Raw genomic sequence first — 55,300 nt, 5'->3', positions numbered from 1 at the left:
ATCGGGATGCCGAAGCCATCCGCCTCGTGGAGGAGATGATCGAAGGCGGCTTCTCGTGCGGCGAGGAGCCCGAGCACGCCCTCTCCCGGGTGCTGCTGCCGTACCTGCGGGCCGATCGCCTGGACGAGGCGAAGACCGCCCACCTGCGCAGCTACCGCCTGGCCAAGGACAACCCGGACAACTTGACCATCGTCGCGAACAACGTCGTCTTCTGCGCCGTCAGCGGGAACGAGGCCCGCGCCCTGTCGCTCGTCGAACGGCACCTGCCCTGGCTCGCCCACGACGGTCTGAACGTCGACGCCCATTTCACCGCCCTGGGGGCGATCGCCTTCGCCCTGGACCGCGTGACGGCTGCCGGACACGGCGACACCCCCGTGCGCGGCGCGGACGCCGCGGCGCTGCAGCCGTTCTTCGGAGAGCACGAGGGCGCCTGGTCCGCCGCCGAGCTCGCCGCCGCGGCGTGGTCGGCCGCCGAGCGCATCGCCGGCGAGTTCGACGCCCGCGACGGCGGGGACGCGCATGCCGGCCGGCTGCGCCGTCTGCGCGGGCTGGCCGAGGCCTCCTACGACGTCCCGATCCGCTCCGACGCCTTCGTCGAGCCGGTGGCCGCCGCGTATCCGGCCGATGCCGATGCGTGGTATGCGCGCGTGGTCGAGCTCGCCGACTACGGCGCCGAGAGCGACACGCTGAGCGCCCTGCCCCATGCCTTCGACGTGACCGATGCCGCGAAGACCACGCGCCTGAACGCGATCCGCCTGGCCGTCCTCGTCGCCGGTGAGCGCGAGGACGAGGCCCGCGCTTTCGTCCCGGATCGGATCGCCGCCCTGCGGGCCGCGGGCGACGAGGCCCAGGCGGCGCTCGAGGAGCGGCTGGGACTGGCGATGTTCGGCGAAGCCGGCCCCGACGCCGTCGCGGCGCTCGACCGGGAGCTCGCGGACGACGAGGCGCTGCCGGCCGCGTCGCGCGGCGACCTCGCGATCACGCGTGCGTCGCTGCATCTCAAGGAGTCCGAGTTCGACGCCGCCCTCGATCTCGCCGAGCGCGCGCTCCGCGGCTTCGCCGAGGCCGGGGATGCGCGCCGCGTGCACGGCACGAGCCTGCTCGCCGTCTTCGCGCTGCTGCAGACCGAGCAGATCGAGCGCGCGCTCGGCCACCTGGACCGTCTGCTCGCCGAGGAGTCCCTCGGCGACGGGCACCGTGCGCGAGCGCTGGAGATCCGCGCGCGCATCCGCGGAGGACAGGGCGAGTTCGCGCCGGGGGCCGCCGACGCCGACGAGACCTGCCGCCTCCTCGCCTCGATCGGGGCGAGCGGCAGCCTCGCCGCCGCGCACATGCTCGCTGGGGCGCTCTGGGAGGACGCCGGCGAGGCGGACCAGGCCGTGAGCCGCTACCGCACGGCCGCTCACCTCGTCCAGCAGGACGGCGGCGACCTCTCCGGCATCGACTTCCGCCTCGCGCGTGCCATGCTGTCGGCCGGGGATGCCGCGGAGGCGGCGGAGCTGTTCGGCGACGTGCTGCGACGCGAGGAGGAGGCCGAGGTCACCGAAGGCTCCCGCGCGATGACCGTCGCAATGCTCGCCCGCGCACTCACCGCCTCGGGCGAGTACGGTCAGGCAGTCGGTGCCTTCGGTTACGCCGCGGAGCTGTACGGCGCCGCGGGAGAAGGACCGGACCAGGCGATGTCGCTCACCGAGCGCGCCAAGATCCTCGCCCGCTTCGATGAGCACGACGACGCGATCGAGTCCCTCGAGCAGGCGGCCGAGATCGTCCGTCGGTCCCCTGACGCCGTCGGGGCCCTGTCGGAGGTGCTCCACAATCTCGCGCAGGCCTATGCCTCCCAGCAGGACGAACGGGCCTTCGGCCTGTTCGACGAGGTGGCCTCCCTCGCGACCGAGCACGAGGCGGGCTGGCTGCTCGCCGACGTCACGGACTCGCGGGCGCGCGCCTTCGCATCCCTCGGACGCGTCGACGAGGCGGTGGCCGCCGCGCTCACCGCTGCCGACGGCTTCCTCGGTGTCGGCGATGCGGGAGCGGCCGGCGGCTCCGAGCTGTTCGCCGCCCGCGTGCTGGCGGGGAACGAGCGCGGTGAGGACGCGGTGGCGATCTATCGCACCGTCCTCGAGCACGCCGCGGAGATCCCGCCGCTGCGGCAGGTCGCCGCGCTCGAGCTCGGCGACGTGCTCGAAGGCCTCGGACGCACCGCCGAAGCCGCCGAGGCGCGGGCCGTCGCCGAGGCCTGAGCGACCGCCCGCCGACCTCAGAAGAGCTGACGCCAGTTCGCCCTGGCGAGATCGAGCAGCTCGTCGCCGCGCCCCGAGAGGACCGTGCGGATGGCGTAGAGCGCGAAGCCCTTCACCTGCGACGCCTCGATCGCCGGCGGCATGGAGAGCTCCTGGCGTTCCGTGACGACGTCGAGCAGTGCGGGACCGTCGTGGGCGAGGACCTCCCGCACGGCATCCGGGAGATCCTCGCTCCGCTCGACCCGGCGCGCGAAGATGCCCAGGGCGTTCGCGACGGCAGCGAAGTCCGGATTCTCCAGGTCCGTGCCGTAGGTGACGAAGCCGGCCGCCTTCATCTCCAGCTCCACGAAGTTCAACGACGAGTTGTTCACCACGATCGTCTTCACGGGCAGGCGGTTCTGGGTGAGGGTGATCAGCTCGCCGAGCATCATCGCCAGTCCGCCGTCGCCGGCCAGCGCGACGACCTGACGGTCGGGGTGCGCGACCTGCGCGCCGATGCCGTGCAGCAGCGCGTTGGCCATCGAGCCGTGGTTGAACGATCCGATCAGGCGCCGGTGCTCGGTCATGGTGAGATAGCGGGCGGCCCAGACTGTGGGAGACCCGACGTCCGCCGTGAAGATCGCATCGTCGTCGGCCTGCTCGTCGAGCAGTCTCGCGAGGTACTGCGGATGGATCGGAGCCCGGCCACGGGACGGCACCGCCAGCTCGTCGAGCTTCTTGCGCGTCTTGCGGTAATGCGTCGTGGCGTCCTCGAGATGCGAGCGGTCGGTGTTCTCCGCCAGACGCGGCAGCAGTGCCTGCGCGGTGGCGCGCACGTCCCCGACGAGGCCGAGGTCGAGCGGATGCCTCTTGCCCAGCTGCGCTCCCCGGATGTCGACCTGGATCGTGGTCGCGCCCTCCGGATAGAACTGCTCGTACGGGAAGTCGCTGCCGAGGACCAGCAGGGCGTCGGCAGCCTCCATCGCGCGGTAACCGGAGGCGAAGCCGAGCAGGCCCGTCATGCCCACGTCGAACGGGTTGTCGTACTCGATGAACTCCTTGCCGCGCAGGGCGTGGACGATCGGCGCGCCGAGACGGTCGGCCAGCGCGATGACGTCGTCGTGCGCTCCCTCGACCCCCGCTCCCGCGAGGATCGTGACCTTCCTGGCGGCATTCAGCAGCGTCGCCGCACGCTCGAGCTCCTCGGCGCCGGGTACGACGACCGGCCGGGCGCGTTCGATGACGGTGGCCCGGTCGTCGCCGATGTCGGCCAGCGCGACGTCCCCGGGGATCACCAGCACCGCGACGCCGCGCTGCTCGATCGCGGAGCGCAGGGCGATCTCGAGCAGCCGGGGCATCTGCCGTGCGTCCGAGACGTACTCGACGTAGACGCTGCATTCGCGGAACAGCTCCTGCGGGTGCGTCTCCTGGAAGTACCCGGTTCCGATCTCGGTCGTCGGAATGTGCGCGGCGATCGCCAGCACGGGCACCCGGGACCGGTTCGCGTCGTACAGCCCATTGATGAGGTGCAGGTTCCCCGGTCCGCACGACCCAGCGACGACCGCGAGCTCTCCGGTGGTCGCGGCATCCGCTGCGGCGGCGAACGCCGCGGCCTCCTCATGGCGGACGTGCACCCAGCGGATGCCCCCGTCCTTGCGAAGGGCGTCGGTGAATCCGTTCAGGGAGTCGCCGGGGATGCCGTAGACCCGGTCGATCCCGTTGGCGCGCAGGTTCGTGACGATGTTCTCAGCGACAGTGGCCATGGTCCGACCCTACGCCGCCCGCGTCACGATGAGGCCGGATGCCTCAGATGCGCTCGGCGGCGGATCGGTCAGCCGGCTCCCGGGTTCCGGCGCTCACGGCGGCCGGCTCGTTCAGCGCCAGGAGGACGGCGAACCCGGTCCACACCGTGACGATGCCCATGGCGGTCTCCTTGCCGTTCCACGTGCTGGACTGCCACATCGCGAACCATTCCGAGCCGATGACGACGAAGCCGATGAACCAGATCGCGAAGCCGAGCGCGAACGCGGCGTAGCCCCAGAACCGCGCCTTGTCGTAGGCGAGGACGTCCGCATCGCGGCGCAGGAACAGCAGGACACCGCCGTAGAGCGCGAGGAACGCGAACACGCCTTCGGCGGCGATGATGCCGATGTACGCGATGGTGTGGATCACGGGGTTGTCGATGGCCCGCCACATGAGGGCGTTGCCTTCGAACGTGGTGTCCATGGAGAGCACGTGGACGACGAACTGGTAGTTGGAGTCGTAGTCCATCAGGTTGCCGGCGAACACGAACAGGCCGAAGAGTCCGGCGATGAACACGACGAAGGCCTGGAGCAGGCGCAGGGGATGCCTCATTGCGGGTGGTCCTTTCGCACGAAGACGAGATCGCATCGCGGTTCGGTGTGCTCGGCGAGCGGGATCAGCTGCACGAACTCCCACCCCTCCGCGGCGCGTTCGCCGATGACGCTCCGGTAGTCGAAGGCGAAGTCCCAGCCGTCGCGACGGCGCACGAGCGGCACGCTGACGAAGGCGTATTCCGCGGTCGGCATGACGTCCCTCCCGTCCTCGGCCCCGGAGACCGGTTGCCTCGATGCTAGCGGGAGCGCACGGCAGAAGGACAGAGGTCCCGGCATCCTGATGCGGATGCCGGGACCTCTGTCCTCGCGCAGGTCAGCCCATCGGGATGACCGCGTAGAGCAGCCAGGTGAGGAGGAAGCCGGCCGCACCCAGCACGGTCGTCAGGGGCGTCCAGGTGCGAAGGCCGTCCTTGACCGACAGCCCGAGGTAGCGCGTGACCACCCAGAAGCCGGAGTCGTTGACATGGCTGAGCCCCAGCGCCCCGTAGCCGATGGCGACCGCCACGAGCGCGATGTGGACGGCGTCGAGTCCGAGGACGGCGACGGTGGGCAGCAGCAGTCCCGCCGTGGTCGTGATGGCCACTGTCGCCGAGCCCTGCGCCGCGCGCATGATGAGCGAGATGAGGAACGCGGCCAGCAGCAGCGGCATCCCGGTGTCCGCGAGCACCTCGGCCACGGCCCCGCCGATCCCGGTCTCGGTGAGGATGCGACCGAACGCGCCTCCCGCACCGGTGATGAGGATGATCACGGCGGCGCTCGGGAGCGCCGACTCCATGACCTCGCCCAGCTTGGCGCCCGACCAGCCGCGGCGCACGCCGAGCAGGAACATCGCGAAGGCGATCGCCACCATGAGCGCGAAGATCGGCTGCCCGATCATCGACAGGAAGCCGTGCCAGAACGTGCCCTCGTCGAAGGACGGCGCGACGGCGGTGCCGAGCATGATGAGAACGAGCGGCAGCAGGATGATCGACAGCACCGTGTACGCGCTCGGGGCCTTCTCGCCCTCGCGCAGTCCGGCGTTCGGGGACGCCTGCTCGGACCCGAAGGCCTCGAACATCTCCTTGGTGGCCTCGATCATCGCGAACTCGCGACGGTTGAGGAACTTCGACACGAGATAGGACAGCACGGCCAGCGGGATCGAGATGATCAGGGCGAAGATCAGCACCCAGCCGATGTCGGCGCCGAGGATCGTCGCGCCGCCGACGATGCCGGGGTGGGGCGGGACGGCGACGTGCACGGCCAGCATGATGCCGGCCACGGGCAGTCCGAACTTGATCGGATTGAGCCCGGCGATCTTCGAGAAGGCGAAGATGATCGGGACGAGGATGATGAATCCGGCGTCGAAGAACACCGGGATCGCGAGGATGCCGGCGGCCGCGACGAGGGCGATGCCGACGCGCTTGGGCCCGAGCCAGGACGTGAACTTGCCGGCGAGCGATTCGGCTCCGCCGGACAGCTCGATGATCTTGCCGAGCATCGATCCGAGCGCGACGAGCACGGCGACCGAGCCGAGCGTTCCGCCGACCCCGGCGATGATCGCCTGGATGATGCCGAGCTGTTCCGGACTCGTCTCAGTCGCAGGGACCGTCGTCATCGGTAGACCGGCGGCGAGGCCGACGACGATGGAGACGAGGATCAGGGCGTAGAACGCCTGCATCTTGAAGCGGATGATCAGCAGGAGCAGCAGGGCAAGGCCCGCCACCCCGATCGCGATCAGGGCGGGAAGAGGGAGCGTCATCGGGTCTCTTCTTTCCGGTGCGCGTGCACCGAGTCGGTTTTCAGGGTCAGGACAGTCGTTCGGGGGCGATCACGCGGATGACCGCGGAGTCGTCGAGGGCGCCGAGGCCCTGTGCCTCGCCGAGCAGGAACAGCTGCTCGGCCGCGGCGGCCACGGGAGTGGACAGGTGAGCGCGCCGGGCCGCGTCGCCGACGATGCCGAGGTCCTTGACGAAGATGTCCAGACGGCTGAGCACCTCGGCCCCCTCCTCGTCGTAGGCCTGCAGCGCCCGAGGACCCCGGTTGCCGAGCATGAACGAGTTCGCCGCGCCGGCGGTGAGCGCCTCGAGGGTCTTCTCGCGGTCCAGCCCCAGCGCGTCCGCGAGGGCGAGCGCTTCGCCGGCCGCCGCGATGTGCACGCCGCACAGCAGCTGGTTCACGGTCTTGAGCGCCTGCCCGTCGCCGGGCCGCTCCCCCACGACCGACAGCGTGGATGCCAGCTGGTCCAGGATCGGACGGGCGATGCCGAGGGCGTCCGGGGTCGCGCCGACGACGATGAGGAGGTCGCCCTCTCCGGCCCGCACGGGGCCACCCGAGAGCGGAGCGTCCACGAGGTGGGCGCCGCGCTCGGCGAGGCGTGCGGCGATGTCGGCGATGCCGTCGGTGCCCACGGTGCTCGTGAGGATGACGACGGAGCCCGCCGCGAGGTGCGGAGCGAGGCCGTCCTCTCCGAAGAGCAGGGCGTCGAGTTGCGCGCCGGTGCGGACGGCCACGAGCACGGCCTCGGCGTCCGCGACCGCCTCGGAGGCGGAGCCCGCGGGCGTCACGCCCTGATCGGCTGCGAGCGCGACGCGCTCGGGGGCGATGTCGAATCCGCGCACGGTGAAGCGTTCGGCGAGCCGGGTCGCCATGGGAAGCCCCATGGCGCCGAGCCCGATGACGGCGACGGTGGTGGTCATCTCGTTCCTTTCCGGAGGTCAGTGGGTGTCGGCCAGCGTCGCGACGACGCGGGCGAGCGAATCCGCGACGCCGACGTTGCCGGCGAAGACGACGTAGGGGATGCCGACGGCGGGGCCGGTCTCCGGCTGCCAGAGCGACACGATGCCGGGGAGCATGGGTCCCAGTACCGTGGCGCGGCGGATCCGGAGCGCTTCGCTGGCGACGTCGCTGGAGGTGATGCCGCCCTTCGCGATCACGAAGCGCGGCGGCGCGATCTCGAGGACACGGCGGACGAGCTCCACGACGCCGCCGGACACCTGGCGCGCGATCTCGAGGCTGGCGTCCCCGGTGGCTCCGGTGACCAGTTCGCGCGTCGTGTGGACGATGACGGTCCCGGACTCGAGCGCCGCCGCCACGGCACGGGACTGCGCCTCCAGGTGCGCTTCGCGCCGGTCGTCGATGAGGCTGGGGACGTCGAGCTCGATCGTGGCGGTGCCCGGCCGGGCGAGACGCAGCGCATCGAGCTGCTGCGTGGTGAGGGGCACGTGACTGCCGACGACGACCAGGCCGCCGCGGTGGTGCGCGAACGGGATGTCCTCGGCGCGGACCGGCTGGGCGATCTCCTGGCCGATGTGGGCGCGGACGTAGGGAGGCCCGACCCGCAGCAGTGCTCCGCGCTCCTTCAGACCGTTCAGCGCGAGCGCTACGACGCGCATGTCCGACTCGTCGACCACGTCGACGGCGACGATCGTGCCGGCGGGCAGTTCCCGCAGGAAGGCGGTGACGGCGTCGACGCCGGAGCGGATGATGTCGATCGTGAGAGCGGCGACGGCATCCGCGGGGATGCGCCCTCCCGTCTTCTCGGCGACCCATTCGCGCAGATCGGAGGAGGCGAATCCGAACGTGGCGTCCTGGGCGAAGGCCGTCTCGCCCACCGGCGTCGCCTCGCCGTCGGTGACCCAGTAGTGCACCGAGTCGACCGTGATGCGCCCCGCCTCGGGGAACGCCGGGACGAGAAGCGTCAGCTCCGGCACCATGCCGCCGTGGGCGGCGATCTCGGCAGCGAGGACATCGGTCTCGAGGGGGAAGTGCCCGCGCAGGGTCGAATCGCTGCGCGACACGAAGGTCACCCGTCGCCCCGCGGCCTCTGCGGCGGCGAGCGCGACCGCGACGATCTCGCGGTTTCGGCGTGCGGCGGTCTCCTCGTCGAGGGAACGGGTGTTGGTCAGGATGTAGACGGCGGCGGCTCCCGTCGCGAAGGCGCCGTCGAGGTCGTCGCGCTCCCAGCGCGTGAGGACCGGGAGATGGGCGACGGACTGCGTCCCGGTCGGATCGTCGTCCAGCACGACGAGGACGTCTCGCGCATCGCGGGCGCGCGCCACGGTCTCGGCGTCGATCTCCACGGGGGCCGGCAGCGGCGCGAGCAGGGCGTCGACGTGCACAGGAACTCCTTCGTTCGAGGGTGTTATCCGATATCAGATAACGACCTTACGCCTCCCCCGCCACTGCCGCAAACCCGACGCCCCACCCCTGCCTGAGCCGCGAGACTTGGCCTGCGGAGCGAGACTTGGCGTGGAGACGTCGGTCTCGCTCTGCAAGGGAAGTCTCGCGTCCTGCGCAGGAGATCGGGGAGCGGAGGTCAGGCGCCCTGGACGTAGTGGAGCAGGTCGGCGCGGGTCTGACGCATATGGCTGGCCATGGCCTCGCGCGCTCCCTCGGCCGAGCGCGTGCGCATCGCCGCCAGCACAGCGGCGTGCTCGGCGAGAGCGTGCTCCCGGATCTCGAAGACCGCGCTCGTCTCGCTGCGGGATTCCTGGAGCAGAGCGGTCAGAGGGCGCACCGAGGCGACCAGGATGCGGTTGTCCGCAGCCTGGAAGATCACGTCGTGGAAGGCGAGGTCGGCCTCCACGAACCCGGGGACGTCGCCGTTGGCATGCGCCGCGTGCATCCGCTCCAGTGTCTCCTTGAGAGCGCGCAGATGCTCGTCCGTGCACCGCGGCGCCGCCAGCTCGGCGGCCCCGGTCTCGAACATCACGCGCATGTCGAGCAGGTCCAGCGCCGCCCGCCGGCGCGCTCCCCCGCTGCGGGAGTACCGGACGACCGCTTCCAGGCCCGTCCATTCGTCCACCGGGGCGATCCGGTGCCTGCTCCCGGGGACCGGGACGATCACTCCCTGCGCCTGCAGCAGGCGCACGCCCTCGCGCAGGGTCAGCCGTGAGACGCCCAGGCCGTCCGCGAGCTCCCCCTCCGGCGGGAGGGGTTCACCCGCGACGAGGCGTCCGGCGATGATCTCGTCGAGCAGGCCGTCGACCACCGCCTGGGTGCGGGTGACGCGCTCAGACTTCATGAGACGGCTCGATCCGGGATGCGGGCATGGATCAACGCTAGCGCGGCGGTGTCGGGGGACGCGGCAGCGGCGTTTCGACTCGCTGCGCTCGCTCAACGAGCGAGGGGTGTGCGAGCGAGGACGGCGGAGCCGACTTCCCCCTCCGCTCGTTGAGCGAGGACGGCGGAGCCGACCGAGTCGAAACGGGCTGACTGCTGAGGCCCATTCGCGAAACGGCGTTTCGACTCGCTGCGCTCGCTCAACGAGCGAGCGAAGGGGGAGCTGCTCGACGAGCGAAGGAGGGCCGGGCCGCGCGGGGGGCGGGCCGGCCCTCCCCGAGTGTCAGGCGATGCGCACGAGCTTCTTGTTCACGAACTCGTCCGCGGCCAGCAGCCCCAGCTCGCGCGAGGTCCCGCTGCGCTTGACCCCGCCGAAGGGAAGCTCCGGGCTGTCGGCAAGGACGAGATTCACGTAGACCATGCCGGCCTCGATCGCGTCCGCGACCCGCTCGGCCTGCGCGGCGTCCGTGGTGAACACGTAGGAGCCGAGCCCGAACGAGGTGTCGTTCGCCAGTGCGACGGCCGCGTCCTCGTCCGCCACGCGGTACACGACCGCTGCGGGGCCGAACAACTCCTCGCGATACACGTCCATGTCGGGCGTGACGTCCGCGAGCAGCGTCGGCGCGAAGAACGCCCCGTCCCTGGTGCCGCCGGTGAGCAGCGTCGCTCCCTGTGCGACGGCCGTGTCCACCTGCTGCTGCAGCCGCTCAGCGGCCGCGAGCGAGGACAGCGGACCGAGGACGGTGTCCTCGTGTGTCGGGTCCTCGGCCTCGATCGCCGCCAGCTTCTGCGTGAACTTCAGCGCGAACTCGTCGTAGAGCCCGTCGACGACGATGAACCGCTTCGCCCCGTTGCAGGACTGGCCGTTGTTGTCGATGCGCGCGTCGACGGCGGCCTGCACGACGGCATCCAGGTCGTCCGCGGAGAGGACGATGAACGGATCCGATCCACCGAGCTCCAACGCGACCTTCTTCAGGTTGCGTCCGGCGACCTCCGCGACCGCCGCGCCCGCGCGCTCCGAACCGGTGATCGAGACGCCCTGGATCCGCGAGTCGGCAATGATCGCGGCGGCCTGATCGTTCGTGGCGTAGACGTTGACGTACCCTCCGTCGGGAAGACCGGCGTCGGAGTAGATCCGCTCGAGGAACGCCGCGGACTCCGGGCACTGCGGCGCATGCTTGAGGATGATCGTGTTGCCGATCGCGAGGTTCGGCGCGGCGAAGCGGGCGACCTGATAGGCGGGGAAGTTCCAGGGCATGATGCCCAGGAGCGCGCCGAGCGGCGCGCGGCGCACCACGGCGGTGCCCTCCCCCAGGATGTCCAGGGGCTGGTCAGACGTGATCCGGTCGATGTTGTCGGCGTAGAACTCCACGATGTCGGCGGCGAAGTCCACCTCGCCGACGGCGGCCGCGATGGGCTTGCCCATCTCGCGCACGATGATCGCCGCGAACTCGTCGCGACGCTCGCGGTGCAGCTCGGCGATGCGGCGGATGACCCCCGCCCGCTCGGCCGGTGGGGTCCGGCCCCAGGTGCGGGCCGCCGAGGAGGCGCGCGCCACGGCATCCTCGATCTGGGCGTCCGTGAACGTGTCGTACTCGGCGATGGTCTGCCCCGTGGCGGGGTTGACGACGGCGTACTCGGTCATCTCTGGCGTCCTCTCGCTGTCTCAGTTCGGGATCAGGGTGTACTTCGTGGACAGATATTCGTGGATGCCCTCGGCGCCGCCCTCGCGACCGACGCCCGACTGCTTCACGCCTCCGAACGGGGCGGCCGCGTTCGAGACCACGCCGACGTTCAGGCCCATCATGCCGGTCTCGAGCGCATCGATCATCCGGTGCCCGCGAGCGAGATCCTCGGTGAACACGTAGGAGACGAGACCGTACTCGGTGTCGTTGGCGAGACGGACGGCCTCCTCCTCCGTGTCGAACGTCGCGATGGCGAGGACCGGACCGAAGATCTCCTCGCGGAGGATGTCGCTTCCTGCCGCGACCTCGGTGATCACCGTCGGCTCGAAGAACGTCCCGACGCCGTCGATCGCGTTGCCGCCCGCGAGCACGCGAGCGCCGCGCGAGACCGCGTCGCCGACGAGCTCGGATGCCTTCGCGACGGCGTCCTCGTCGATGAGCGGGCCGATGGCGACGCCCTCCTCAGTGCCGCGTCCGATCTTCATCGCCCTGACCCGTTCGGCGACCCGGTCGGCGAACTCCTCGGCCACGGCGGAGTGCACGATGAAGCGGTTCGCCGCTGTGCAGGCCTGCCCGATGTTGCGGAACTTCGCCGCCATCGCTCCGTCCACGGCCTTGTCGAGATCGGCGTCCTCGAACACCACGAAGGGAGCGTTGCCGCCGAGCTCCATCGAGACCCGGAGCACGCCCTCGGCCGCCTGCGCGATGAGCTTGCGTCCGACCTCGGTGGATCCGGTGAACGACAGCTTGCGCAGTCGCGGGTCGGCGATGATCGGCGCGGACAGCTTCGACGAGGACGAGGTCTGCACGACGTTGACGACGCCGGCGGGAAGCCCGGCCTCTTCGAGCAGCCTGGTGAAGTAGATCGTCGTGAGCGGGGTGAGGGCCGGGGGCTTGATGACCACCGTGCACCCCGCGGCGAGCGCGGGGGCGATCTTGCGCGTCGCCATCGCGAACGGGAAGTTCCACGGCGTCACGAAGAACGAGGGCCCCACGGGACGCTGCGACACGATCATGCGCCCCGTGCCTTCGGGGTTGGCGCCGTAGCGACCGGAGATGCGCACGGCCTCCTCGCTGAACCAGCGCAGGAACTCGCCGCCGTACACCACCTCCCCGCGCGCCTCGGCCAGGGGCTTGCCCATCTCGAGGGTCATCAGCAGCGCCAGGTCCTCCTTGTGCGCCTGCACCAGGTCGAACGCCCGGCGCAGGATGTCGCTGCGCGTGCGCGGGGCGGTCGCCGCCCACTCCTCCTGGGCGGCCACGGCGGCATCCAGGGCACGGATGCCGTCCTCCGGCGTCGCATCCGCGATGGTGCGGATCACGGCGTTCGTCGCCGGGTCGTGCACCTCGAAGGTGCGGCCGCCGGAGGCGTCCTGCCAGATCCCGCCGATGTACAGGCCGGTCGGGACGCTGTCCAGCAGCGCCTGCTCGTCGGGGGCGAGTGCGGATGTCATCGTCGTCTCTCTTTCGTCTCTCTCGGGTTTCTGCTCAGCGGCGCCGGATGCTCGGCGGGGCGTCCATGCCCAGTGTCTCTCCGCGGAAGAAGGCCGGGCGCCGGATCGACTGCCAGATCATGATCGCGATCCCGACCACGATGATGCCGACGCCGAGGATGAACACCAGCCCGACCCCGCCGATGCTGGAGCCCGAGCCGTAGCCGGGGTCCATGGAGTCGATGAGGGTCGTCACGAACAGCACCGCGAGGATCGCGCCGCCCACCAGCGGGAACAGGAAGGTGAAGAAGAAGCTGCGCGCCGAGTCGAACCACTGCCGACGGAAGTACCACACGCACGCGAACGCCGTCAGGCCGTAGTAGAAGCAGATCATCATCCCGAGCGACAGGATCGTGTCGGTGAGCACGTTCTCGCTCACGAGCCGCATGACCGCGTAGAACACGCTCGCGACGACCGCCGACACGATCGTGGCGAAACCGGGCGTGAAGAAGCGCGGACTCACCCGCGCGAAGGTCTTCGGCAGCGCGCCGTAGTACCCCATGGCGAGCAGCGTCCTGGCCGGGCCCACGGCGGTCGACTGCAGCGAGGCCGCCGAGCTCGACAGCACCGCGAGCGACACGAGGAACGCGAGGGGGCCGAGCACAGGATCGGACAGGGCGAAGAACACGTTCGCGGAGATGTCCTCGTTCGCGAGCCCCAGCGCGCCCGTGCCGACGCCCGCGAACATCATCAGCCCGATCGACAGCAGCAGGTACAGGCTCACGACGATCACGACCGTGACCATGGCCGCGCGACCGGGGGTCTTCTCCGGGTCCTTGGTCTCCTCGTTCATCGTGAGCACCACGTCCCAGCCCCAGAAGATGAAGATCGACAGCGACAGGCCGGCGGCGAACGCGCTGAACGACGACACCTCGAACGGGTTGAACCACGACCAGGAGAACGCCGTCGGGTCGGGCGCCTCGCCCTGCACGGACCTGACGATCGCGACGACCGCGAACACCACGAGCACGACCACCTGGAACCCGACCAGGACGTACTGGAACTTCTGGGTGGTCTGCATGTCCCGGTACGAGACGAGCGTCGCGCCGAGCATGAACAGCAGGCACACGGCCACGTTGATGAACGGGTTGAAGGCGAGGTCCGCGATGGCCGGGTTGCCTGTGATCTGCGAGATCAGCAGGAACAGGAACTCCACGGCGATGCCGGCGAGGTTCGACAGCACGATCACGGTCGCGGCGACCAGACCCCAGCCGGTCATCCAGCCGATCCAGGGGCCGAAGGCGCGCACGCCCCACGTGAACGAGGTCCCCGAGTCCGGCATCACCCTGTTCAGTTCGCGATAGCCGAACGCCGTCAGCAGCATCGGGATGAATCCGACGAGGATGATCGCCGGCACCTGCGTGCCGACCTCCGCCACTGTCGGGCCGAGCGATGCGGTCAGCGTGTAGGCCGGGGCGATCGTGGAGACGCCGATCACGACGGCGCCGAGCACTCCGACCGCGCCGGCGCTCAGGCCCTTCTGCGAGATGCCGGTCGTGACGGCGGAGACGGGCTCCGTCGCCCGATTGGTGCTGCTCATCAGCGGTCTCCTGCTTCGGCGCGGGTGCGCGGGACGACGATCATGGGGACGGGCAGCTCGTGCAGCATCTTCGCCGCCGTGGAGCCCAGGAAGAGGCGTCTCGGCTGCGCCAGACGCGAGGAGCCGACGAGGATGACCTCGCCGGGGAGCCAGGACAGATGCGCGACGGCGTCCTCGACGCTGTCGCCGCCGGCCTGCTCGACCTCCGTGGCGATGCGCTCGTCCACCGCGGCCCGCGCCTTCTCCAGCACCGACTGCGCGTAGTCGTCCGTCACGATGCCGATCGCCGCGGTGTCCAGCCCGGGAGGGACGTCGAGCGGCATCAGCGACACCAGGCGAAGCGGGACTCCGGCGACGCTGGCGACGGTGGTCGCCTCGTCGAGCAGAGCGTCCGCACCGGGTCGGATGCCGATCGCCGCCGTCACCCGCGGGAGCGCGTGATCGTCCTCGCGGGCGATGCCCGCCGGCGCTAGAGCGACGGGGATCGTCGAGGAGTGCAGCAGCTCGGAGGCGACGCTGCCGAGCCGATGCCGTCCGAACAGGCCGCCGCCGGCGGCTCCGACGACGATCAGGCGTGCGCCGAACTCCTCACCCGCCGCGATCAGCCCCTCGGCGAACGACTCGGCGAAGCGCACATGGCCGGTGCGGGTGAGCTCGGGCGGCAGCGTGCCGATCGCATCCGACAGCCACTGCCGCGCCTGCGCCCTGATGTGCTCGGCGTAGGCCCGCTCCGGCGCGACGATGGGGCTGCGCGTCCCCTCGGTGGGGAGCACGATCACGAGGTGGAGCCGCGCTCCGAGACTGCGCGCGAGGCGCGCGCCCAGTGCCGCGGCGTCCGCCCCGGCATCCGTCGCCGTGTAGCCGACGACGATGGCGCCGGCCATCAGCTCGCGCTCTCGAGAACGGCGCCGGACTCGCGGCTCGCGGAGACGATCGCCGACGCGACGAGGCGTCCCATGCGGATCGCGCCGTCCACGTGCTGGTATCCGGCGCCGGCCATGTCGCTGCACGCGAAGTGGATCGGGCCGACCGGGGTGCGCAGGTCGGGTCCGTAGCGATGCAGCCCGCCGAGGTCGAAGCTCGCGGCGTAGGCGCCGCGGGTCCACTCCTCGCTGCCCCAATCGCTCTCGTAGTACACGACCGGGTTCTTCGCCTCCGGGCCGTAGTAGTGCGACAGGGACTCGAGGATGCGCTCGCGGCGCTCCTCGGCGCTCAGCGTGAAGAGGTCGTCCGCGTTCCGATCGCTGACGAAGCCGACGAGGGTCCCCCGCTCGTCTCCGTGGTTGGTGTTGTCGTAGGCCTCGTGCGACAGCTCGTACGGACTGAACGCGGTCCCCGACAGGCCCTGCTCGCGCCAGAACGGCCGGTCGTACACGGCGTGCACTTTGATCACGAACCCCATCGAGAGGTGCTGGTGCAGCTGATGCTGCCGGCGCGGCAGCGGCGGGACGAACGAGATGCGGTTGTAGAGGATCGGCGCGTGAGCGAGGATCGCGAAGCGCGCGCGGACCGTGTGCTCGTCGGTCTCGGCGACCACGGAGCCGTCGTTCCACTCCAGCCGGCGGACCGGCTGGTTCAGCAGCACGTCGTCGCCGAGCCGTTCGGCGAGCAGAAGCGGGACCTGCTGAAGGCCTCCGACGACCCGCTTGTCGAGGATGAAGTCGGCGTCCACGAGGTTCGAGTACGAACCGGCCGACGCCGCCATGAGCAGCGACTGCAGCAGCGAGAACGCGTGCGTGGGCTTGGTGAGCATGGCCGAACCGGTCGCGAACGCGAGATTGCGGACGGCCTCGTCGTCTTCGGTCTGCGCGCGCAGCCAGGCGTCCCAGGAGATCTCGTCCCATTCCTGCGCCTTCGGGTGCTCCCACGGACGATCCGGGTCGATCTCCGCCACCATGGCGTCCAGGCGCTCGGTGATCTCGGCGATCACCCGCTCGGTCTCGGGGGCCACCGGGAACATCTCGCCGGTGAACCGTCGCGCGACGCCGTCGGGGCCGACGTACACGCTGTCGCCCTCGCGGTAGCGGCTGAAGGTCGTGAGCCCCAGTTCCGCGATGGTCTCGATCAGCGCGTCCTGGTCGGGCGAGACCCATTGACCGCCGATCTCGAGCATCGCCGTGTCGATCACGTCCGTCCACAGGCGCCCGCCGACGCGGTCCCGCGCCTCGAGCACCGCGACCGACAGTCCGGCCTTGCGCAGATCGTTGGCCGCCGTGAGCCCGGCGGCTCCGGCGCCGATGACGACGACGTCGCGTGAGATGTCGGCCATGTGCAGCTCCTTCGTTGTGTTCGCGTCAGCGCGGATGCCGGGCGGCCCCGGCGCCGCTGGAGTGTGCCGGTCGCGGCCCGAAATCCCCCGATCCGAGCCGCGACCGGACGTTCTAGGCCGCCGCCAGCGCCTCGGCGATGATGTCGAGGCCCTCGTTCAGCAGGTCGTCCCCGATCGAGAGCGGCGGGAGGAAGCGGATCACGTTGCCGTAGGTGCCGCAGGTGAGGACGATGACGCCCTGTGCGATCGCGGCCTTGGCCACGGCCGCGGTGAGCGCGGCATCCGGAGCCTTCGTCTCGGGGTCGACGAACTCGGCGGCGACCATCGCGCCGTGTCCGCGGACGTCGCCGACGCGGGCGTCGCCCTGCTGGATCGCGGTGAGCCGCGTCTTCAGCACGTCCCCGATCTCGCGGGCGCGCTCGATGACGCCGTCGTTCTCGAAGACGTCGAGCGCGGCGAGGGCCGCAGCGCACGCGATGGGGTTGCCGCCGTAGGTGCCGCCGAGACCGCCGGAGTGCGAGGCGTCCATGATCTCGGCTCTGCCGGTGACCGCCGCGAGCGGGAGTCCGCCCGCGATGCCCTTTGCCGTCGTGATCAGGTCGGGCTCGATGCCGAAGATCTCGCTGGCGAACATGGCTCCGGTGCGGGCGAAGCCCGTCTGCACCTCGTCGGCGATGAAGACCACGCCGTTGGCGCGGCACCAGTCGACGATCGCGGGCAGGAAGCCGTCGGCGGGGACGATGAATCCGCCCTCGCCCTGAATCGGCTCGATGATGACGGCGGCGAGGTTGTCGGCGCCGATCTGCTTCTCGAGCTGGCTGATCGCGCGGGCCGCCGCGTCCTCTCCCGACAGCCCGTCGCGGAACGGGTAGGACGTCGAGGCGCGGTACACCTCGGGGGCGAACGGGCCGAACCCGCTCTTGTACGGCATCGCCTTGGCGGTGAGCGCCATGGTGAGGTTCGTGCGGCCGTGGTAGCCGTGATCGAAGGCCGCGACGGCCGGGCGGCCGGTGTGCTTGCGGGCGATCTTGATCGCGTTCTCGACCGCTTCCGCGCCGGAGTTGAACAGCGCGCTCTTCTTCGCGAAGTCGCCGGGGGTCAGTCGGTTCAGTGCCTCGGCGACGGCGACGTACGACTCGTACGGCGAGATCATGAAGCAGGTGTGCGTGAACTGCGCGGCCTGCGCGGCGACGGCCGCCGCCACCTTCGGGTGCGCGTTGCCGACGGTGGTCACGGCGATGCCGGATCCGAGGTCGATGAGCGAGTTGCCGTCCGCGTCGACGACGACTCCTCCACCCGCGGCCACCGCCGCGATCGGGATGGTGTGGCCGACACCGGCGGGCACGGCATCCGCCTTGCGCGCGAGGAGGTCGGCCGAGCGCGGGCCGGGGAGGTCGGTGACGAGGCGGCGCTCCTGCGGGAGTTCGGGGCCGCCGAGCGGAAGGGTGTCGGTCGCGGAGTCGAGAAGGGCCATGCCGCGAGCGTAGGCCGCGACCGGATGCCGATGCACTCGCCGCTCTGTACAATCTGTCTCGAGGATTCGCCGTCTCGTACATCGGAGAGGGAGAGGTCGTGGAGGAACCGACGCTTCGGGCGCTGCTGCGACGCCCGGATCTCCGACTGCGGCTGGTGTCCGAGGAGCGACGACTGCGCGACGGCGCGCTGGATCGGCCGCTGCGCTGGGTGCACTCCTCCGATCTCGCCGACCCGACCCCTTTCCTCGCGGACGAGCTCGCTCTCCTGACCACAGGGACGCAGTTCGCCGACGGCGATGCCGCCGGCGCGGCCGCCTACGTCGGCCGGCTGCAGGAGCGCGGTGTCGTGGGGCTCGGCTTCGGCAGCGAGGTCCACCGCACCGGCGTCCCGCCGGAGCTGATCGAGGCCTGCGAGGCGGCCGGCATGCCTCTGTTCGAGGTTCCGTACGAGACGCCGTTCATCGCCGTCGCGCGCGCGCACTCCGAGGCGATCGCCGCGCAGGCGTACGCACGCCGGACCTGGGCGCTGGACGCCCAGCGCGCGCTCGCGATCGCGGCGCTGAGACCCCGCGGACTCTTCGCGACCCTGGCCGAGCTCGCCCGGCGCCTCGAGCGCTGGGTGGGCATGTTCGACGCCGCGGGCGTGCTCGTCCACGAGCACCCTCAGGGCGGACTCGCGCCGGAGGATGCCGCGGCGCTGGCCTCGCGCGCCGCGGACCTGCTCGCCCGGGGAGGGCAGGCCGGCCAGTCCCTCACCCTCGGAACCGCGTCGTACACTCTGTTCACGCTGGGGCGCGGCGGGCACCTGCGCGGCGTCATCGCGATCGCGACCGCGTCGCTGGATGCCGAGGCCCGCGCCGTCGTCACCTCGGTGATCGCGATGGCGGGACTCGCGCTCGAGCAGAACGAGCAGCTCGCGCGCAGTCGTCGGCGCCTGCGCAGCCAGGTGCTCGCCTCGCTGATGCTGGACGATCCGACCCTGGCGCGCCGCGTGCTCGGCTCGTTCCCGCACGCCCCCATGCTGGTCGCGATCGCCGACGCCGACGCACCCCTGGAGGCGGTGGAGGAGTTCTGGGAGCGGCACAGGTCGGACGGGGCGACCGGGGTGTTCACCGCGGAGTCCGACGACGGGTTCGTGATGTGCGTCGCTGAGGAGGACGGAGCGCTGTTCGACGAGATCTCCGCGCGCTTCGGCATCCGGATCGGCGTGTCCGAGCCGGAGCACTACGCGCGGTTCTCGCATGCCCACGCTCAGGCCGCCGCGGCGCTGCGGCGCGGCCGGTCGGGTGTCGTGCGGTTCGCCGACACGGTCTCGGACAGCATCCTCACGGCGTTCGCGACCGACGAGGCACGGCTGATCGCAGAATCCCGGCTGGCGCCGCTGCGTGCGCATCCGGATCTGGAGCAGTCGCTGCGGGTGTGGCTCGAGCACGACGCGCGCATCGAGCAGGCGGCGTCGGCCCTCGGCATCCATCGTCACACGCTGCGTGCGCGCATCGTCCAGGCGTCGGGGCTGCTCGGCCGGGACCTGTCGTCGTTCCCCGCGCGCGCCGAGCTGTGGGCGGCTCTGCAGACCGTCCGCTGATCCCGTCTCCCCGCTGAGGTCAGGCGCTGAGCTCCATGTCGCGGCGGGTGATCGCTCCGGCCAGCTCGCCGCCGCGCAGCAGGGTCTCGATGTCGTCGAGGGCGGAATCCGCGAGACGGCGCACCTCGGTGCCCATGGAACCCGCGATGTGCGGCGTCAGGGCGACGTTCGGCAGCCGGCGCAGCGGTGCGTCCACGGGCAGCGGATCGGGATCGGTGACGTCGAGCACGGCGTCGATCCGCCCCGAGGCGCATTCGTGCAGCAGCGCGTCGTGGTCGATGAGCGACCCGCGTGCGGTGTTGATCACCGTGGCTCCGTCGCGCAGGGCCGCGAGCTGCGCCCGCCCGATCATGTGCCGCGTCTCGGGCAGCGCGGGCGCATGCAGCGAGAGGACGTCGGTCCTGGGCAGCATGTCCGCGAGCGGGACGAGCTCGCCTCCCGCCGCCGCGACCGTCCCGGCGTCGACGAACGGATCCGCCACGAGGACCGTGACGCCGTCCAGCTGCTGCAGCATCCGCACGACGCGACGTCCGATCCGCGAGAACCCGACGATGCCGACCGTGCGTCCGACGCGCCCGTAGGCGCCGGAGCCGACCAGGTCGCCCCAGCCGAAGGATTCGCTCGCCTGGTTGCGAACGTGCACGAACGCGCGCTTGAAGGCGAGCACGATCGAGGCGAAGGTGAACTCCGCGACCGGGACCGCATTGGCGTCGGCGGCGGAGGTCACGACGATTCCGCGCTCCCAGAGCTCGTCGGAGACCAGGCCCTGGACGCTCCCGGCCGCGTGCACGACCGCGCGCAGCTGCGGCATCCGGTCGAGAAGGTCGGCGTCGAGACGCGGTGCACCCCAGGACGTCAGGAGGATCTCCGTGTCTCCGAACGCTCCCGCGTCCAGACGAAGCGACCGAGCCGACGAGAGCGACCTCAGCCGCTGCATCCGCACCTCGTCGAACAGCAGGTCGAACACCTCGGGGCTCATGGCGGTGCGGATGACCCCGCTCACGCGCGGACCTCGTCGATCTCGAGGACGGGCCGCAGAGTGTGCCGGCTGTTCGCCCACGCGACGTAGAGCGCCGGGGCCGCGGTGAGCCCGATGGCGATCGCCGGCATGGTCGTGAACAGCGCCGCCTGCACGGCGAGGACGGCGAAGGACAGCGCCGTCAGGTACCAGCGCCGGTTGCCGAGGTACACCGCCGCCCGGACGACGTCGCGCAGCCGCGCGCCGGGCGCTTCGGCGAGCGCGACGAGACCGATCAGCACGACGGCGAGCGCGAGCAGGGTCAGGATGCCGAGCACCGGGACGACCGCCACGGATGCGGCCGTGCCCGAGAGCACGCGCACGTCGACGAGGAGGACCACCACAAGCGCGGTGCCGCCGAGGCCGAGCAGCATGGCCCTGCGCCACGTCGTCCGCCATCCGCGCCAGAAAGCGCGGACGACCTGTGTCTCGCCCGCGGCGTGCTCGCGGAACGTGGCGAACGCGGCGGACAGCGCGGGCGCCGCGAGCGGGGCCGCCGCGGCCAGCAGAGGCCAGGAGTGCACCGGATCGGTCGTGAAGAGGAGCAGGATCAGCGGGGCCGCCGCCACGAGGACCAGCAGGTTGACCATGAGCCCCAGGTGGACGACGCCGAGGATCGCCGCCCAGGTGCTGTGCGAGACGCGCTTCATCTCAACCCTTCATCCCGCTCGTCGCGATGCCCTCGACGAAGTACTTCTGGCCGAGCAGGAAGATGACGGCGATCGGGATGACCGAGATCGTCAGCCCTGCGAACAGCAGCGCGTAGTTGGTGTCGAACAGGTTGCTCACGAAGCTCTTGAGACCGAGCTGGATCGTCCACAGTTCGGGATCGCGCAGGTAGATCAGCGGACCGAGGTAGTCGTTCCAGGTGTTGACGAAGGTCAGCAGCGTCAGGCTCGCGATCGCGGGCACCGACAGCGGCACCATGATGCGCCGCCAGATCCCGTACTCGCTGAGGCCGTCCAGGCGCGCGGCCTCGCTGAGCTCCTCGGGGATGGTCTCGTAGTACTGCTTCATGAGGAACACCCCGAACGCGCCGAACGCCTGCAGCAGGATGATCGCCCACAGCGTGTTCGAGACCTTCAGGTTCGAGAGCAGGATGAACTGCGGGATCATGTAGGACTGCCACGGCACGGCGATCGTGCCGATGTAGGCGAGGAACAGGATGTCGCGGCCGGCGAATCTCATGCGCGCGAAGCCGTACGCGGCGAAGGAGCCGGTGAGCACCTGGAGGAACGTCACCGACACCGCCAGGACCAGCGTGTTGCGGATCCAGGTGAGCATGTCGGACTGGGTCCAGATGTCGAGGTAGTTCTGCCACACGAAGGTGTCCGGGATCCAGACCACCGGGACGGAGAACACCTCGTTCGTCGTCTTCAGCGAGCTCATGATCATCCAGAAGAACGGCGCGAGCAGTCCGATCGCCGCGAGAACGAGCGCGACGTAGCCGAGGACGCGGCCGACGCGCCGGCCGGCGGACGACTGCCCGACCCGACGTGCGGGAGCGGGCGAGGGATCGGTCAGCCGGCGCAGAGGACGCCGCCCGGTGACGACGAGTTCGGTCTGGGTCATCATGCGCTCCGCTTCTTGTTCCACAGGAACTGACCGATGGTGACGAGGATGCAGAGGAAGAACAACGCGACGGCCGCGGCGGACGCATAGCCGAACTGCGACTCCTCGAAGCCCTTCCTGTAGATGAACTGCGACAGCACGAGGGTCGCCTGGCCGGGGCCGCCGTCGGTCATCACGAGGATGAGGTCGAAGATCTTGAACGAGTTGATCGTCAGCATCACCGTGACGAAGAACATGGTCGGTCGCAGGCACGGCAGGGTGACGTTCACGAAGCGCTGCCACACGTTCGCGCCGTCCACGCGAGCGGCTTCGTGCAGTTCGCGCGGCACGGTCTGGAGCCCGGCGAGGAACAGGATCATGTAGTAGCCCATGTCGCGCCAGGTCGAGACGATCACGACGGCGGGCATCGCCCACTCCGCCGAGGTGAGCCACCCCGGCGGGTTCTGGATGCCGAGAGCCCGGAGGATCTCGTTGACGGGTCCGTAGTCCGGGCTGAACAGCAGGTTCCAGACGACCGCGATCGCGACGATCGAGGTGATGTACGGGAAGAACGCCGCCGTCCGGAAGAACGCGACTCCGCGGAGCTTGTTGTTCAGCAGCAGCGCGAGCCCCAGCGACACGACGATCGTCAGCGGGATGTGCATGACGGAGTAGTAGATGGTGTTCCAGAACGCGATGTGGAAGCTGCCGTCCCCCATCAGCCGTTCGAAGTTCGCAAGGCCCACCCAGTCCGCCTTGCCGAACACGTTCCAGTTCGTGAACGCCATGTAGAACAGGATCAGAACGGGCAGCAGGGTCAGGAATCCGAACCCGGCGAAGTTCGGCAGGATGAAGCTCCAGCCGATCAGGGCGTTGCGGCGGCGCAGCGCCGAACGTCGCCGCTTCACCGGCGCCTCCGGGGGCTTCGGTCCGACGGCGGGTGCCTCGGTCGTTGTCATGTCGTCTCCTGGGTGGATGCGGATGCCGGTGAGGCGTGGGGCCGGCCGTCGGCCGGCCCCACGCGGGCGTCAGTCGAGGCCGACTTCGCTCTCGACCCGCTGCTCGGCGGTCGCGATCGCGTCCTCGACCGTCTCGGACCCGGACAGGACGGCGGTGTGCAGATCGGCGAGGATGCCCTGGATCGCGGCGGTCTTGTTCGACGTGGGGTTCTCCGGCAGCGTCTCGTGCGTCGCCCAGGCGAAGCTCGACAGCTCGTCGGCGGGAGAGCCCTCGACGGAGAAGTACGCCTCGGCGATCGCGTCGTTCGTCAGCGCCGGGGTGATGCCGATGCCGGCCAGCAGCGTCGCCGCCTCCTCCGACGAGGCGAACTCGAGGAACGCCTTGGCCGCGTCGGTCTTGGCGGAATCGATGTTCGCGTTGATGCCGAAGCCGGTCGGGTCTCCGAACGTCACCGGGGTGGCCTCGGTGCCGGTGGTCGACTCGTCCGCCTGCGGAACGGGAGCGATGCCCCACTCGAACTCGTTCGCCTCGCCGGACGCCTGCTGAGCGATCAGGGTCGCGGTGTACCAGGTGCCCATGAGCATCATCGCGGCCTTCTGCGTGCCGAACTCGCCCTGGTAGGTCAGCTGGTTCGCCTTGGCCGTGTTGAAGTCGACCTGCGCTCCGGCATCCTGCAGCGCCAGCGTGCGCTCGTAGTAGTCCGCGAGGTTGCTGAAGTCGCCCTCGAGGATGTCGGTGCCGGTCTGCGCGTTGGCGAAGCCCTGCACGGTGGACTGCCAGTTGTGCAGGTAGGCGCCCTTGGAGGCGTCGGTCGTGAGCGCCTCGGCGGCGGCGTCGTAGTCCTCCCACGTCCAGCTTCCGTCCGGGTAGGAGACGCCCGCCGCATCGAACAGCGCCTTGTTGTAGAAGAGCACCCAGGAGTCCTGGCGATACGGCGTGGCGTAGGCCACCCCGTCGACCTCATAGGACTCGGCTCCGCCGATGCCGTCCGGCAGCGGCACGTCGGACACGTCCAGCAGCTGGCCGCCCTCCTGGAAGGTCGTGAGGTACTTGACCTCCTTCTGCGTGATGATGTCGGGTCCGGACCCCGCGGCCAGGTCGGCCGTGACCAGGGTGTTGTACTCCGTGGGGTCGTACTCCTTCAGTTCGACCTGCACGTTGTCGTGCTTCTTCTCGAACTCGTCGGCGAGCAGCTGGAACTCGGGCGTCGTGTCGATGCTCCACGCGGAGACGGTCAGGGTGACCGGCGCGTCGGGATCGGCGGCTTCTCCGGAGTCGCCGCTGCAGCCGGCGAGGGTCAGGGCCGCGACGGCGGCGATGCTGCCTGCGGCGAGGATCTTGCGGTTCATGGGTGCTGCTCCTTTGCGATGGCGTTGGCCCGTGGACGGGTCGGATCCGGGTGTCAGGACGCCCGGAGGTCTGTCAGGTCTGCGGTGGTGCGAGTGCCGTCGCCCCAGGTGACCGTGGCGGAATCGCCCTCGATCACGACGGCCGGGGTCCCGGTCGAGCCGGACGGGAGGCCGGCCAGGCGCACGGCGACGGCGGTCCAGCGGCCGGTGACCGGCTCGTAGGAGATCACGGGAACGCGGGCGACGGGACCGAGCGGGCTCGCGTCCGTCCTCTCGGCGATGCTCGCCGTGCCGCCGTGTGTCAGGGCGACGACGGAGCTGACCCGCCCGTCCGCCCGCGCCGAGGCCGTGTCGCCCGTGAGGTCCGACTCGACCGTCTCCGCCGCGATCGCCCAACCGCCGATGCGGAGAGCGGTGGGCGCGGCATCCGGCTCGACCGCGTCGAGACGCACCAGGCGCACCTCCCACGCCCCGCGGACGATCGACCGGATCGTGATCCGACCGGCGAGGGCGACCTCCCCGGTGATCCCGGATCCGTGCCGCACCTGCACCGGAGCCGGGTCGATCCAGTGCGCGTGCGCGGTGGACCCGGCGATCGCCGATTCTCCTCCGATGCGGGCGCCGAGCAGCTGCATGCCCGCGCGATGCGTCGCACGTCCGTCCGCACGGATCAGCGCGACCGACTGCTCGAGGGGCTCCTGCCAGGCGTCCCCGTTCAGCAGCGGGCTCGCCGCCGTCGAGTATCCGATCCGGGTGTACAGGGGCGAATCCCCGACGAGGTCGCCGGGACGGGCGTGGTCGGTGCCGTGGTTGACGACCCGCACGATGCCGTCGTCCCGCGTGACCGAGACGATCCAGCCGGCCGGTTCGACGACGCGCAGCTCGTCCTCCGCCTCGGAGGGCAGCAGGCGCGTCTCGGCCGTCCACACCGGGTGGTCGGCGGGCAGGGCGATGCCCAGCATCCCCTTGGCCGCCCAGTACGGCGAACCGGTGCCGGAGTAGTTCTGCGCCAGACGGCGCCAGGGCCCGTGCCAGCCGAGATCCAGCAGGTCGAGCTCGTTCGGGACGCCATGCTCGGCGAAGTGCGCGACGATGCCCGAGGCCGCGCGGCGCAGCTGCCCGAGCGGAACCGAGGGCACCTCCGCGAACACGCCCGCCCAGAAGGGTGCTGCGGCCGCGAACCGGTAGACGAGGCTGCGCCCCTGGATGAGCGGGGAGCCGTCGGCGCCGACGAGCGCCACGGCGTCGCGCAGGTACTCGTCCAGCCGGGCGATGTCGGCACCCGTCCGGCCGTTCGCGAGGTCGGACGCCCCCTGCATGCGGGCCCACAGGATCGGGTACAGGTGCAGCGCCCAGCCGACGTAGTGGTCGTAGGAGCGCTCGTCGCCGTCGGAGAGCCATCCGCCGCTGCGTACGAAGGAGTCGTGCCTGGCGAGGTCGGCGTCGATGTCGCTCTGCGACCAGGGGCCGCCCACCGAGCGGAGGAAGGTCTGGACGACGATGCGGAACCAGACCCAGTTCGTCTGCGGATAACTGTCGTCGCCGACGACGGGGGCGAGATAGTCGATCACCCGTTGACGGGTGGTCGCGTCGAGACGGTCCCAGATCCAGGGGCGCGTCATGTCGAGGATGAGGGCGATGGATGCCGCCTCGACTTTGGCCTGCGCGTGCTCATCGAGCCGGACCCAGCGATCGGGCGCTTCAGGGTCGACGCCGGCGGCGATTCCGCGGGAGTAGTCGGCGATGAGCTCGTCGACGCCCTCGCCGCGTGCCCCGGCGATGCGGAATCCGGCGAGCAGGAACGTGCGGGCGAATCCCTCGAGCCCGTCGACGTCGCGGCCGTATCCGCCGGAGGTGCCGGGCGGCGTGATGCGGGCGAAGTTCTCGGAGGCCCAGCGGCGGGCGCCGGCGAGCAGCCGATCGGCGTAGGCCAGCCAGTCGTCGCGGGTCCAGTCGTGCACGGATCTCTCCTTTGAAATGCGGGCGGTCGTCTCGGGCAGCGAACCGCATTCGGAGATTAGCAATCTTTTTCGTTCATGACAACACGCAATACGTTTCTTCTTGTTCGCTTATGATCGTTTATAGAATCGGCTCGCCGCGTCTCCCGAGGAGACCGGGTCGATGACGGTAGAAAGTACGGGAAGAGGCGAGGAAGCATGACGGACGACAACGCGCACGCGCTGCTCGCGGCCGAACGGCGCGAGCACGTGCTCGCCGCCCTCGCGCGGGACGGCGCCGTGCGGATCTCGCAGCTCGTGGACGACCTGGGCGTCACCCCGGTGACGCTGCGACGCGACCTTGCCCAGATGGAGGGCGAGGGGCTGCTCGTGCGCGTGCACGGCGGGGCAGTCGCCCCGAAGAGCGCGACAGTCCCGGCATCCCCTCCCGCGGCCGTCACCGACCCGGAGCCGCCCACCAGGACCGTCGCGGTGCTCGTGCCGTCGCTGAACTACTACTGGCCAGGCGTCGTCCGGGGCATGGAGGCCGAGGCGCGTGCCCGAGGGCTGAACGTGGTCCTGCGCGGAGCCTCCTACGAGCTGCAGGACGAGCGCCCCGTCCTCGAGAGGATCGTCGCGAACGACGACATCTCGGGCCTCATCGTGGCGCCGAACACCGACACCCCGCACGCCCAGGACGTCATGCAGTGGCTGCACGAGTCCGGCATCCCCACCGTGCTCGTCGAGCGCGACGCCGTGACCCTGCCGGACGGCGCACCGGTCGAATCGGTCACGACCGATCATGCGCTCGGCGCCCGGCTGGCGGCGCGCCACCTCGCCGCTCTCGGGCACCGGCGCGTGGGACTGGTGATGTCGCGCAACTCGCCGACCTCCCGCAAGATCGCCCAGGGCTGGCACGGCGCGGTCGAGGAGCTCGGGCTCCAGCCGTCCCCGCAGAGGGAGACGATCCTCCCCGACCGCGCGAGCGGCGAGTTCACGGCCGAGGTGAACGCGGCCCTGGATTCGATGAGGGACGCCGGGATCACGGGACTGCTCGTGCACTCGGATCCCGAGGCGATGGCCGTGGTCGACCTCGCCCTGAACCGGGGCATCTCGGTGCCGGAGGACCTGTCGATCATCGCCTACGACGACGAGGTCGCGCAGCTGTTCACGCCGGCGCTGACCGCCGTGAGTCCCCCGCGCGCATCGGTGGGACGCACGGCCGTCGACATGCTCGTGCACCGGATGGGAAGCCCCGACCGCCCCGTGCATCGCGTGCAGCTGAGCCCGCAGCTCATCGTCCGGGCGAGCACCGCCGCTCCGCGGGCCTGAGCGCGTTCGGCGGCCTCTCAGGCGCCCGGGGCGTGCGCCTCGAGGAACTCATACACGTCGGTCGTGTCGACACCGGGGAACGCCCCGGTCGGCAGGGTCGCGAGCAACGTCCGCGGGGTCTTCACGTTCGGCCAGGACTGCTCCCGCCAGCGCTCCTCCAGCTCGGCCGGCGCCCGCCGGCAGCACACCTCGACGGAGTGCTTCGAGACCCCGCGGTGCGGAGTGTCCCGCCCCACGAACCACTTCGTGTCGTCGAAGCGCACGCCCACGCTCACCGAGTGCAACCCCTCGCTCGACGCTTCGACGCGGGCCGTGCACCAGTAGGTGCCGTTTCCGGTGTCGGTGTACTGGTAGTACGGGTTGAACCGGTCGTCCTCGTCGAACACGACCCGGCTCGTCCAGCGCCGGCAGCACATCTGCCCCTCGATCGCACCGAGCCGATCCGTGGGGAAGTTCACGTCGTCGTTCTCGTACGCCTTGGTGATGGTCCCCGACTCGTGCACCTTCAGGAAGTGGACCGGGATGTCGAGGTGGCGCGTCGCGAGATTCGTGAAGCGGTGCGCCGCGGTCTCGTACGAGACCGAATACGCGTCGCGCAGATCCTCGATCGAGATCTCCCTCCGCGACTTCGCCTCCTTCAGCGCCGGGACCACGTGCGCCTCGGGGATCATCAGCGCCCCGGTGAGGTAGTTGGTCTCGACCCGTTGGCGGAGGAACTCCGCATAGCTGCGCGGTTCGGCGTGGCCGAGGATGCGGCTCGACAGCGCCTGGAGCACGGCCGTGCGGGCATCGCCCTTCGCCTGCACCTGCGCGGACAGGTACAGCCGGCCGTGCGCGAGGTCGGCGACGCTGCGAGTGGTCTGCGGAAGGTCGGATGCATAGTGCAGCGTGAAACCGAGGTGCGCGGCGATCTCCGAGGCCGTGCGCTGCGTCAGGGGTCCTGCGGGGTGGTCGACCGCGGCGAGGATCTCGGCCGCCTTCGCTTCGAGGTCGGGGAAGTGGTTGTCCTGGTCGCGCATGAGGTGGCGCAGTTCGACGTTCGCGCGCCGGGCCTCCTCGGGAGTGGCCGCGCGCTCGTCCTTCAGCCGGTCGATCTCGCCGTGCAGTGCCAGGAGCGCCTTCAGCGCCTCGGTCGGCACGCTCTTGCCGATGCGGAACGGCTCCACGCCCAGCGCGCGGAACGTCTGGCCCTTCATGGCGCGTTCCAGCGCCACCTCCAGCGCGCTGCGCTCGTCCAGCGGCTCCCCCTCGAGCAGGGCGTCGATGCTCGTGCCGAGCGCGCGGGCGATCGCCTGCAGCAGCGTGAGCTTCGGTTCGCGTTTGCCGGTCTCGATCATGGACAGCTGGCTGGGGGCCCGAGCGACCGCAGCGGCGAGCGTCTCGAGCGTCATCCCCCGGGCGGTGCGCAGCCGCCGGATGCGGCGGCCGATGGTCAAGGCATCCGTGTCTTCCACGACCTGTGACGGGTTCATGGCCGCGATTCTGTCACGAAAACAGAAATACATGTGAATTTCTCCTCGAATTCGTTCGAAGGCATGCGGCATCTTCACTCACAGTGGATGCCAAGCCCACCCGATCCGACGGAGGAGACAGACATGACGAACACCACGCCGACCGGCCTGCGAGCCGGAGACCAGGTCCAGACGGCCGCCGAGCTCCGGGCGATCTGGAACACCGACCCGCGGTGGGACGGCATCGAGCGCACCTACACCGCCGAAGACGTCATCCGCATCCGCGGTTCGGTCCGTGAGGAGTCGACTCTCGCCCACCGCGGCGCGGAGAACCTCTGGAACCTCCTGCACACCGAGGAGTACGTGCGCGCCCTCGGCGCGTACACCGGCGGGCAGGCCGTGCAGCAGGTCCGCGCAGGGCTCAAAGCCATCTACCTCTCCGGCTGGCAGGTCGCCGCCGACGGCAACCTCGCGGGTCAGACCTACCCCGACCAGTCGCTGTACCCGGCGAACTCGGTCCCGGCGGTCGTCCGGCGCATCAACAACGCGCTGCTGCGCCAGGACCAGCTCGAGCACGCCGAGGGCGAGATCACGCAGGACTGGCTGGCTCCGATCGTGGCGGACGCCGAGGCCGGATTCGGCGGCCCCCTCAACGCGTACGAGCTCGCCCAGTCGCTCATCCAGTCCGGTGCCGCCGGCATCCACTGGGAGGACCAGTTGGCCAGCGAGAAGAAGTGCGGCCACCTCGGCGGGAAGGTGCTCGTGCCCACGCAGCAGCACATCCGCACGCTCAACGCCGCCCGTCTCGCCGCCGACGTCGCCGGCGTTCCGACCGTGATCATCGCCCGCACGGACGCCCTCGCCGCGGACCTGCTCACCAGCGACGTCGACGAGCGCGACCGGCAGTTCACCACCGGCGAGCGCACCACCGAAGGCTTCTACCGGGTCCGGGCCGGCATCGAGTCGGTCATCAGCCGCGGGCTCGCGTTCGCCCCCTACGCCGACCTGCTGTGGGTCGAGACCGGCGAGCCGGACATCGCCCTCGCCCGCGAGTTCGCCCAGGCGATCCATGCCCAGTACCCCGGCAAGCTGCTCGCGTACAACTGCTCCCCCAGCTTCAACTGGCGCCGCCACCTGTCGGATGCCGAGATCGCCACGTTCCAGCAGGAGCTGGCCGAGCTCGGTTACAAGTTCCAGTTCATCACGCTGGCCGGCTTCCACGCCCTGAACCACTCCATGTTCGACCTCGCCCGCGGATACGCCGAGCGCGCCATGAGCGCCTACGTCGACCTGCAGGAGGCCGAGTTCGCCGCCGAGGCATCCGGATACACCGCCACCAAGCACCAGCGCGAGGCGGGCACCGGCTACTTCGACGTCATCTCGACCGCGCTCAACCCCGACAGCGCCACCCTCGCCCTCGCCGGCTCCACCGAGGCCGCGCAGTTCCATTGAAATTCGTTCGTTGAGCGAGCGAAGCGAGTCGAAACGTCTCTCAGACGCAAACGCGTTTCGACTCGTCGCTCCGCTCCTCGCTCAACGAACGAGAGAGACGAAGGATTCATCATGACCACTCCCACCGCTCCCCCGACCGCTCCGTCCCCGACGCTGCACGGGCCCGCCCTGCAGATCACGGGTCCGATGCGCGATCGCTTCGACGAGATCCTCACACCGGAGGCCGTCGCCTTCCTCACCGAGCTGCACCATCGCTTCGCGTCGCGCCGACACGACCGCCTCGCCGATCGCATGCGGCGCCGGTTCGAGATCGGCAACGGGCACGACCCGCGCTTCCGCGACGACACGGCGCACATCCGCGAGGATGCCGAGTGGCGCGTCGCCGGCGCAGGGCCAGGGCTCGAGGACCGCCGCGTCGAGATCACCGGGCCGACCGACCCGAAGATGACGATCAACGCGCTCAACTCCGGCGCACGCGTGTGGCTCGCCGACCAGGAGGACGCCACGAGCCCGACCTGGGGCAACGTCATCGGCGGGCAGCTGTCGCTGCGGGATGCGATCCGGGGCGAGCTCACGCACACCTCCCCGGAGGGCAAGGAGTACCGCGTCACCGCCGAACGCACGCCGACGATCGTCATGCGTCCCCGCGGCTGGCACCTCACCGAGAAGCACCTCACCTTCGTCGACCGCTCCGGCCGTGCCATGGCGGCGTCGGGGTCGCTCGTGGATTTCGGGCTGTACTTCCTGCACAACGCCGCGGCGCTGATCGAGGCCGGCCGCGGTCCGTACTTCTACCTCGCGAAGCTGGAGTCCAGCGAGGAGGCGAAGCTCTGGGACGACATCTTCACCTTCAGCGAGGACTACCTGGGACTCGAGCACGGCACGATCCGGGCCACCGTCCTCATCGAGACGCTGCCGGCGGCGTTCGAGATGGAGGAGATCCTGTTCGAACTGCGCGACCACTGCGCCGGCCTGAACGCGGGCCGCTGGGACTACATCTTCTCGATCATCAAGAACTACCGCGGGCGCGGCGCCCGGTTCGTGCTCCCGGACCGCAGCGAGGTCACGATGACGGTGCCGTTCATGCGGGCCTACACCGAGTTGCTCGTGAAGACCTGCCATCGCCGGGGGGCCTTCGCGATCGGCGGCATGAGCGCGTTCATCCCGAACCGGCGCGACCCCGAGGTCACCCGGAGGGCGATCGAGAAGGTCTCGGCCGACAAGCGCCGCGAGGCCGGCGACGGCTTCGACGGCACCTGGGTCGCGCATCCGGATCTGATCCCGACCGCGCAGGCCGAGTTCGACGCCGTGCTCGGCGACCGCCCCAACCAGATCGATCGCCAGCGCGACGACGTGGAGGTGCGCGCCGAGGACCTGCTCGATCTGCACATCGGCCGTCCGATCACGGATCAGGGCGTGCGGGACAACGTCTCGGTCGCGATCCGCTACCTCGAGGCGTGGTTGCGGGGTCTCGGCGCCGTCGCGATCGACAACCTCATGGAGGATGCCGCGACCGCCGAGATCTCCCGCTCCCAGGTGTGGCAGTGGATCCACCAGGACCGCACCACCGAGGAGGGCACGGCCATCACGGCCGAGCACGTCGAGGGCATCATCGCCGAGCTGCTGGCCGGCATGGACCGTCGGGAGGGCGACCGGTTCGACGACGCCGCGGAGATCTTCCGCGAGGTGTCCCTCGGCGCGGAGTTCCCCGCGTTCCTCACGATCGGCGCCTACAACAGGTACCTCGTCGAGGCCGACTGATCGCACCGGCCGATGCTCCTCCGGACCAGCTCCGGAGGAGCATCGGCCGGTGATGGTCACGCCCCGACGGGCTCGGCGTCCAGCCGCTCGCGGACGCCGGCGTCGAGGATCAGATCCGGGGCGCCCAGCGCCTCCTCCAGCTGCGCGATGCTCGAGACCCCGATGACCGGGATCACGGGAACCTCGCCGCCGAGCAGCCACGCGAGGGCGACCTGGTTCGGAGTCGCCCCGATCTCAGCGGCGATCTCGTGCAGCACGGCGCGGCGGGCGCGGCTGGTCGGGTGGTCCACTCCGCCCCACAGCGGCTTGTCCAGGCGTGCTATCGCGCCCTGGTGCAGCGGCGAGTACGCGGTGATGGCGAGCTGCGGCCTCTCCCGGGTCCCGGTCGACGCCGCGTAGTCGAGCAGGCCCGGTGTCACGAAGTTGTTGCGCCCGAAGCGCGGCGCCGGGTGCAGATAGCTGTACTGCTGCTGCACGACGCCGTACGGAGCGACGCCCTGGCGGCGGGCCTCCTCGCGCGCCTCGACGACCCGCCAGGTCGCGACGTTCGAGATTCCCGCGATGCCGATCAGCCCCTCGCGTTGGAGATCGCCGAAGGCGCCGACGGTCTCGGCGAGTTCCACCTCGCGGTCGTCGACGTGACCGTAGAGCACGTCGATGCGGTCGACGCCGAGGTGCCTCGCGCTCTCCGGCGCCTGCTTGCGGATGACCTCGGCCGACAGGCCCTCGTAGTTCGTCGGCGGCGTGGTGGACAGCGGCTTGGACGGGTCCTTCTTCGCCGCGCCGACCTTGGTCGCGATGCGCAGTGAGTCGCGGTGTCCGCGCTCGCGCAGCCAGGCGCCGAGGAGGTCTTCGCTGTCGCGACCTGTTCCCCCGACCCAGGCGTTGTAGTTGTTCGCCGTGTCGAGGAAGGTCCCTCCCGCCTCGACGAAGCGGTCGAGGATCGCCCGGGCAGTGGCGGGATCCGTGCGCGTGCCGAAGTTCATCGCCCCCAGGCAGAGCGTCGAGACCTCGAAGGAGGTGGTGCCGTCGGTGAGAGTGCGGTACTGCATGGGAGTGTCCTTTCGCGGAGATGACTCCACGGTACGAAGCCATCGGCCCGGCAGTACACTCCAATCAGCATGCAGAAGACCAGACCGATTCTCGCGTGGGACACGCTCCTCGACCTCGGCGACTCCGCAGCCCCCGAGCGCAGGAACCTGCGCGACCGGCTCGAGCACGCGCTCCGCCAGGCGATCGACGAGGGACGGATCCCGCGCGGTTCCGCGCTTCCGCCCAGCCGCTCCCTCGCCGAGACGCTCGGCGTCTCGCGCTGGGTGGTGACCGAGGTCTACGGGCAGCTCGTCGCCGAGGGCGTGCTCGAGGCCCGGACAGGTTCGGCGACCACGGTCGCCGTGCAGCCCGGGCTCGCCGTGCCGGATGCCGAAAGCGGCACCGTGCGCCGTCCGCGATCCGATGCGCCAGGCACACCGAGCTCTCGTCGCCCGCCCCAGAGGCTCGCACCATGCTACGACCTCAGACCGGGGCTTCCCGATCTGCGGGCCATCCCGCGCTCGCGCTGGTCCGCGGCGGTCCGCTCTGCGCTGGCCGATCTCCCGGACCGGGCGTTCGCGACGGAACTCGGCGCCGGGCACCGCCCAGCCCGGGAGGCGGTCGCCTCCTATCTGGCCCGTTCCCGTCGCGTGTCGGCCGACGCCGGCGACATCGTGATCACGCACGGCGCGACCGACGGCATGCGGATCCTCGCCCGGGAACTGCACCGGCGCGGGCATCGTCATCTGCTCGTCGAGGATCCGAGCTGGCCGCGCCTGCGCGACGTCGCGGAGGAGTGCGGGCTCGCTCCGGTTCCCGTCGGCGTCGATGGCGACGGCGTCGACACCGACGCTCTTCGCACTGCGGCCCGGCGCACCGGTGCGCGTGCCGCACTGCTCACACCCGCGCACCAGTTCCCGCTCGGCGCCGCTCTGTCACCCCAGCGGCGGGAGCAGATCGTCTCCTGGGCGCGCGATGTCGACGCCGTGCTGATCGAGGACGACTACGACGCCGAGTTCCGCTACGACCGCCGCCCGGTCGCCGCACTGCAGAGACTCGCACCGGACCGCGTCGCTCTGATCGGATCGCTGTCGAAGTCGATCGCACCGGGCCTGGGGCTGGGGTGGCTGGTGCTGCCGCGCGGACTGGGCGCGTCACCGGCGAGCACGCCGTCACTCGTCGATCAGGCGGCGCTCGCGCATTTCCTCACGGAAGGGGACCTGGAACGCCATCTCCGCCGGGCCCGCGCCCGGTTCCGGCGTCGCCGCAGCGCCCTGCTCGCCGCCCTGGAGCGCGAACTGCCCGACCTCGACGTGTCCGGGATCGCGGCGGGGATGCATCTCGTGCTCGCTCTCCCCGCTGGGGCGTCGACACAGGACATCGTGCGCCGCGCCGCCGAGCGCGACGTCGCCGTGGTCGCGCTGGAGAGGTACGCGTTCCGGAGTCCGTCGCGGCCGGGGCTGGTGCTGGGCTACGGCAACCTCGACGACGCGCTGGTGGACGAAGCGGTCGTCCGCCTCGCCCAGGTCATCCGCGACGCCGCCCGCGAGTCGCAGCCGATGTGACCGACTCCCGCCGCCCTGTGGATAACCCGAGATCCCCGTCGGCGCTCGGGCGTACGCTCGCGAACATGTCGAGCCTCGCCATCACCTACCGGCAGGCGGCCCCGTTCCGCCGGGTCGCCTCGGTCCTGCTCAGCATCCTGACCGTCGTGCTCTCCATCGCGATCCTCGCGGTCTTCGTCACCCGCCCGTCGACGTTCCTTGGCGAGGGGACGTTCGGGCTCGACCCGGTCCGCACGGCCCTGATGGAGTCGCGCGAAGTCCTTCCTCTCGCCCCCATCGCGGCTCTCGCCCTGCTCATCGGGATGCAGAAGAGGGATGCATCCGGCCGTCCGGTGCGCCGGGTGCCGATGGCCTTCGGCGTCGCGGCGGCCATCCTGTGCGCGCTGACCGTCGTCTATCCGAACGTGTCGGTGATCATCGCGGCGCTCCTCTCCATCGTGGGCTTCCTGGTGATGAACGGCGCAGGATGACGCGACGGCGGCCCTCGTCGGGTCGGCGCGGCGTACCCTGGGGTCATGACCGATGCGTGGAGCGGGATCGCCCGCGAGTTCCTCCACAACAACGCTACGGGGCCGCGACTGCTCGCCGTCTCCGGCGCCGAGGAGGATCGCTCGCGTCGCGCCGCCGACGAGCTCGCCGCAGCCCTCGCCGAACAGGGCGTGGCGGTCGAGCGCACGCATGCGGATGCGACGGAGGCCGCTGATCTGCGCGAGCGCGTCGTCGCCCCCTTCCGTGCCGACCGCTCAGCCGATCGCGTCCTGGTCGTCTCCGGTCCGGACGGTCTGCTGTCGGACGAGGTCCGCGGGCTCTGGCACTTCACGCTCTGGAACTCCGCGGGAGACGAGCCGACGCATCCCGATGCCGCCTCGCTCGTGGACATGACGGACCCGGCCCGCCCGTATCGCCGCTACGCCGATTCGTGCGGCACGGCGGAGTGCTGCAGCGACTGAGGCCGGTAGCCTGTCGCCATGACCGAGGATCGCGCCGTGACCGTCCCCCTCCGGGTGCGCGTCGCTCGGGTCCTCGTGATCGTGGCGCTCAGCATCGCCGTGCTGTCGCTCATCGTGGCGCTCCAGACGACGCTCACCGCCGGGGCGTGGCCGCACGAGACCAGGGCGCTGCCGGGTCTGCTCGGGGGCGTTCTTCCCGCCCTGGCGATCGCCACGATGATGCTGGCGGTCGTGGGCGCCGTTCTCGTGCTGCCGCCGCCGCGCCACCTCCGAGTGCTGCTGCCCGTCCTGATCGCGGTCGCGCTGGCGATCCTCACGATCTGGGTCGTCGCGGCCTCGCCCGTGTTCGCTCCGCTCGACTGCGGCGCGTCCTGCTGAGACGGCGGATGCCGGCGCGCACGCCTTCCGAGTAGCATCGGAGGCGTGACCGAACGCGCTCCCGTCTCCCGCAAGCTGTCCGCCATCGCCGAGTCCGCGACCCTCAAGGTGGATGCCAAGGCCAAGGCTCTCAAGGCCGAGGGCAAGCCGGTCATCTCCTATGCCGCCGGCGAGCCCGACTTCGCGACGCCGCAGTTCATCGTGGATGCCGCGGCCGCCGCCCTGGCCGAGCCCGCCAGCTATCGCTACACGCCCGCTCCGGGTCTTCCGGCTCTGCGCGAGGCGATCGCCGAGAAGACGCTGCGCGACTCGGGGCTCGCGGTCCAGCCCTCCCAGGTCATCGTCACCAACGGGGGCAAGCAGGCCGTCTACCAGGCTTTCCAGGCCGTCGTGAATCCCGGCGACGAGGTCCTGCTGCCCGCGCCGTACTGGACGACCTACCCCGAGGCGATCCGGCTGGCCGACGGCATTCCGGTCGAGGTGTTCGCCGGTGCCGAGCAGGACTACAAGGTCACGGTGGAGCAGCTCGAGGCGGCCCGCACCGACCGAACGACGGTGCTCGTGTTCGTGTCGCCCTCGAACCCGACCGGTTCGGTCTACACGGCCGACGAGACGCGTGCCATCGGCGAGTGGGCGGTCGAGCACGGCATCTGGATCATCTCCGACGAGATCTACCAGAACCTCACCTACGAGGGCACGAAGGCGACCTCGATCGTCGAGGCCGTGCCGGATGCCGCGAACCAGACGATCCTCGTCAACGGCGTCGCCAAGACCTACGCCATGACCGGATGGCGCGTGGGCTGGATGGTCGGCCCCGCCGACGCCATCAAGGTCGCCGGCAACCTGCAGTCGCACCTGTCGAGCAACGTGAACAACGTGGCGCAGAAGGCGGCGATCGCGGCGCTGACCGGACCGCAGACCGAGGCCGAGCAGTTCCGCGAGGCGTTCGACCGACGCCGGCGCCGGATCGTCGCGGAGCTGTCGCAGATCGAGGGCGTGAAGGTCCCGAACCCGCTCGGTGCGTTCTACGTGTACCCGGACGTGCAGGGCCTGCTGAACCGCACGTGGGGCGGCGTGACGCCGACGACGTCTCTGGAACTCGCTGATCTCATCCTCGAGCAGGCCGAGGTCGCCGTGGTCCCCGGCGAGGCCTTCGGACCGTCCGGGTACCTGCGCCTGTCGTACGCCCTGGGCGACGACCAGCTGCTCGAGGGCGTCCAGCGCCTCCAGCGCCTGTTCGCGTCCTGACCCTCCGCGGTCGCACCTGCGCGGCCCGCCCCGGCCCTCGCGAGACCTCTCCCTGCTGACGAGACCCCGCCGTATTCGCGCGAATACGGCGGGGTCTCGTCAATCATGAGAGGTGTCCCGTCGGGAGCGGTCAGTCCTCGAAGCCGATCAGCCAGCGGATGCCGTAGCGGTCGACGACCTGGCCGTCATAGTCTCCCCAGGGTCGCTTCTGCAGCGGGTCGACGACCCGCCCTCCTGCGGCGAGGACGTCGAACCAGCGCGTGAGGGTCGCGGCATCCGCGGTCCCCAGCAGCGAGAAACTCGCGCCCACGATGTGCACGGCGTCCTCGTCCGGCCCGGCGTCCGCCGCGAACAGCTCGACGGGGCCCGACACGTGCCCGTGGGCGATCGCGTCGTCCGGGCCGTCGACGCGACTGAACTGCGCGTAGGTGGCCAGCGAGAGCTCGCCACCGAACACCTCGCGGTAGAAGGTGAGCGCTTCCGCGGCGTTGCCGGGGAAGAAGAGGTACGGGACGAGTCCGGGCATGACGCGAGCCTACGCCCGCGCCCTCCTCCGCGGCGAGGCGGTCTAGATCTCGACGCCGACGAGCACGGGTTCCGGCTGCAGCATCAGCCCGAACTCCGACTGCACGCGGCTGGAGATGTAGCGGGCGAGCTCGGCGATCTCGCCCGCGGTCGCGCCGCCGCGGTTCGTCAGCGCCAGCGCATGCTTGGTCGACACTCCGGCGCGCGAGCGCGGCAGCCGGAACCCCTTGGAGATGCCGGAATGCTCGATGAGCCAGGCCGCCGACACCTTGACCTCGGCCGGCGCCGTGGCGAGCGGAGGCAGCGCTCCGTCGTATGCGCCGAGCGGAATGACCGTCACGGCGTCCAGGTCGGGCGCGACCGGCCAGCGCGGGCACTCGGCCGGAAGCGTCCGTGCGACGGACTCCGGCACGATCGCGTTCTGGAAGAACGACCCCGCACTGGCGGTGTCCGCGTCGTCGGGGTCCAGCAGCATTCCCTTCGCGGCACGCGTCGCGAGGATCCGCTCCCGCACCCACGCCAGCGGAACCGGCGCCTCATTCTCCAGCGCCAGTGCACGGCGGAGCTGCTCGCCGCGGACGATGCGTCCGGCATCCCCCACGACCGCGAGGTCCAGCGTGACGGACAGGATGACCGCGCGGCGCAGCGGCACCCCGCCGTAGTGATGCTTCAGGACGGACGTGCGGAATCCCAGGCCGAGGTCGGATGCCGGCACGGTCGACACCTCTCCGGTGGCCTCGTCGATCAGCTCGACCTCGACGAGCGTCTCCTGGATCTCCTGTCCGTAGGCGCCCACGTTCTGCACCGGCGCCGCGCCGACCGTCCCGGGGATCCCGCTCATGGCCTCGATGCCCGCGAGCCCCTGCTCCACGGTGTGCGCGACCAAGGCGTCCCAGTCGTGCCCCGCCTGCACGCGCAACCGGGTGCGTCCGCGATGGGGGGAATCGAGCCGCTCGATCCCCGTGGTGAGCACGCGGATGACGGTGCCCTCGAATGCCTCGTCCCCCACGAACAGGTTGGATCCGCCGCCGAGCACGAACCATTCGTCACCCCGGGACCAGACCTCGCGCAGCGCCGCGACGAGCTCGTCGGCGGTGCGCGCCTCGAGCATCCGCTCCGGCGCGGCACCGGTGCGCAGCGTCGTCAGCTGCGACAGGGCGATCGGCGAGACCTCCGGCATCAGATCGCGACGCGCAGCTGCGCCTTGCCGAGGACCGTGGTGTCGCCGAAGGTGACCTTCAGGTCGATGCGGGCACCGGCCTCGTCGACCGCTCCGACGGTGGCGACCACGCGCACGTCGGCACCGGCCTCCGGGTCGACGACGACGGGCTTGGTGAACCGGACGCCGTACTCCGTGATCGCAGCGGCGTCGCCGAGCGCCGAGACCACGACCGAAGAGGCGATGCCCATCGTCAGCATCCCGTGCGCGAGGACGCCGGGAAGGCCGACGGCGGCCGCCACGTCGTCGCGGTAGTGAATGGGGTTGAAGTCCCCGGAAGCCCCCGCATAGCGGACCAGCGACTCGCGGGTCAGGTGGATCTCGCGCTCGGCGACGACATCTCCGACGGTGAAGGCCATCACTCCCCCTCTCCCACCAGCAGCACGCTGGTGGCCGTCACGACGTGTGCGCCGGCGGCGTCCGTGATCTCGGCCTCGCTCGTGATCATCGCGTTGCCGCCGACCGTGCGGATGCCCGTGACCTTCAGGCGGCCGCTCAGCTCGTCGCCGGCGATGATCGGCCGCGTGTAGGCGAAGCGCTGCTCTGCGTGGATCGTGCGCGCCAGAACGATGCCCGAGCCCGGCTCAGCGAGCAGCTGCTGCAGCGTCTGGTCCTGGATCACCATCGCGAACGTCGGCGGGGCGACGACGTCGGCGTAGCCGAGGGCGCGAGCCGCCTCCACATCGGTGTGCAGGGGCGCGTCGGCGAAGACGGCGCGCGCGAACTCGCGCACCTTCTCGCGTCCGACGAGGTACGGGGCCGTCGGCGGGAACTCCCGGCCGACCAGTTCGGTGTTGACAGGCACCCGTCGAGTCTACCGACCGGGGCGGGCCGCTCAGCGCCCGCCTTTCAGCGCCGCCGGCCGCGGATGGCCTTGAGCGACATCTGCACGGCGATCACCACGAGATACGCCGCGAACAGGATGTTCCCGAGAAGCGGATCGATGAGGGTCGCCAGCCACGCGCCGAGAGCGGTCGTGGTGCAGGCTGCGATGCCGATGGTCACGGCGGCCGTGAGGTCCACGTTGCGGTGACGGATGTTCCCGAAGGTGCCGGAGATCGCGGTCGGGATCATCATGAGCAGCGAGGTGCCCTTCGCGACGAGATCGCTGGTGCCGAACGCGAGCATCAGCACGGGAACGACGACGACGCCCCCGCCGACTCCGATGAGTCCGGACAGGATGCCGGTGCCGACGCCGACCACGACCAGAGCGATACCCGAGATCCAGGACAGCTCGAAGGCGGCATCCCGCGAAGGGATCACGACGAACAGGCTGATGATCACGACGACGAGGAACGCGACGAAGCCCCAGCGCAGGGCCGTCTGCGAGATCCGCTGGAGCAGGCGCGTGCCGATCTGGGCGCCGACGACGGCGCCCGCCGCGAGGATGATCGCCGGGATCCACGCCACCGAGCCGTGCACCGCGTACGAGATCACGCCCACGGCCGCCGTGGGGACGATCGCCGCGAGCGACGTCCCGGCGGCGAGGCGCTGGTCGAAGTGCAGCAGCAGCACGAGCAGCGGAACGATGACCGTGCCTCCGCCGACGCCGAACAGTCCGGACAACAGGCCCGCCAGGAGGCCGATGACGATGAAGGACAGATACGCCCGGGGGCCGCGCTGAATCCGAGCGTCACTCACCCGTCCACCCTACGCCCGCCCGCGGCGCTGATCCGTCAGCGCACGCGCGCGACGGCCAGCAGATGCGTGCTGAAGTCCCGGATGCCGGGCTCGGCGCTGGTCGCACGTGCGAGCGCGAGCGCGGCGTCCATCAGATCAGCGCGGTCGGCCGCGATCTGTTCGAGGGCGAGACCACCGGGGCCCTCCACGCCGTGGACCGCGAGCACCTCGAGTCCGGCATCCGACACCTCGTCGGCGAGCTCCTCAGCGGTGTGGAAGTGTCCGGCGGGGAACCGGCCGTTCCCCGTCGGGACGCCCTGCTCCCACAGCGCGGTCATCGCGGCATCCGCGCGCACGGGTCGCCCGAGCACGTTCGCGCCGAAGGCGATGTAGCGCGACAGCGCCGCCGCGAACACCGACCCGCCGGGGCGCGTGACGCGACGGGCCTCGTTCAGCGCTCGAACGCGATCGGTAGCCGAGGCCAGATGGTAGAGCGGGCCGAGCATCAGCACGGCGTCGAAGGAGCCGTCAGGGAACGGGAGGCTGCGGGCGTCTCCAATCTGGGAGGCGACTCCCGATGCCGCGGCTGCCGCCACATGTTCGGGAACGGGATCGATCAGGATGACGTCGAATCCGCGTTCCTGCAGCGATCGGGCGTGCACCCCCGTCCCTCCGCCGACGTCCAGGACCCGCCCCTCGTCGATGTGGGCGGCGATCAGCTCCTGGGTGCGCCGATGCTCCAGCGGTCCCTGCGCCGATCGAGTCGTCAGCCGGGCTCCCTCATCGAACACACCGCCGTAGTAGGCGCGCACCTGCTCGTCGATCTCGCGCTGATCCATCCGTCCCGCCTCTCGCCGTGAGGGGCATCCTCCCACATTCCCGACCGGGGACGCTCCGCCTCTGCCTCGACGGCTTCGTCGGCCGGAGGAGAAACGACGAAGCCCGCCGTCCCCTGGGAACGGCGGGCTTCGTGAGGAAGCGGATGCTTACTCGGACTTCTCCTCGGCAGCGGCCTCGGCGGGAGCCTCCTCGGCCGGAGCCTCGGTCGTCTCCTCGACGGCCTCTTCTGCCGGAGCCTCCTCGGCGGGCGCCTCTTCGACCTTCTCGGCCTTCGGGGCGGCCTTCGCTGCCGGCTTGGCAGCCTTCTTCGCCTTCGGCGAGACCGGCTCGAGGACGAGCTCGATCACGGCCATGGGGGCGTTGTCGCCCTTGCGGTTGCCGACCTTGGTGATGCGCGTGTAGCCACCCTCGCGGTCCGCGACGAGCGGAGCGATCTCGGTGAACAGGACGTGCACGACTTCCTTGTCACCGATGACCGACAGCACCCGGCGGCGGGCGTGCAGGTCGCCGCGCTTGGCGAAGGTGATCAGGCGCTCGGCGAGCGGACGCAGGCGCTTGGCCTTGGTCTCGGTCGTCTTGATCGACTTGTGGGTGAACAGAGCCGCCGCGAGGTTGGCAAGCAGCAGGCGCTCGTGTGCGGGGCCGCCTCCGAGGCGGGGACCCTTGGTGGGCTTGGGCATATTCGTCTAACTCCTGGTCAGAATTTCGGGAAGGTCAGAAGGACTCGTCTTCGCTGCCGCCGTAGAAGTGGGCGCCGTCGAAACCGGGCACCGAATCCTTGAGCGACAGTCCGAGCGAGATGAGCTTGTCGCGCACCTCGTCGACCGACTTCTGGCCGAAGTTGCGGATGTTCATGAGCTGCGTCTCCGACAGGGCGACGAGCTCGGACACCGTGTTGATGCCCTCGCGCTTGAGGCAGTTGTACGAGCGCACGGACAGGTCCAGGTCCTCGATCGGCATCGACAGCTCGCTGGAGGCGACGGCCTCCACCGGGGCCGGACCGATCTCGATGCCCTCGGCCTCGACGTTCAGCTCGCGGGCGAGGCCGAACAGCTCGGTGAGAGTCTTGGCAGCCGAGGCGACGGCGTCGCGGGGGCTGATCGCGGACTTGGTCTCGACGTCCAGGACGAGCTTGTCGAAGTCGGTGCGCTCACCCGCACGGGTGGCGTCGACGCGGTAGCTGACCTTGAGCACCGGCGAGTAGATCGAGTCGATCGGGATCTGACCGGCCTCGGCGTACTCGTTGCGGTTCTGCGTGGCGGACACGTATCCCCGGCCGCGCTCGATCGTGAGCTCCAGCTCGAACTTCGCGGTGTCGTTCAGGGTCGCGATGACGAGCTCGGGGTTGTGCACCTCGACACCGGCCGGAGCCGAGATGTCCGCCGCGGTGACCTCACCGGCGCCGGTCTTGCGCAGGTACGCGGTGATGGGCTCGTCACGCTCGCTGGAGACGACCAGCTGCTTGATGTTGAGGATGATCTCGGTGACATCCTCCTTCACGCCGGGGATGGTGCTGAACTCGTGCAGCACGCCGTCGATGCGGATGCTGGTGACAGCAGCACCGGGGATCGACGAGAGCAGGCTGCGACGCAGCGCGTTGCCGATGGTGTAGCCGAAGCCGGGCTCGAGCGGCTCGATGACGAACCGGCTGCGGTTCTCGGCGATCTTTTCCTCGGTCAGTGTGGGACGCTGTGCGATGAGCACTGTGTGTTCCTTTCGATCACATGCCCGCTATATGACATGTGGTGGGTGAGGTTCTTGAGTTGTGGAGACCTGCGGCGAGGATGCCGGTCCCGGCGACGGCTCTGAGAGCGTCGCGGGACCCGGCATCCTCGAACGGAATCAGACGCGGCGGCGCTTCGGCGGGCGGCAGCCGTTGTGAGCCTGCGGCGTGACGTCCTGGATCGACCCGACCTCGAGGCCGGCGGCCTGAAGCGAGCGGATCGCGGTCTCGCGGCCCGAACCCGGACCCTTCACGAAGACGTCCACCTTCTTGACCCCGTGCTCCTGGGCCTGGCGGGCAGCCGACTCGGCGGCCATGCCGGCCGCGTACGGGGTCGACTTGCGCGAGCCCTTGAAGCCCACGCCACCGGAGGACGCCCAGCTGATGACAGCGCCGGACGGGTCGGTGATGGAAACGATCGTGTTGTTGAACGTCGACTTGATGTGGGCCTGGCCCAGCGCGATGTTCTTCTTCTCCTTGCGGCGCGGCTTGCGCGCGGCGGCCTTGGGTGCAGCCATGAAAATGTTCTCCTAGTCCCTGGGGCCGCTGCTCAGCGGGCCTTCTTCTTGCCGGCGACGGTGCGCTTCGGGCCCTTGCGGGTACGGGCGTTGGTCTTGGTGCGCTGGCCGCGGACCGGGAGACCACGACGGTGGCGGATGCCCTCGTAGGAGCCGATCTCGACCTTGCGGCGGATGTCTGCGGCGACCTCGCGGCGCAGGTCACCCTCCACCTTGTAGTTGCCTTCGATGTAGTCGCGGAGCGCGACGAGCTGCTCGTCACTGAGGTCCTTGACGCGGATCGACTCGTCGATCTCGGTGGCCTTGAGGATCTCGACCGAGCGGGTACGGCCGACGCCGTAGATGTAGGTAAGGGCGATCACCACGCGCTTGTCGCGCGGGATGTCAACGCCGGCAAGACGTGCCATGCGAATCTCCTGGGTGTGGTGGAGGTGTGGAGCAGGATCGGTGCCCGGGCCTCCGCCCCGAGGTGTCCCCCACGCTCGTGGGTTCTGATCCTGCCTTTTCATTTCCCGGTCGTTGAGCGAGCGAAGCGAGTCGAAACGCTCTGACCAGGCGGTGTTAAGTTGTGCTGCTCGATCAGCCCTGGCGCTGCTTGTGGCGCGGGTTGCTCTTGCAGATCACCATGACGCGGCCGTGACGACGGATCACCTTGCAGTGGTCGCAGATGGGCTTGACGCTGGGGTTGACCTTCATTGTGTTTCCTGTTCGCTGTCTTCACCGGGCAGGCGCGAGCGCCTGGGGTGTTACTTCTCGACCGATCAGCGGTAGCGGTAGACGATGCGGCCGCGGGTCAGGTCGTAGGGGCTGAGCTCCACGACCACGCGGTCCTCGGGGATGATGCGGATGTAGTTCTGCCGCATCTTGCCGGAGATCGTTGCAAGAACCTTGTGCCCGTTGCTGAGCTCAACGCGGAACATCGCGTTGGGCAGCGCCTCGGACACGACGCCCTCGATCTCGATGACACCGTCTTTCTTAGCCATAAACTCGCTGACGCTTCTGCAGATCGGCCGATCTGCGGTGGATGGATGGGTTGGATGCTCGCCTCGCCGGACACGCCGAATCAAGGCGCAAAGCACCAAAGATCTATGTTAGACGACGCCGGCGCATCCGGCAAATGGGATCCGGTGCGGAAAAGCGGTGGGACGCATCCGAGGATGCGTCCCACCGCTTCTGTGTCGTCAGCCGAGGATCTCGGCGAAGCGCGTGCCGATGTCGGCGTTGTCGATCCGCTCACCGTCGATGGCCACGGTGGGGGTGCCGACGCGTCCGGTCGCCGGGTCCGGCGGGGTGTTGTCGACCTGATCCTGCGTGTACTGCATGTAGGTGCCCTCGGTGATGCAGTCCGCAGCAGCACCGGCACCCGCCTGCTCGGCGAGGCCCACGAGCTCCTCATCCGTCAGCCCGGCGGTCTGCTCCTCCGGCTGGTTCTCGAAGAGGAGGTTGAAGTAGTCCAGCGCCGCGTCCGGGGCCTCGGCCGCGACGCAGTACATCGAGCCGGCGGCCCGAGAGGAGAACTCCGTGCCCTGGGATGCGCCGTCGAGAATGGAGATCGGGTGGATGTTCAGGGTGATCTCGTCGTTGGCCGCGGCATCCTGCAATGCCTCACCGTACGCGTCCTCGAACTGTCCGCAGATCGGGCACATGAAGTCCACGTAGGTGTCGATCGTCGTCTCGCCCTCGCCGAAGCTGATGGCGCCCGTCTCCGAGTTCACGATCCCCGCGGTCTCCGGAGCTGTTCCGGGGGCGGTGGCCTGGTTGTTCAGGAACACGACGAAGCCGCCGAGCACCACCAGGACGACCACCACGGCGGCCGAGATCCAGATGGCGAACCAGTTGGTCTTGCCCTGTGCTGCTGCCATTGCTTTCCGTTCTCTCGAGGCTCGCGGTTCGCGAGTCCGATGTGAAGTCTGAGGCGCGCGAGCGCGCCACCGTCCATCCTCCCGCCCAATCCTATGCGCCCGTTGTGAACCCCCTCTCCCCCTCCCCTCCCCTCCCCTCCCCCTCCCCTCCCCCCAATCCGCGAGACTTGGTTTGTGGAGTGAGACTTGCGCATCCTGGCCAAGTCTCGCACTGCAAAGGAAGTCTCACGGGCGAGGGGTGGGAAGCGCGCGCGGGCGGCGACGCAGCGTGGCGAGCATGGCGGGATTGGATGTCGCGACTCGACGGACACCGGCGCCGTCCAGGGCGTCGCAGAGCGGGCGCGCCTTCCACGCGTCCCCGGGTTCCCAGCGCGCGAAGGGGTGGCCGTGCCGCCGCAGCCGATCCTCGCGACGCTTCTCCTTGGCGAGCAGCAGCGCACCCGTGCCCGGGTCTTCCAGTTGGTACTTGCTCCAGCCGTCGCATTCGCCGATGGCGTCGCAGCTCTCGAAGAAGAAGTCCGAACGGTCCAGGTGCCCCTCGTAGCGGAACTCCCTCTGGAGCACCGGCGTCTCGTAGCCGCTCCACATGATGACGGCTCGGCTCACGCTTTCGGGCGGCGACTCGGCGAGCGGATTCGTGTGGTCCCACACCCAGCGCATCCGTGCGCGCCCCCGACTGCCGACACCGTCCTTGCCGCGCGCGATGAGATCGTCGAGCCGCAGCGCACCGCCCTGGACGGGCGAGGTCGCCGCGTCGGACACCGCGAGGGCGTCAGCGGGTTGCATCACCCGGGCGAGGTCGACGACCGTGTCGAGCAGGCTCGTCGCATGCACTCCGCCGATCCGGCAGATCTCGCGACGCGTCGCACTCGCATGAACACGGACGTCGCCATAGCACTGCGTCCGCTGCGCATCCGGATCGTACACGTGGACGTATCGCGTCTCACCCGCGACCGGCAGACCATGCACCACCGCGGCGGATTCGAGGCAAAGGATGGCATCCGGGTGACGCCGCAGATACGCGTGCACCCGCACCTCGTAGCGTTTCCACGGCGGAAGCGCCCGGAAATCGGTCGCGTCGACGTAAACCCCCTTGCGAAGCCGGTGCCATCCGCGAGCACGGACGTCGATGCCATGAGCTCCCGCGTCGGCCTTCGTGAACAGGAGCAGGGGTGATTCGCGCGACGCACGATCCGGCAGGAGCAGGGGCATGCCGCCCGATTCTGCACGACCCGGGTCGCCGCCCTGCGCCGAAGCGGCGCCCTTCCACGACATCCGGGGAGAATTCCGCGCCGAACGTTCCTGTGCAGGGCGAGTGCGGCGACACCCGTCCGCCCGTGAGACTTGGATTGCGGAGTGACACTTGGCCACCGAACGGAAGTCTCGCTCCGCAAACCAAGTCTCACGGAAACGAGAGGCGCGGCGCGGCGGCTACGGGATGGGGGTGGGGATCACGCCGAAGGGGGCGAGGCCGGCGGCACCGCCATCGGCGGCGGTCAGCACCCAGATGCCGTCGGCGTGCAGGGCGACGCTGTGCTCCCAGTGCGAGCCGTCGCTGCCGTCGACCGTCGACACGGTCCAGTCGTCGTCCTCCACGAACGTGGCATCCCCACCGGCGGTCACCATCGGCTCGATCGCGAGCACCAGTCCGGGCCTGACCTCGGCCCCGGCATCCGGCGTCCGGTAGTTGAAGACGCTGGGCGCCTCATGCATCTTGCGTCCGATGCCGTGCCCGACGTACTCGCGCAGGATGCCGTACTCCCCCTGCGCCTCGATGTGGTCCTGGATCGCGGCGCCGATGTCTCCGAGGTGGCGTGCGGACGCCATCGCGGCGATCCCGGCCCACATCGAGCCCTCGGTCACCCGGGAGAGCTCGAGGCGAGCCGCGACCAGGTCGGGCCGAGACTCGTCCGGCACCACGAACGTGCGAGCGCTGTCACCGTTCCAGCCCTGATACTGCGCGCCGCTGTCGACGGACACGATGTCGCCGGGCTCCAGCACACGAGGCCCGGGGATGCCGTGCACGACCTGCTCGTTGACCGAGATGCACGTCGTGTGGCGGTATCCGCGCACGAGCTGGAAGTTCGACTCCGCCCCGCGAGCGGTGATCGCAACCGAGGCCGCCGCATCCACTTCCGCCGTCGTCGCGCCGGGCCGGATCGCCGCTGCGGCCGCATCCAGGGAGGCTGCGGTGATGAGCCCGGGTTCGACCATCGCGCGCAGTTGCGCGGGCGTCTTGTAGATCGAGCGGCGGAACACGCTCAGACCGTCACGCGCAGGCCGCGCGCGTCCAGCGCCGCGGTGATGCGCTCGGTGATCTCGTCGAGCGATCCGACGCCGTCGATGCGGTCGACGATGCCGCGGTCCGAGTAGGTCTCCAGGATCGGAGCGGTCTCGTGCTCGTAGATGTCCAGGCGGTGGCCGATGGCCTCGGGGGTGTCGTCCGAGCGGCCCTGCTCCTTCGCACGCAGGCTCAGGCGGGAGATGCTCTCGTCACGCGGGACGTCCAGCAGGATCACGGCGTCCAGCGCCTCGCCGCGCGAGGACAGGAACTGCTCCAGGTGCGCGACCTGGGCAGCGTTGCGCGGGTATCCGTCGAGGAGGAACCCGTTCGCGGCGTCCTCCTGCGACAGCCGATCGCGCACGATCTCGCTCGTCAGCTCATCGGGCACGAGGTCCCCGCGATCGAGGATCGACGTGACCTGCTTGCCCAGTTCCGTGCCGTTCTTGATGTTGGCGCGGAAGATGTCGCCGGTCGAGATCACCGGGATGCCGTAGGACTCGGCGATGCGCACACCCTGCGTGCCCTTGCCGGAACCCTGCGGGCCGACGATGAGGAGACGTGCGGATGAGGTCATCGGAGGAGCCCTTCGTAATGACGCTGCTGGAGCTGAGCGTCGATCTGCTTGACCGTCTCGAGACCCACGCCGACGATGATGAGGATCGATGCGCCGCCGAACGGGAAGTTCTGGTTGGCGCCGACCGTGGCCAGGGCCACCAGCGGGATCAGGGCGATCAGACCCAGGTAGATGGACCCGGGGAACGTGATGCGCGTCAGCACGTAGTCGAGGTACTCGGCCGTCGGGCGCCCCGCACGGATGCCGGGGATGAAGCCGCCGTACTTCTTCATGTTGTCGGCGACCTCGACCGGGTTGAAGGTGATCGCGACGTAGAAGTACGTGAACCCGATGATGAGCAGGAAGTACACCAGCATGTACAGCGGGTGATCGCCGGTGGTGAAGTACTGCGAGATCCAGGTCACCCACGCGGCCGGCTCGGAACCGTCCTGCGGGGTGTTGAACTGCGCGATGAGCATCGGGATGTACAGCAGCGAGGAGGCGAAGATCACCGGGATCACACCCGCCATGTTCACCTTGATCGGGATGTAGGTGTTGGTCCCGCCGTAGGTGCGGCGGCCGACCATGCGCTTCGCGTACTGGACGGGGATGCGGCGCTGGGACTGCTCGACGAAGACGACGAGCCCCATCACGATGATCCCGACGGCCAGCACGAGCAGGAAGACCTCGAAGCCGCGGGTCTCCCAGATCAGCCACATGGCGGACGGGAACGTGGCCGCGATCGAGGTGAAGATCAGCAGCGACATGCCGTTGCCGATGCCGCGCTCGGTGACGAGCTCGGCGAACCACATGATGAGGCCGGTGCCGGCGGTCATCGTGATGATCATGAGCAGCTGCGCCCACCAGACATCGTTCGTCAGCAGGTTCTGGCAGGCCGCGATGTCGGTGGTGCCGAACAGCTGACCGCTGCGCGCGACGGTGACGAGCGTCGTCGACTGCAGCAGAGCGAGCGCGATCGTGAGGTAGCGCGTGTACTGCGTCAGCTTCGCCTGGCCGGCCTGACCCTCCTTGTGCAGGGTCTCGAAGTGCGGGATGACCACGCGCAGCAGCTGGGTGATGATCGTCGCCGTGATGTACGGCATGACGCCCAGCGCGAAGATCGAGAGCTGGAGCAGCGCTCCGCCCGAGAAGAGGTTGACCAGGCTCAGCAGGCCCTCGGTGCCCGACGTGAGCGCGAGGCACTGCTCGACGTTCGGGAAGTTCACGAACGGAGCGGGGATGTGCGAGCCGAAGCGGTAGAGGGCGATGATCGCCAGGGTGAAACCGATCTTCCGACGGAGGTCGGGCGTGCGGAAGATCCGCGCAATGGCGCTAAACAAGGGTTTTCCTCCAGAAAGGTCGCCGTCGACACAGCAGACGGCCGAAAGACCAGAGTAACGCACAGAGGGGCCGGAGATATCTCCGACCCCTCTGCACAGTGGTTACTTGACGGAACCGCCGGCCGCCACGATCTTCTGCTCGGCGGAACCCGAGACCTTGTCGACCGAGACGGTGAGCTTCACCGCGATGTCCCCGTTGCCGAGGACCTTGACCTTCTCGTTCTTGCGAACGGCACCCTTGGCGACCAGGTCGCTGACGGTGACGTCGCCACCCTGGGGGTACAGCTCGGCGAGCTTCTCCAGGTTCACGACCTGGTACTCGACGCGGAACGGGTTCTTGAAACCGCGCAGCTTCGGGGTGCGCATGTGCAGCGGCATCTGCCCACCCTCGAATCCGACGCGCACGGTGTTGCGGGCCTTGGTGCCCTTCGTGCCGCGGCCTGCGGTCTTGCCCTTGGAACCCTCACCGCGACCGACACGGGTCTTGGCGGTGTTGGCGCCGGGGACCGGACGCAGGTGGTGCACCTTGAGGACGCCGGGACGCGAGGTCTCGGCCTCCTTCTTGGCAGCGGGCTTCTTGGCGGCCGGCTTCTTGGCCGCCGGAGCCTTCTTCGAGGCCTCAGCGGTCTTCGAAGCGGCAGCCTTGGGGGCGGCCTTCTTCGGAGCCTTCTCGGCCTCGACGGCTTCGTTCTTCTCAGCCATTAGTCGATCTCCTCAACCTTGACGAGGTGGGCGACGGTCCGGACGTAGCCGCGCGTCTGCGCGTCGTCGGGGCGGACGGTGGAGTCACCGATCCGCTTCAGACCGAGGCTGCGCAGCGTGTCGCGCTGGTTCTGCTTCTCGCTCACCTTGGACTTGACCTGCGTGACCTTGAGGCGCGCAGCCATCAGGCACCTACCTTCTGAGCGGCGGCCGCGTCGGCCTCCGCACGGACGAGACGCGCCGGGGCGACCTGGTCGAACTCGAGGCCACGACGCGCGGCGACCGCACGGGGCTCCTCGAGCTGCTTCAGGGCCTCCACCGTCGCGTGCACGATGTTGATCGTGTTCGACGAGCCGAGCGACTTCGACAGCACGTCGTGGATGCCGGCGCACTCGAGCACGGCGCGGACCGGACCACCGGCGATGACACCGGTACCGGCAGCGGCCGGACGAAGCAGCACGACACCGGCCGCGGCCTCACCCTGCACGGGGTGCGGGATGGTGCTCGCGACGCGGGGGACGCGGAAGAAGTTGCGCTTGGCCTCTTCGACACCCTTCGAGATGGCCAGGGGCACCTCGCGGGCCTTGCCGTAGCCGACGCCGACCAGACCGTTGCCGTCGCCGACGACCACGAGGGCGGTGAAGCTGAAGCGACGTCCACCCTTCACGACCTTGGAGACGCGGTTGATGGTCACGACGCGCTCGAGGAACTGGTTGTCGCCGCGGTCGCGCGAGTTGCGGTCGCGGCCGCCCTGGTTGCGGTCACGGCCGCCACGGCGGCCCTCACGCTGCTCGCGAGCGGGCTCAGCGGCCTCAGTCGAGGCTGCAGCCGTTTCGGTCACTTCGTTCTCCTTGATGTCACTCACAGTGCCAGCCCCCCTTCACGGGCGCCATCGGCGATCGCCGCGACACGACCCGCGTAGCGGTTGCCGCCACGGTCGAACACGGCCTCGGAAAAACCGGCGGCCTTCGCGCGCTCGGCGAGGAGCTCGCCGACCTTGCGGGCCTTGGCGGTCTTGTCGCCCTCGAAACCACGAAGGTCGGTCTCGAGCGTGGATGCCGAGGCGACGGTGTGGCCCTTGCTGTCGTCGACCAGCTGCACGAAGACGTGACGGGCCGAACGGTTCACGACGAGGCGCGGACGCTGCTCGGTGCCGACGATCTTCTTGCGAAGGCGGGCGTGACGACGCGCGCGGGCGTCGGACTTCGACTTCACAGCCATGATTACTTACCAGCCTTTCCGGCCTTGCGACGCACGACCTCGCCCGCGTAGCGGACACCCTTGCCCTTGTAGGGCTCAGGCTTGCGGATCTTGCGGATGTTCGCGGCTGCCTCGCCGACAGCCTGCTTCGAGATGCCGCTCACGGTGAGCTTGTTGTTGCCCTCGACCGTGAACGTGATGCCGGCGGGCGGGTCGACCAGGACCGGGTGCGAGAAGCCGAGGGCGAACTCGACCGAGCTGCCCTTCTGCTGCACGCGGTAACCGGTGCCGACGACCTCGAGGCCCTTGGAGTAGCCCTGGGTCACGCCGATGATGTTGTTGTTGATGAGCGTGCGGGTCAGGCCGTGAAGCGACCGCGACTCGCGCTCGTCGTCGGGGCGGGTGACGAGAACCTGGTTCTCCTCGACCGCGACCTCGATGGGGGCGGCGACCGTCAGGGTGAGCTCACCCTTCGGGCCCTTCACCGCGACCTCACGGCCGTCGACCGAAACGGTCACGCCCGCGGGGATCTCGATGGGAAGTCGTCCAATACGCGACATGTTCGTATCACCACACGTAGGCGAGAACTTCTCCGCCCACGCCCTTCTGCTCTGCCTGACGGTCGGTGAGAAGACCGGAGGAGGTGGACAGGATGGCAACGCCGAGGCCGCCGAGGACCTTCGGGAGCTCGGTGGACTTCGCGTAGACGCGCAGACCGGGCTTCGAGACCCGCTTGATGCCGGCGATGGAGCGCTCACGGTTCGGACCGTACTTGAGCGAGAGGGTGAGGTTCTTGCCGACGCGGGCGTCCGAGACCTCCCAGCCGGCGATGTAGCCCTCCTGCTGGAGGATCTCGGCGATGTGCGTCTTCAGCTTGCTCGACGGCAGGGTCACGGAGTCGTGGTGCGCCGAGTTCGCGTTGCGCAGACGGGTCAGCATGTCTGCGACCGGGTCTGTCATTGTCATGGTGTTCTTCTTTCGATCATGAGGTTCCGGCTGCCGTTACACGACAGACGGCCTGCGATGAGCACGCAATCTTCAATTGTACGGCACGCGGGGAGGGCGCCTTGCGGCGTCCCTCCCCGCGTCACCGGATCACGCCTGAGCGTCGTCGGCCTTGAACGGGAAGCCGAGGTGGCGCAGGAGCGCGCGGCCCTCGGCATCCGTCTTGGCCGACGTCACCACGGTGATGTCGAAGCCGCGGACGCGGTCGATCTTGTCCTGATCGATCTCGTGGAACACGCTCTGCTCCTGGAGACCGAAGGTGTAGTTGCCGTTGCCGTCGAACTGCTTGGCCGACAGACCGCGGAAGTCGCGGATGCGGGGCAGGGCGAGCGAGACCAGGCGGTCGATGAACTCCCACGCGCGGTCGCCACGGAGCGTGACGTGCGCGCCGATGGCCTGGCCCTCGCGCAGCTTGAACTGCGCGATGGACTTGCGGGCCTTCGTGACGATCGGCTTCTGGCCGGTGATCTTGGTGAGGTCGTCGACCGCACCATCGATCACCTTGCTGTCGCGAGCCGCCTCACCGACACCGGTGTTGACGACGACCTTGACGATGCCGGGGATCTGCATCACGTTCTGGTAGCCGAACTCGTCCTGCAGCTTCTGCTGGATCTCGGCCTTGTACTTCTGCTTCAGGCGCGGCTGGATCTTGCCAGCCTGCGCGGCAGTGTCGGTGCTCATCAGAGGTCCTTACCTGACTTCTTCGCGTAGCGGACGCGAACGGTGCGCTTCACGCCGTCCTTGGTCTGCTCCTCGACGCGGTGGCCGACGCGGGTCGGCTTCTTCGTCGAGGGGTCGATGACCTGGACGTTCGAGATGTGGATGGGCGCCTCGATGGTCTCGATGCCGCCCGTCTTCGTGCCGCGCTGCGTCTGACCGACGCGCGTGTGCTTGGTGACGTAGTTGACGCCCTCGACGATGACGCGGTTCTCGGCCACGAGGACCTCGAGCACCTTGCCCTGCTTGCCGCGGTCGCCGCCCTTGTCCTGCTTGCGGCCGGTGATGACCTGAACCAGGTCACCCTTCTTGATGTTCGCCATGATCAGATGACCTCCGGGGCGAGCGAGACGATCTTCATGAACTTCTTGTCACGAAGCTCACGACCGACCGGGCCGAAGATACGGGTGCCGCGGGGCTCCCCGTCGTTCTTCAGGATCACGGCGGCGTTCTCGTCGAACTTGATGTACGAACCGTCGGGACGACGGGTCTGCTTCACGGTGCGGACGATGACCGCCTTGACGACGTCGCCCTTCTTCACGTTGCCGCCCGGGATCGCGTCCTTGACGGTCGCGACGATGGTGTCACCGAGGCCCGCATAGCGACGGCGCGAGCCGCCCAGGACTCGGATGGTGAGCAGTTCCTTCGCGCCGGTGTTGTCGGCGACCTTGAGGCGGGACTCCTGCTGAATCACTTGGCCTTCTCCAGAATCTCAACCAGACGCCAGCGCTTGGTGGCGCTGAGCGGCCGGGTCTCGTTGATGAGGACCAGGTCGCCGATGCCGGCGGTGTTGCCCTCGTCGTGCGCCTTCACCTTGGAGGTGCGACGGATGACCTTGCCGTACAGCGGGTGCTTCACGCGGTCCTCGACCTCGACGACGATGGTCTTGTCCATCTTGTCGCTGACGACGTAGCCGCGGCGGGCCTTGCGGTAGCCGCGGGCGTCCGCGGGACGCACGTCGTGCTCGGCGTGCTCCACGGTCTCCGCCTTGACGGCAGCCTTCTTCTCAGCCATTACTCGGCCTCCTCCTTCGGCGCCTCAGCCGCGTCGGACTTCTTCGCCTTTGCCTTGGACGCCTTCTTGGCCGGAGCCTCGACCGGGGCGGGCGTCGCACGGATGCCCAGCTCGCGCTCGCGGATCACGGTGTACAGGCGCGCGATGTCGCGCTTGACGGCGCGGATGCGGCCGTGGCTCTCCAGCTGGCCCGTGGCCGACTGGAAGCGGAGGTTGAACAGCTCCTCCTTGGCCTTACGCAGCTCCTCGACGAGGCGCTGGTCTTCGAACGTGTCGAGCTCGCTGGGAGCGAGCTCCTTGGTGCCGATCGCCATTACGCGTCGCCCTCCTCGCGCTTGATGATGCGTGCCTTGAGCGGCAGCTTGTGGATGGCACGGGTCAGGGCCTCGCGAGCGAGCTGCTCGTTGACGCCCGCGACCTCGAAGAGGACGCGACCCGGCTTGACGTTTGCGACCCACCACTCGGGCGAGCCCTTACCGGAACCCATGCGGGTCTCGGCGGGTTTCTTCGTGAGCGGACGGTCGGGGTAGA

The 55,300-nt window shown here is 69.7% G+C and carries 60 protein-coding genes (2 of these 60 running past the window's edge); 10 read left to right on the top strand and 50 right to left on the bottom strand.

The features are described 5' to 3' along the window. Nucleotides 1–2,240, top strand: the 3' portion of a protein-coding gene (locus tag KYX17_RS23555) for a hypothetical protein (protein ID WP_243229863.1). 559 nt of this gene lie to the left of the window's left edge; only the last 2,240 of its 2,799 coding nucleotides appear in the window; the start codon falls outside the window, past its left edge; it ends in the stop codon at nt 2,238–2,240. A 17-nt stretch (nt 2,241–2,257) separates the two neighbouring features. On the opposite strand, the gene poxB is transcribed toward KYX17_RS23555, so the two are convergent. From poxB to gabT, 13 genes are all read right to left on the bottom strand, one after another. Further along, nucleotides 2,258–3,982, bottom strand: a complete 1,725-nt coding sequence (gene poxB / locus KYX17_RS23550) for a ubiquinone-dependent pyruvate dehydrogenase (protein WP_243229861.1) — start codon at nt 3,980–3,982, stop codon at nt 2,258–2,260. Between the two features lie 43 nt (nt 3,983–4,025). After that, nucleotides 4,026–4,574, bottom strand: a complete 549-nt coding sequence (locus tag KYX17_RS23545; RefSeq protein WP_243229860.1) for a DUF2165 family protein — start codon at nt 4,572–4,574, stop codon at nt 4,026–4,028. Beyond that, complete coding sequence (locus tag KYX17_RS23540; RefSeq protein WP_243229859.1) at nt 4,571–4,768, bottom strand: DUF4177 domain-containing protein; 198 nt, start codon at nt 4,766–4,768, stop codon at nt 4,571–4,573. Before KYX17_RS23540 ends, KYX17_RS23545 begins: the two co-directional genes overlap by 4 nt. Nucleotides 4,769–4,889: 121 nt before the next feature. Continuing rightward, complete coding sequence (locus KYX17_RS23535) at nt 4,890–6,314, bottom strand: GntP family transporter (protein ID WP_243229858.1); 1,425 nt, start codon at nt 6,312–6,314, stop codon at nt 4,890–4,892. Nucleotides 6,315–6,360: 46 nt separating this feature from the next. Continuing rightward, nucleotides 6,361–7,251 carry an NAD(P)-dependent oxidoreductase gene (locus KYX17_RS23530; RefSeq protein ID WP_243229855.1) on the bottom strand — a complete coding sequence of 297 codons (891 nt, stop codon included), beginning with the start codon at nt 7,249–7,251 and terminating at the stop codon, nt 6,361–6,363. An 18-nt stretch (nt 7,252–7,269) separates the two neighbouring features. Beyond that, complete coding sequence (locus tag KYX17_RS23525) at nt 7,270–8,673, bottom strand: four-carbon acid sugar kinase family protein (RefSeq protein ID WP_243229854.1); 1,404 nt, start codon at nt 8,671–8,673, stop codon at nt 7,270–7,272. Nucleotides 8,674–8,870: 197 nt separating this feature from the next. Further along, nucleotides 8,871–9,578: a FadR/GntR family transcriptional regulator gene (locus tag KYX17_RS23520; RefSeq protein WP_243229853.1), complete on the bottom strand. Its 708-nt coding sequence runs from the start codon at nt 9,576–9,578 to the stop codon at nt 8,871–8,873. Between the two features lie 321 nt (nt 9,579–9,899). Beyond that, nucleotides 9,900–11,261, bottom strand: coding sequence for an NAD-dependent succinate-semialdehyde dehydrogenase (locus KYX17_RS23515; RefSeq protein WP_243229852.1), 1,362 nt, complete (start codon nt 11,259–11,261; stop codon nt 9,900–9,902). Nucleotides 11,262–11,282: 21 nt separating this feature from the next. Next, on the bottom strand, nt 11,283–12,755 hold the full coding sequence (locus tag KYX17_RS23510) for an NAD-dependent succinate-semialdehyde dehydrogenase (RefSeq protein WP_243229851.1): 1,473 nt from the start codon (nt 12,753–12,755) through the stop codon (nt 11,283–11,285). A gap of 34 nt (nt 12,756–12,789) precedes the next feature. Further along, nucleotides 12,790–14,334, bottom strand: coding sequence for an APC family permease (locus tag KYX17_RS23505; protein ID WP_243229850.1), 1,545 nt, complete (start codon nt 14,332–14,334; stop codon nt 12,790–12,792). Continuing rightward, nucleotides 14,334–15,218 carry a universal stress protein gene (locus KYX17_RS23500; RefSeq protein WP_243229849.1) on the bottom strand — a complete coding sequence of 295 codons (885 nt, stop codon included), beginning with the start codon at nt 15,216–15,218 and terminating at the stop codon, nt 14,334–14,336. The genes KYX17_RS23505 and KYX17_RS23500 overlap by 1 nt, the downstream gene beginning before the upstream one ends. Beyond that, complete coding sequence (locus tag KYX17_RS23495; RefSeq protein WP_243229848.1) at nt 15,218–16,603, bottom strand: NAD(P)/FAD-dependent oxidoreductase; 1,386 nt, start codon at nt 16,601–16,603, stop codon at nt 15,218–15,220. The genes KYX17_RS23500 and KYX17_RS23495 overlap by 1 nt, the downstream gene beginning before the upstream one ends. Nucleotides 16,604–16,715: 112 nt before the next feature. Beyond that, a complete protein-coding gene (gabT, locus tag KYX17_RS23490; RefSeq protein ID WP_243229847.1) occupies nt 16,716–18,077 on the bottom strand; it encodes a 4-aminobutyrate--2-oxoglutarate transaminase in 1,362 nt (453 codons plus the stop codon). A 98-nt stretch (nt 18,078–18,175) separates the two neighbouring features. On the opposite strand from gabT, the gene KYX17_RS23485 reads away from it, so the two are divergent. Then, nucleotides 18,176–19,663, top strand: a complete 1,488-nt coding sequence (locus tag KYX17_RS23485) for a PucR family transcriptional regulator (RefSeq protein ID WP_243229843.1) — start codon at nt 18,176–18,178, stop codon at nt 19,661–19,663. A 19-nt stretch (nt 19,664–19,682) separates the two neighbouring features. Here the strand turns inward: KYX17_RS23485 and KYX17_RS23480 are convergent, their stop codons facing one another. The 6 genes from KYX17_RS23480 to KYX17_RS23455 all read right to left on the bottom strand — a co-directional run bounded on the left by KYX17_RS23480 (nt 19,683) and on the right by KYX17_RS23455 (nt 26,502). Continuing rightward, nucleotides 19,683–20,666, bottom strand: coding sequence for a hydroxyacid dehydrogenase (locus KYX17_RS23480; protein ID WP_243229841.1), 984 nt, complete (start codon nt 20,664–20,666; stop codon nt 19,683–19,685). Beyond that, nucleotides 20,663–21,331, bottom strand: coding sequence for a DUF624 domain-containing protein (locus tag KYX17_RS23475; RefSeq protein WP_243229840.1), 669 nt, complete (start codon nt 21,329–21,331; stop codon nt 20,663–20,665). The genes KYX17_RS23480 and KYX17_RS23475 overlap by 4 nt, the downstream gene beginning before the upstream one ends. 1 nt (nt 21,332) lies before the next feature. Beyond that, nucleotides 21,333–22,256, bottom strand: coding sequence for a carbohydrate ABC transporter permease (locus KYX17_RS23470; RefSeq protein ID WP_243229839.1), 924 nt, complete (start codon nt 22,254–22,256; stop codon nt 21,333–21,335). Then, nucleotides 22,253–23,191 carry a carbohydrate ABC transporter permease gene (locus KYX17_RS23465; protein WP_243229838.1) on the bottom strand — a complete coding sequence of 313 codons (939 nt, stop codon included), beginning with the start codon at nt 23,189–23,191 and terminating at the stop codon, nt 22,253–22,255. The genes KYX17_RS23470 and KYX17_RS23465 overlap by 4 nt, the downstream gene beginning before the upstream one ends. 69 nt (nt 23,192–23,260) lie before the next feature. Further along, nucleotides 23,261–24,541 (bottom strand): ABC transporter substrate-binding protein, encoded by a 1,281-nt coding sequence (locus tag KYX17_RS23460; protein WP_243229836.1) that lies wholly within the window; start codon nt 24,539–24,541, stop codon nt 23,261–23,263. 53 nt (nt 24,542–24,594) lie between these two features. Next, complete coding sequence (locus tag KYX17_RS23455) at nt 24,595–26,502, bottom strand: DUF2264 domain-containing protein (RefSeq protein ID WP_243229835.1); 1,908 nt, start codon at nt 26,500–26,502, stop codon at nt 24,595–24,597. Nucleotides 26,503–26,697: 195 nt separating this feature from the next. On the opposite strand from KYX17_RS23455, the gene KYX17_RS23450 reads away from it, so the two are divergent. After that, nucleotides 26,698–27,810, top strand: a complete 1,113-nt coding sequence (locus tag KYX17_RS23450; protein ID WP_243229834.1) for a substrate-binding domain-containing protein — start codon at nt 26,698–26,700, stop codon at nt 27,808–27,810. Nucleotides 27,811–27,827: 17 nt separating this feature from the next. Here KYX17_RS23450 and KYX17_RS23445 read toward each other — a convergent pair whose 3' ends face one another. Next, complete coding sequence (locus tag KYX17_RS23445; protein ID WP_243229832.1) at nt 27,828–29,282, bottom strand: XRE family transcriptional regulator; 1,455 nt, start codon at nt 29,280–29,282, stop codon at nt 27,828–27,830. 123 nt (nt 29,283–29,405) lie between these two features. Here KYX17_RS23445 and aceA point away from each other — a divergent pair, with 123 nt between their 5' ends. Together aceA and aceB are read left to right on the top strand one after the other, a co-directional pair. Next, nucleotides 29,406–30,713: an isocitrate lyase gene (gene aceA, locus KYX17_RS23440; protein ID WP_243229829.1), complete on the top strand. Its 1,308-nt coding sequence runs from the start codon at nt 29,406–29,408 to the stop codon at nt 30,711–30,713. Between the two features lie 111 nt (nt 30,714–30,824). Beyond that, a complete protein-coding gene (gene aceB / locus KYX17_RS23435; protein WP_243229827.1) occupies nt 30,825–32,474 on the top strand; it encodes a malate synthase A in 1,650 nt (549 codons plus the stop codon). A gap of 56 nt (nt 32,475–32,530) precedes the next feature. Here aceB and KYX17_RS23430 read toward each other — a convergent pair whose 3' ends face one another. Further along, on the bottom strand, nt 32,531–33,526 hold the full coding sequence (locus KYX17_RS23430; protein ID WP_243229826.1) for an aldo/keto reductase: 996 nt from the start codon (nt 33,524–33,526) through the stop codon (nt 32,531–32,533). Nucleotides 33,527–33,595: 69 nt separating this feature from the next. Between KYX17_RS23430 and KYX17_RS23425 the strand changes: the two genes are divergently transcribed. From KYX17_RS23425 to KYX17_RS23405, 5 genes are all read left to right on the top strand, one after another. Continuing rightward, on the top strand, nt 33,596–35,071 hold the full coding sequence (locus KYX17_RS23425) for a PLP-dependent aminotransferase family protein (RefSeq protein ID WP_243229824.1): 1,476 nt from the start codon (nt 33,596–33,598) through the stop codon (nt 35,069–35,071). Between the two features lie 65 nt (nt 35,072–35,136). Continuing rightward, nucleotides 35,137–35,541 (top strand): hypothetical protein, encoded by a 405-nt coding sequence (locus KYX17_RS23420; protein ID WP_243229823.1) that lies wholly within the window; start codon nt 35,137–35,139, stop codon nt 35,539–35,541. Nucleotides 35,542–35,586: 45 nt separating this feature from the next. Continuing rightward, entirely contained in the window at nt 35,587–36,021 is a 435-nt protein-coding gene (locus KYX17_RS23415; protein ID WP_243229822.1) for a hypothetical protein, read from the top strand. Between the two features lie 18 nt (nt 36,022–36,039). After that, nucleotides 36,040–36,399 carry a hypothetical protein gene (locus KYX17_RS23410; RefSeq protein ID WP_243229821.1) on the top strand — a complete coding sequence of 120 codons (360 nt, stop codon included), beginning with the start codon at nt 36,040–36,042 and terminating at the stop codon, nt 36,397–36,399. A 45-nt stretch (nt 36,400–36,444) separates the two neighbouring features. Beyond that, the gene (locus KYX17_RS23405) at nt 36,445–37,647 is read left to right on the top strand and encodes a pyridoxal phosphate-dependent aminotransferase (protein ID WP_243229820.1); all 1,203 of its coding nucleotides are present in this window, start codon (nt 36,445–36,447) and stop codon (nt 37,645–37,647) included. A gap of 130 nt (nt 37,648–37,777) precedes the next feature. Here KYX17_RS23405 and KYX17_RS23400 read toward each other — a convergent pair whose 3' ends face one another. The 29 genes from KYX17_RS23400 to rplP form a co-directional block, all read right to left on the bottom strand. Next, the gene (locus KYX17_RS23400) at nt 37,778–38,173 is read right to left on the bottom strand and encodes a VOC family protein (protein ID WP_243229819.1); all 396 of its coding nucleotides are present in this window, start codon (nt 38,171–38,173) and stop codon (nt 37,778–37,780) included. A gap of 42 nt (nt 38,174–38,215) precedes the next feature. Then, nucleotides 38,216–39,352, bottom strand: a complete 1,137-nt coding sequence (locus KYX17_RS23395; protein WP_243229817.1) for a UDP-N-acetylmuramate dehydrogenase — start codon at nt 39,350–39,352, stop codon at nt 38,216–38,218. Continuing rightward, a complete protein-coding gene (locus tag KYX17_RS23390; protein WP_243229813.1) occupies nt 39,352–39,750 on the bottom strand; it encodes a MaoC/PaaZ C-terminal domain-containing protein in 399 nt (132 codons plus the stop codon). Before KYX17_RS23390 ends, KYX17_RS23395 begins: the two co-directional genes overlap by 1 nt. Next, nucleotides 39,750–40,196, bottom strand: a complete 447-nt coding sequence (locus KYX17_RS23385) for a MaoC family dehydratase N-terminal domain-containing protein (protein ID WP_243229812.1) — start codon at nt 40,194–40,196, stop codon at nt 39,750–39,752. Before KYX17_RS23385 ends, KYX17_RS23390 begins: the two co-directional genes overlap by 1 nt. Nucleotides 40,197–40,240: 44 nt before the next feature. Next, the gene (locus KYX17_RS23380) at nt 40,241–41,032 is read right to left on the bottom strand and encodes a sulfite exporter TauE/SafE family protein (protein WP_243229811.1); all 792 of its coding nucleotides are present in this window, start codon (nt 41,030–41,032) and stop codon (nt 40,241–40,243) included. A 35-nt stretch (nt 41,033–41,067) separates the two neighbouring features. Further along, on the bottom strand, nt 41,068–41,850 hold the full coding sequence (locus KYX17_RS23375; RefSeq protein WP_243229809.1) for a bifunctional 2-polyprenyl-6-hydroxyphenol methylase/3-demethylubiquinol 3-O-methyltransferase UbiG: 783 nt from the start codon (nt 41,848–41,850) through the stop codon (nt 41,068–41,070). A 147-nt stretch (nt 41,851–41,997) separates the two neighbouring features. Then, the gene (gene rplQ / locus KYX17_RS23370) at nt 41,998–42,531 is read right to left on the bottom strand and encodes a 50S ribosomal protein L17 (protein ID WP_243229808.1); all 534 of its coding nucleotides are present in this window, start codon (nt 42,529–42,531) and stop codon (nt 41,998–42,000) included. Between the two features lie 34 nt (nt 42,532–42,565). Further along, entirely contained in the window at nt 42,566–43,555 is a 990-nt protein-coding gene (locus KYX17_RS23365; RefSeq protein ID WP_243229807.1) for a DNA-directed RNA polymerase subunit alpha, read from the bottom strand. A 138-nt stretch (nt 43,556–43,693) separates the two neighbouring features. Then, complete coding sequence (gene rpsK / locus KYX17_RS23360) at nt 43,694–44,092, bottom strand: 30S ribosomal protein S11 (RefSeq protein WP_045249905.1); 399 nt, start codon at nt 44,090–44,092, stop codon at nt 43,694–43,696. 32 nt (nt 44,093–44,124) lie between these two features. Then, nucleotides 44,125–44,499: a 30S ribosomal protein S13 gene (rpsM, locus tag KYX17_RS23355; protein WP_243229806.1), complete on the bottom strand. Its 375-nt coding sequence runs from the start codon at nt 44,497–44,499 to the stop codon at nt 44,125–44,127. 172 nt (nt 44,500–44,671) lie between these two features. Beyond that, entirely contained in the window at nt 44,672–44,788 is a 117-nt protein-coding gene (gene rpmJ, locus KYX17_RS23350; RefSeq protein WP_005050492.1) for a 50S ribosomal protein L36, read from the bottom strand. Between the two features lie 65 nt (nt 44,789–44,853). Further along, nucleotides 44,854–45,075 carry a translation initiation factor IF-1 gene (infA, locus tag KYX17_RS23345; protein WP_018171468.1) on the bottom strand — a complete coding sequence of 74 codons (222 nt, stop codon included), beginning with the start codon at nt 45,073–45,075 and terminating at the stop codon, nt 44,854–44,856. 198 nt (nt 45,076–45,273) lie between these two features. After that, nucleotides 45,274–45,954 (bottom strand): thioredoxin domain-containing protein, encoded by a 681-nt coding sequence (locus tag KYX17_RS23340; protein WP_243229805.1) that lies wholly within the window; start codon nt 45,952–45,954, stop codon nt 45,274–45,276. Nucleotides 45,955–46,179: 225 nt separating this feature from the next. Next, nucleotides 46,180–47,166, bottom strand: a complete 987-nt coding sequence (locus KYX17_RS23335; protein ID WP_243229804.1) for a hypothetical protein — start codon at nt 47,164–47,166, stop codon at nt 46,180–46,182. A gap of 219 nt (nt 47,167–47,385) precedes the next feature. Beyond that, nucleotides 47,386–48,213: a type I methionyl aminopeptidase gene (gene map / locus KYX17_RS23330; protein WP_308220933.1), complete on the bottom strand. Its 828-nt coding sequence runs from the start codon at nt 48,211–48,213 to the stop codon at nt 47,386–47,388. A gap of 2 nt (nt 48,214–48,215) precedes the next feature. Beyond that, on the bottom strand, nt 48,216–48,812 hold the full coding sequence (locus KYX17_RS23325; RefSeq protein ID WP_243229803.1) for an adenylate kinase: 597 nt from the start codon (nt 48,810–48,812) through the stop codon (nt 48,216–48,218). After that, nucleotides 48,809–50,131, bottom strand: coding sequence for a preprotein translocase subunit SecY (secY, locus tag KYX17_RS23320; RefSeq protein WP_243229802.1), 1,323 nt, complete (start codon nt 50,129–50,131; stop codon nt 48,809–48,811). The genes KYX17_RS23325 and secY overlap by 4 nt, the downstream gene beginning before the upstream one ends. Before the next feature lie 102 nt (nt 50,132–50,233). Continuing rightward, entirely contained in the window at nt 50,234–50,833 is a 600-nt protein-coding gene (gene rplO, locus KYX17_RS23315) for a 50S ribosomal protein L15 (RefSeq protein ID WP_243229801.1), read from the bottom strand. Then, nucleotides 50,833–51,018, bottom strand: a complete 186-nt coding sequence (rpmD, locus tag KYX17_RS23310; protein WP_243229799.1) for a 50S ribosomal protein L30 — start codon at nt 51,016–51,018, stop codon at nt 50,833–50,835. Before rpmD ends, rplO begins: the two co-directional genes overlap by 1 nt. Then, nucleotides 51,018–51,698 carry a 30S ribosomal protein S5 gene (gene rpsE, locus KYX17_RS23305; RefSeq protein WP_374208984.1) on the bottom strand — a complete coding sequence of 227 codons (681 nt, stop codon included), beginning with the start codon at nt 51,696–51,698 and terminating at the stop codon, nt 51,018–51,020. The genes rpmD and rpsE overlap by 1 nt, the downstream gene beginning before the upstream one ends. Beyond that, nucleotides 51,695–52,054 (bottom strand): 50S ribosomal protein L18, encoded by a 360-nt coding sequence (rplR, locus tag KYX17_RS23300; RefSeq protein WP_243229798.1) that lies wholly within the window; start codon nt 52,052–52,054, stop codon nt 51,695–51,697. Before rplR ends, rpsE begins: the two co-directional genes overlap by 4 nt. A 2-nt stretch (nt 52,055–52,056) precedes the next feature. After that, nucleotides 52,057–52,593 carry a 50S ribosomal protein L6 gene (gene rplF, locus KYX17_RS23295; protein ID WP_243229796.1) on the bottom strand — a complete coding sequence of 179 codons (537 nt, stop codon included), beginning with the start codon at nt 52,591–52,593 and terminating at the stop codon, nt 52,057–52,059. Nucleotides 52,594–52,600: 7 nt separating this feature from the next. After that, nucleotides 52,601–52,999: a 30S ribosomal protein S8 gene (gene rpsH, locus KYX17_RS23290; protein ID WP_243229794.1), complete on the bottom strand. Its 399-nt coding sequence runs from the start codon at nt 52,997–52,999 to the stop codon at nt 52,601–52,603. Nucleotides 53,000–53,128: 129 nt separating this feature from the next. Next, complete coding sequence (gene rplE / locus KYX17_RS23285) at nt 53,129–53,719, bottom strand: 50S ribosomal protein L5 (RefSeq protein WP_243229793.1); 591 nt, start codon at nt 53,717–53,719, stop codon at nt 53,129–53,131. Continuing rightward, complete coding sequence (gene rplX, locus KYX17_RS23280) at nt 53,719–54,078, bottom strand: 50S ribosomal protein L24 (protein ID WP_243229792.1); 360 nt, start codon at nt 54,076–54,078, stop codon at nt 53,719–53,721. Before rplX ends, rplE begins: the two co-directional genes overlap by 1 nt. A 2-nt stretch (nt 54,079–54,080) precedes the next feature. Next, nucleotides 54,081–54,449: a 50S ribosomal protein L14 gene (gene rplN / locus KYX17_RS23275; RefSeq protein ID WP_067354309.1), complete on the bottom strand. Its 369-nt coding sequence runs from the start codon at nt 54,447–54,449 to the stop codon at nt 54,081–54,083. After that, the gene (gene rpsQ, locus KYX17_RS23270; RefSeq protein WP_243229791.1) at nt 54,446–54,769 is read right to left on the bottom strand and encodes a 30S ribosomal protein S17; all 324 of its coding nucleotides are present in this window, start codon (nt 54,767–54,769) and stop codon (nt 54,446–54,448) included. The genes rplN and rpsQ overlap by 4 nt, the downstream gene beginning before the upstream one ends. After that, nucleotides 54,769–55,083: a 50S ribosomal protein L29 gene (gene rpmC, locus KYX17_RS23265; RefSeq protein WP_243229790.1), complete on the bottom strand. Its 315-nt coding sequence runs from the start codon at nt 55,081–55,083 to the stop codon at nt 54,769–54,771. The genes rpsQ and rpmC overlap by 1 nt, the downstream gene beginning before the upstream one ends. Beyond that, nucleotides 55,083–55,300, bottom strand: the 3' portion of a protein-coding gene (rplP, locus tag KYX17_RS23260; protein ID WP_067354305.1) for a 50S ribosomal protein L16. 202 nt of this gene lie beyond the right edge of the window; only the last 218 of its 420 coding nucleotides appear in the window; its start codon lies off the right edge, out of view; its stop codon occupies nt 55,083–55,085. The genes rpmC and rplP overlap by 1 nt, the downstream gene beginning before the upstream one ends.

It is taken from the genome of Microbacterium sp. CIAB417 (genome assembly GCF_022788845.1).
The sequence above is the reverse complement of the archived record's forward strand: the minus strand, read 5'-3'. Positions and strand labels throughout refer to the sequence as shown.

Coding starts and splice junctions, on each gene's coding strand:
- poxB (WP_243229861.1), bottom strand. CDS start 3,982: ATGGCCACTGTCGCTGAGAACATCGTCACGAACCTGCGCGCCAACGGG.
- KYX17_RS23545 (WP_243229860.1), bottom strand. CDS start 4,574: ATGAGGCATCCCCTGCGCCTGCTCCAGGCCTTCGTCGTGTTCATCGCC.
- KYX17_RS23540 (WP_243229859.1), bottom strand. CDS start 4,768: ATGCCGACCGCGGAATACGCCTTCGTCAGCGTGCCGCTCGTGCGCCGT.
- KYX17_RS23535 (WP_243229858.1), bottom strand. CDS start 6,314: ATGACGCTCCCTCTTCCCGCCCTGATCGCGATCGGGGTGGCGGGCCTT.
- KYX17_RS23530 (WP_243229855.1), bottom strand. CDS start 7,251: ATGACCACCACCGTCGCCGTCATCGGGCTCGGCGCCATGGGGCTTCCC.
- KYX17_RS23520 (WP_243229853.1), bottom strand. CDS start 9,578: ATGAAGTCTGAGCGCGTCACCCGCACCCAGGCGGTGGTCGACGGCCTG.
- KYX17_RS23515 (WP_243229852.1), bottom strand. CDS start 11,261: ATGACCGAGTACGCCGTCGTCAACCCCGCCACGGGGCAGACCATCGCC.
- KYX17_RS23510 (WP_243229851.1), bottom strand. CDS start 12,755: ATGACATCCGCACTCGCCCCCGACGAGCAGGCGCTGCTGGACAGCGTC.
- KYX17_RS23505 (WP_243229850.1), bottom strand. CDS start 14,334: ATGAGCAGCACCAATCGGGCGACGGAGCCCGTCTCCGCCGTCACGACC.
- KYX17_RS23500 (WP_243229849.1), bottom strand. CDS start 15,218: ATGGCCGGCGCCATCGTCGTCGGCTACACGGCGACGGATGCCGGGGCG.
- KYX17_RS23495 (WP_243229848.1), bottom strand. CDS start 16,603: ATGGCCGACATCTCACGCGACGTCGTCGTCATCGGCGCCGGAGCCGCC.
- gabT (WP_243229847.1), bottom strand. CDS start 18,077: ATGGCCCTTCTCGACTCCGCGACCGACACCCTTCCGCTCGGCGGCCCC.
- KYX17_RS23475 (WP_243229840.1), bottom strand. CDS start 21,331: ATGAAGCGCGTCTCGCACAGCACCTGGGCGGCGATCCTCGGCGTCGTC.
- KYX17_RS23470 (WP_243229839.1), bottom strand. CDS start 22,256: ATGATGACCCAGACCGAACTCGTCGTCACCGGGCGGCGTCCTCTGCGC.
- KYX17_RS23465 (WP_243229838.1), bottom strand. CDS start 23,191: ATGACAACGACCGAGGCACCCGCCGTCGGACCGAAGCCCCCGGAGGCG.
- KYX17_RS23460 (WP_243229836.1), bottom strand. CDS start 24,541: ATGAACCGCAAGATCCTCGCCGCAGGCAGCATCGCCGCCGTCGCGGCC.
- KYX17_RS23450 (WP_243229834.1), top strand. CDS start 26,698: ATGACGGACGACAACGCGCACGCGCTGCTCGCGGCCGAACGGCGCGAG.
- KYX17_RS23445 (WP_243229832.1), bottom strand. CDS start 29,282: ATGAACCCGTCACAGGTCGTGGAAGACACGGATGCCTTGACCATCGGC.
- aceA (WP_243229829.1), top strand. CDS start 29,406: ATGACGAACACCACGCCGACCGGCCTGCGAGCCGGAGACCAGGTCCAG.
- aceB (WP_243229827.1), top strand. CDS start 30,825: ATGACCACTCCCACCGCTCCCCCGACCGCTCCGTCCCCGACGCTGCAC.
- KYX17_RS23430 (WP_243229826.1), bottom strand. CDS start 33,526: ATGCAGTACCGCACTCTCACCGACGGCACCACCTCCTTCGAGGTCTCG.
- KYX17_RS23425 (WP_243229824.1), top strand. CDS start 33,596: ATGCAGAAGACCAGACCGATTCTCGCGTGGGACACGCTCCTCGACCTC.
- KYX17_RS23420 (WP_243229823.1), top strand. CDS start 35,137: ATGTCGAGCCTCGCCATCACCTACCGGCAGGCGGCCCCGTTCCGCCGG.
- KYX17_RS23415 (WP_243229822.1), top strand. CDS start 35,587: ATGACCGATGCGTGGAGCGGGATCGCCCGCGAGTTCCTCCACAACAAC.
- KYX17_RS23410 (WP_243229821.1), top strand. CDS start 36,040: ATGACCGAGGATCGCGCCGTGACCGTCCCCCTCCGGGTGCGCGTCGCT.
- KYX17_RS23400 (WP_243229819.1), bottom strand. CDS start 38,173: ATGCCCGGACTCGTCCCGTACCTCTTCTTCCCCGGCAACGCCGCGGAA.
- KYX17_RS23395 (WP_243229817.1), bottom strand. CDS start 39,352: ATGCCGGAGGTCTCGCCGATCGCCCTGTCGCAGCTGACGACGCTGCGC.
- KYX17_RS23390 (WP_243229813.1), bottom strand. CDS start 39,750: ATGGCCTTCACCGTCGGAGATGTCGTCGCCGAGCGCGAGATCCACCTG.
- KYX17_RS23375 (WP_243229809.1), bottom strand. CDS start 41,850: ATGGATCAGCGCGAGATCGACGAGCAGGTGCGCGCCTACTACGGCGGT.
- rplQ (WP_243229808.1), bottom strand. CDS start 42,531: ATGCCCAAGCCCACCAAGGGTCCCCGCCTCGGAGGCGGCCCCGCACAC.
- rpsK (WP_045249905.1), bottom strand. CDS start 44,092: ATGGCTGCACCCAAGGCCGCCGCGCGCAAGCCGCGCCGCAAGGAGAAG.
- rpsM (WP_243229806.1), bottom strand. CDS start 44,499: ATGGCACGTCTTGCCGGCGTTGACATCCCGCGCGACAAGCGCGTGGTG.
- rpmJ (WP_005050492.1), bottom strand. CDS start 44,788: ATGAAGGTCAACCCCAGCGTCAAGCCCATCTGCGACCACTGCAAGGTG.
- infA (WP_018171468.1), bottom strand. CDS start 45,075: ATGGCTAAGAAAGACGGTGTCATCGAGATCGAGGGCGTCGTGTCCGAG.
- KYX17_RS23340 (WP_243229805.1), bottom strand. CDS start 45,954: ATGGCAGCAGCACAGGGCAAGACCAACTGGTTCGCCATCTGGATCTCG.
- KYX17_RS23335 (WP_243229804.1), bottom strand. CDS start 47,166: ATGCCCCTGCTCCTGCCGGATCGTGCGTCGCGCGAATCACCCCTGCTC.
- KYX17_RS23325 (WP_243229803.1), bottom strand. CDS start 48,812: ATGACCTCATCCGCACGTCTCCTCATCGTCGGCCCGCAGGGTTCCGGC.
- rplO (WP_243229801.1), bottom strand. CDS start 50,833: ATGGCTGAGAAGAACGAAGCCGTCGAGGCCGAGAAGGCTCCGAAGAAG.
- rpmD (WP_243229799.1), bottom strand. CDS start 51,018: ATGGCTGCGCGCCTCAAGGTCACGCAGGTCAAGTCCAAGGTGAGCGAG.
- rplR (WP_243229798.1), bottom strand. CDS start 52,054: ATGGCTGTGAAGTCGAAGTCCGACGCCCGCGCGCGTCGTCACGCCCGC.
- rplF (WP_243229796.1), bottom strand. CDS start 52,593: ATGTCGCGTATTGGACGACTTCCCATCGAGATCCCCGCGGGCGTGACC.
- rpsH (WP_243229794.1), bottom strand. CDS start 52,999: ATGACAATGACAGACCCGGTCGCAGACATGCTGACCCGTCTGCGCAAC.
- rplE (WP_243229793.1), bottom strand. CDS start 53,719: ATGAGCACCGACACTGCCGCGCAGGCTGGCAAGATCCAGCCGCGCCTG.
- rplX (WP_243229792.1), bottom strand. CDS start 54,078: ATGGCGAACATCAAGAAGGGTGACCTGGTTCAGGTCATCACCGGCCGC.
- rpsQ (WP_243229791.1), bottom strand. CDS start 54,769: ATGGCTGAGAAGAAGGCTGCCGTCAAGGCGGAGACCGTGGAGCACGCC.
- rpmC (WP_243229790.1), bottom strand. CDS start 55,083: ATGGCGATCGGCACCAAGGAGCTCGCTCCCAGCGAGCTCGACACGTTC.